We start from the raw sequence: 54,979 nt of genomic DNA on the forward strand, positions 1-54,979 counted from the left end.
GGCGACACCCAGTGGATGACGGCCGGCCGTGGCATCCTGCACATCGAGGCGCCGCCGGAGCAGCTGGTGATGAGCGGCGGCCTGTTCCACGGCCTCCAGCTCTGGGTCAACCTGCCCAAGGTGGCGAAGATGAACCCGCCGCGCTACCAGGACATCCGCGGCCGGGAGTCGACGCTGCTGACCACGCCGGACGGCGGCGCGCTGATCCGGGTGATCGCCGGTGAGGTCGCCGGGCATCAGGGCCCGGGCTCGACCCACACCCCGATCACCATCGCCCACGTGACGCTGCAGCCGGGCGCGGAGCTGAGCCTGCCCTGGCGGCCGGACTTCAACGCGCTGGTCTACGTGCTGGCCGGCCGAGGCACCGTCGGCACCGACCGCCGGCCGATCCACCTCGGTCAGCTCGCCGTGCACGGCGCGGGCGACGCGCTGCGGGTCACCGCGGACGCGAAGCAGGACTCGAACACCCCGGCCCTGGAGCTGTACATCATGGGTGGGCAGCCGATCCGGGAGCCGGTGGCGCACTACGGCCCGTTCGTGATGAACACCCGGGACGAGCTGATCCAGGCGTTCGAGGACTACCAGGCCGGTCGGCTCGGCGTGATCCCGGCCGCGCGGCTGCCGCACACCGGCGGCGAGGGCACCCGCCCCTGACCGACGGCGTACCGGACGGGCGTCCCGGGTCTCCCGGGGCGCCCGTCGGCGGGTCAGGAGATGGCGAAGATGCCGGCCACGCCGAGGATCACCATCACCAAGACCGCCACCAGCACACCGCGCTCCCCCTCGACCGCCTGGTCGCGGTACTCGGTCACGGTGTTCGTCGTCTCGGCGGGCATGGTGTGGCCTCCTCGCTACTCGCGATCCAGGGGTGCGGCGGTGCCCTCGGGAGAGCCGGCCGACCAGGGGCGGTCGGCGTGCGGGGCAGTCTCGGGGGTCCTACCGTGAGGACGGTGTCGACCTCGGGAGGCTGGAACGTGGCGATGCGGGACTGGTTCCTCACCGCACAGGAACGTGCCAACCCGGGGTCTGAATTACCCGTTTGGGCGACGGGAAACCTTGCCGAGCCGTTGATTCACGGTGCCGCGTACTTCGACCGGCTGGTGCGCGAGGTGGCGGCGCTGAAGGCCGGCGACCACCTGTTCTTCACCGACTGGCGGGGCGACCCGGATCAGCGGATGCGCCCCGACGGCCCGACCGTGGTGCAGCTCTTCGCCCAGGCCGCCCAGCGTGGGGTGATCGTCAAGGGCCTGATCTGGCGTTCCCACCTCGACGCGCTCTCCTACAGCGAGGCGGAGAACCGTGACCTCAGCGAGGCGCTCTGCGCGGCCGGCGGGGAGGTGCTGCTGGACCAGCGGGTCCGCCGGGGCGGCTCGCACCACCAGAAGCTGGTGGTGCTGCGCCACCCGGACGACCCCGCGCGGGACCTCGCGTTCGCCGGCGGGATCGACCTGTGCCACAGCCGGCGGGACGACGCCGAGCACCGGGGCGACCCCCAGTCGGTGGCCATGTCCCCGAAGTACGGACCGCACCCGCCGTGGCACGACGTCCAGCTCGCGGTGCGCGGCCCGGTGGTCGGCGCGCTGGACACCACCTTCCGGGAGCGGTGGACCGACCCGATGCCGCTGGACGCGGAGAACCCGCTGGCGTACCTGCGGGACCGGCTGCGCGGCGCCGACCTGAGCCCGGACCCGCTGCCCGACCAGCCCGCAGATCCCCCGCCCTGCGGCCCGCACCAGATCCAGGTGCTGCGCACCTACCCGGCGGTGCGCCCCCGCTACCCGTTCGCCCCCGACGGGGAGCGGACGGTGGCCCGCGGCTACACCAAGGCGGTCCGCCGGGCCCGCCGGCTGATCTACCTGGAAGACCAGTACCTCTGGTCGACGGAGGTGGCGGACCTCTTCGCCCGGGCCCTGCGCGAGCATCCCGAGCTGCATCTCGTCGCGGTGGTGCCCCGCCACCCGGACGTGGACGGCCGGCTGGCGCTGCCGCCGAACATGGTGGGCCGGGAACAGGCCATCTCGCTCTGCCACCGGGCCGCCCCGGACCGGGTGCACATCTTCGACCTGGAGAACCACGAGGGCACCCCGGTCTACGTGCACGCGAAGGTCTGCGTGGTCGACGACGTCTGGGCCAGCGTGGGCAGCGACAACTTCAACCGCCGCTCCTGGACGCACGACAGCGAGCTGTCCTGCGCGGTGCTGGACGAGACCCGCGACGAGCGCGTCCCGACCGACCCGGCCGGGCTGGGCGACGGCGCCCGGGTCTTCGCCCGGGACCTGCGGCTGCGCCTGTGGCGGGAGCACCTGGACCGCGACCCGGGCGGCGGGGATGACCTGGACCTGCTCGACCCCGCGGACGCGGTCGCCGCGATCACCGACGCGGCCGAGGCGCTGGAGCGCTGGCACTCGGCGGGGCGGACCGGTCCCCGGCCGCCGGGGCGGCTGCGGCCGCACCGGCCGGAACGGCTACCGTGGCGCACCCGGCTCCGGGCGCTACCCGCGTACCGGCTGGTCTACGACCCGGACGGCAGGCCGCTGCGGGCCCGCCGCGCCGGCACCTGGTGAGCCAGCGCGGGCGGGGTGTCGATCGGCTGGTCGAGCGGGTTCGGCCGGGCCGGGTACGCGAAGGACACCCGGGGCGAGTAGAAGCCCCGGCAGACCTGCAGCGGGTTGGCCGGGCGTAGCGCGTACACCGGGTGCTCCGGGACGAGGAACTCCACCGACTCGATCTCGAACGGCGACACCGGCTCGGCCACGTACGGATAGTCGACGATGGTGAGCTCGCCGTCCCGCGCCGTCACGTACCGGTGGTGGCCGCTGTGTGCCTCGATGCCGGTGTGCCCGACCTGGGCCACGACCCGGATGACGGGCCGCCCGTCCACCCGGGTCTCGGTGGTGAGCCGCCCACCCCGGAGGTCCAGGACGGTCTGCCCGGCCACCGCCGGGGCGCCGCGCGCGGCGGTGTACTGCCGGACCCGGAGGCTGCACGCGAAGTAGTCGGTCCACCAACCGCCGGGGCTGTCGCCGTCGGGCGGATCCATGTCCTCCAGTGAGACACCGACGAAGGTGCACGAGTAGGCGCCGAATCCGGAGGTCTGGGTCTCGTCGTCGACCACGTACTGGCAGAGGAAGACCTGCCGGTCGGGGAGCGCGCGCAGGCCGGCCGGGACGAGCGCCGCGACCGCGTCGGGGTCCGCCGGGAGCCAGCTGAACAGCAGGGTCCGGGCGTTGACGACGAGTTGCGGAGCGGCGGGATCGAGCACGATGCCTCCGTAGACGTGTACACCCGGACGCTACGGGCGGTCCCGTGGGTGGGACAACGACGGAAAGTGGACACTCTGAGCCGGTTGTCGGGTTTCGCATTGGCCGGTCGGTCGGTCCGGGTCACCGAGCGGATGGCCGGGCGGGTCCGTCCGGGCCATGGAACGCGAGAGGCTTTATGCCGGATTCGGGGACTTACTGCCCGACCTTCGCTTAAGCGCATCGTCCTTTCGGCTAGATTTCTCAGAGCCGATCGGGTTAAGGTGGCTTCCGAACGGACTACCGGAAGCCAAACCGAAGCGTCACACATTTTTCCGCGGACGAGGTGCAGGGAGGACCACCCATGACCGCGAAGACCATCGACGAGCGGGCGACCACATCGCAGTCCACCTCCGCGAAGCTCGACCCGCGTGCGCTCACCGACAGCGCCAGCGATCTGCTCCACGCGATGGCCACGCTGCCCGCCAACCACCCGTCGCGCTCCGCGCTGCGGGACCGGGCGATCGAGGCCTGGCTGCCGCTCGCCAACCACCTCGCCCACCGCTACAGCGGTCGCGGCGAGCCGACCGACGACCTGGCCCAGACCGCCGCGGTCGGCCTGATCAAGGCGATCGACAAGTTCGACCCCTCCCGGGGCGTCGACTTCGCCGGCTACGCCATCCCGACCATCATCGGCGAACTCAAGCGGCACTTCCGCGACCGCACCTGGGACATCCGGGTGCCCCGCCGCCTCCAGGAGCTGCGGCTGGCCATCTCCGACGCCAACAGTTCGCTGCTGCAGACCCTCGGCCGCTCGCCGACGGTCGCCGACATCGCCGCCCACCTCAACCTCACCGAGGAAGACGTCCTGGAGGGCCTGGAGGGCGCCCGCGCGTACAACGCGGTGTCGCTGTCCACCCCGACCGGCGACGGCGACCGGGCGACCGAACTGGGCGACATGCTCGGCGGCGAGGACGGCGAGTTCGAGCTGGCCGAACTGCGGGTGGCGCTGAACCCGGCCCTCGCCACGCTGGACGAGCGCGAGCAGAAGATCCTCACGCTGCGCTTCTACGGCAACCTGACCCAGTCGCAGATCGCCGAGCAGATCGGCGTGTCGCAGATGCACGTGTCCCGGCTGCTGGCCCGGGCGCTGACGAAGCTGCGGGGGCAGCTCGACGGAACGTACTAGGGGGGTGGGAGCGGTGGCCGGGTCGGCGGACCCGGCCACCGTCGTGTCCCCGCGGCCCGGCCGGCGGTTCGCCGGCCGGGCCGTTCCCGTTCAGGGCGGCCGCCCCCGGTCCCAGTGGACAGCCCCGGGGGTCGCCGCCCGCGTACCGCTCAGCCGACCGGGTCTCGCCACATCGGGTAGAACGGAGCGCCGTCGGGAAGGCGAAACGGCTCGGCGATCCGGTAGCCGTGCCGGGCGTACAGGTCGCGGCTGCGCTCACTGCTCGCCTCCAGGTACGCGGGTACGCCCTCGGCGTCGAGCACGGCATGGTGGTGCCGCAGCAGGAGGTTGCCCAGCCCCCGTCCCTGCCGTTCCGGGGCGACCGCCAGGAACGCCAGGTGGTGGTGATCGGCGTGCGGATGGTGCGCCTCGAACAACTCGTCGAGGTGCTGGAACCGCGGGGTCCACTCGCCGCAGGCGGCGGCCAGCCGGGCGTCGTAGTCGGCCGGCGGCGGAGCCGGCTCGCCGGTCTGCGGGAACCAGACCGCGACCGCGGCCCGGTCCGCGGTGCCGTGCACGACGCCGTGCCGCATCGCGTGGTCGACCAGGATCTCGAAGTTGTCGGCGAGCACCGCCTCCCGCTTCGCCTCGTCCGGCACGAGCCACCGGGTGACGGCCAGGAGCCGGAACGCCCGGGCGATCCGCTCGGCGACCAACCGGGCCTCCGCCAGGCCCAGCCGCTCGACCGGCACGTCCATCATCGCAACGACTCCGCCGCGGCCGGCGCCACCTCGTCGGAGGCGGGCGGCACGTCGACGATGGCGCTCTCCGCGCCCAGCCCGATCCGGGCGTACACGTTCGGCCGGGTGCCGCGCAGCACCAGCCCCCAGAGCAGCCCGAGCAGCGCGGCAACCGGGTAGACCGCCGGGATCACCCAGCGCAGCGGCGAGTCCGGGTCGACCCCGAGCAGAATGGCGAAGTTGTCCACGGCGACCACGATGATGGCGACCAGCGCGATCGCGGCGAGGGCGGGGGCGATCGCGCGCCGCCACAGCGTCTCCTCGATACGGGTCCGGGCGAAGAAGGCGATCACCGCCACCGCGGTGGCGGCGAGCAGCAGCAGCACCCCGAACCCGCCGCCGGTGCCGCCCCAGAAGAAGAGCTGCACCAGCGGGTCCCAGCCCGCGACCGCGTAGAGGACGATCACGACCAGGCCGAGGGCGCTCTGCGCCAGTGAGGCGACCCGCGGCGCCCCGGTGAGCGGCGAGGTCTGCCCGAACAGCGCGGGCAGCACCCGCTCGCGACCGAGCGCGAAGGCGTACCGGGCGGTGGTGTTGTGGAACGAGATCATCGCCGCCAGCAGCGAGGTGAGGAAGAGCGCCTGGCCGATGGTCACCGCGGTGTCGCCGAGGTGGGCGCCGGCGAGGTTGAAGATGAGCCCGGTGCTCTGTTCACGGGACGCCGCCACGATCTGGTCCCGCCCGGTGGCGACGGTCATCGTCCAAGCCGAGAAGGCGTACAGACCGGCGATGATCGCCACCGACAGGTAGGTGGCCATCGGGACGGTCCGCTTCGGGTCCTTGCTCTCCTCGCTGAACACCACCGCGGACTCGAAGCCGGTGAAGCCGGTCGTGGCCAGCACCAGGATCGCGCCGACCCCCGGCACCAGGAGGTTGTCCGGCGACAGCGTGGCGAAGCTGACCGCGCCGCCGGCCGGGTGGGTGACCTGCGCCAGGTCGAAAACGAGGATCACCGTGATCTCGGCCAGCAGCAGCACGGCCAGCACCAGGCCGTTCACGTCCACCCGGAGCACACCCAGCACCGCGACCAGCGCCCAGGCGACCAGAGCCACCACCCACCAGGCGGGCGAGCCGCCGAAGAGCTGCTGCAGCACGGGCTCGGCGGCGGCGCCGATCGCGCCGTAGAGCCCGACCTGCAGCGCGTTGTACGCGATCAGCGCGACCCACGCCGCGCCGACCCCGGCCGGCCGGCCGAGCCCACGGGCGATGTACGCGTAGAACGCGCCGGCGTTGGTCAGTCGGCGAGCCATCGCCACGTAGCCGACCGAGAAGAGGCCGAGCACCGCCGCGACCGCCAGGAACGCCAGCGGGATGCCGGTCACCCCGGTGACGGCGTACCCCGTGGTGACCACGCCGGCCACCACGGTCAGCGGGGCGGCGGCGGAGAGGACGAAGAAGACGACCGACGGTACGCCGAGCCGGCCGCGGGCCAGGGCCTCGGAGACGTTGCTCGGACGTTCGGCTGTGGCTGCAGGGGGCATGAGGGCAGCTCCGGTTGGAGGGGAGGAATGGGGGCGGTGACCCGGAGGTCAGGGGATGCCGCGCAGCACCGCGGCGCCGACGGCGGCCTCGGTGTGCGCGACGAGTTCCTTCAGCGGCGCGGGCAGCGCCGGGATGAGGACGCTCAGCTGGTGGTGGGCCTGCGGTCCGGCGTTCCAGAGCACCTCGCGGGTCAGCCCCGTAGCGGCGATCAGACCGAGCAGCAGGGAGTCCGGCACGACGATGGGCTCCGGGCGCTCCAGCAGGGTCGACAGCCGGGCCGCCGGCCAGGCCGTCGTGTTCACGTCGACCGGGACGTAGCTGAGGCTGGTTCGCAACAGCCGACGGTTCTCCTGGCGACGCAGCACCCCGGCGCGGGCCAGCCGCTCGCCGACCGAGGTCACCCCGGTCTGGGCCAGAAAGCTGAGCCAGATGCGGACGGCCCGGTGCTGGGGCTCGCCGATCAGCTGGTCGAGTACGGTGTGCGCGAGCGCGTCGGCCGGTGGCCGGCGGTCGAGCACGGTGAGCATTCCGGACGCGATGGTGATCCGTCCGAAAAGGAGTAACTCGCCGAGGAGACCGGCGGCGAGTCCGAGCGCGGTGGCCGCCGGATGCAGCTTGGCCTTGCCGCGACTGTCGTTGTGGGCAATGAGGAAGAACTCGTCAGCGATGAGCAAACGAGCCTCCCGGCCGTCCAAAGTGATCGATGCCGCGACGAGAATGCACCTCAGGCTCCGGCAATGCAACTCCCGGATTCGACGGTTGCACTCCGTACCGGCGCGACCTGCGGATCTTCCGGCGCCACACTCGGAGGGTGACGGCCAGCCTCACCGTTCGCCGCCGCCGCATCGCCCGGGGACTCCGCCGACTTCGCGAACATGCAGGGATGACCCTCGATGTCGCCGCCCGCCGGCTCGACGCGGGCCCGGCCATCGTCGCGTCCACTCGGACCCGGTCGGTGGTTCGCCCACCGGGCTGTTCCGTTTCAGCGCAGCACCAGCAGATCCATCGCGTCGACCACCGGGGCGTCCGGCGTCCGCTCCGCGGCGGCGCGCAGCCGGCGCAACCCCCGGTCGTAGTCGGCGTCGTCGAGCAGCGCCAGCGGGGTGTGCGCCGCCCGGCGCAGCCCGTCCACCGCCGCCTTCAGTGAGCGGGCGCTGACCTGCGGCACCGGCGTCAGGGCGACCGGGGCGAAGCCGGCCGGCTCGAACGCGGCGCAGACCTCGGCGACCGACGGGTAACAGTCCAGCACCCGCAGCGCCTCCGGGAACCACCGGAACAGCGTGACGCCGCCCCCGCGGCCGGCGAAGACCGACCGGACCAGCACCGGCGCGCCGGGGCGCAGCACGCGGCGCAGCTCGGCGGCGACCGCCGGCAGGTCGGGCAGGTGGTGAACCACCGTGGAGAGCCAGGCGCCGTCGAGGTCGGCCGCCGCGAGCGGCAGGGCCTCCGCCCGCCCGGCCACCATCCCCGGGTACGCCGAGTGGGCCCGCATCGCCGCCGACGGCTCGACCGCCACCACGTCCACGTCGTACCAAGACCGGAAGGCCGTCGCCCAGGCGCCGGTGCCGGCCCCGAGGTCGAGCACCCGCACGCCCGGCCCGACCGGCAGGTGCCGGGCCACCGCCGCCCGCCAGCTCGCCAGCCCCTCGACGGGCAGGTGCCGGGTCGCCGCGAAGGCGGCGGCGGAGACCGCGTCGTACGCCATCATCGCCATGCCCGTCACCCAACGCCGCCGAACGGTGGCGGTCAATGTGAGAGGCGGAACAGGGGGCCGGCGGCCACCCGGGGACGCGGGTGCGAGAGTGGGGACGTGCTCTCCGACGTCCCGCTCGACCTGCCGGTCCGGCCGGTGCTGCCGGCGCTCGTCGGGGCGCTGCGCATGGCCGGCACGGGCGTCCTGGTGGCGCCGCCCGGCACCGGCAAGACCACCCTGGCCCCGTTCGCGGTGGCCGACGAGGTTCCGGGGCGGGTGGTGATCGCCCAGCCCCGCCGGGTCGCCGCCCGGGCCGCCGCCCACCGGATGGCCGCCCTGCTCGGCGAGCGCGTCGGCGGCCGGGTCGGCTACGCCGTGCGCGGCGAGCGCCGGGTCGGGCCGGACACCCGCGTCGAGGTGGTCACCACCGGCCTGCTGGTGCGGCGGCTGCACCACGACCCGGAGTTGCCCGGGGTGGGCGCGGTGCTGCTGGACGAGGTCCACGAGCGGCAACTCGCCGCCGACCTGGCGCTGGCCTTCACCGTGGAGGCCCGGGGCGCGCTCCGGCCCGACCTGTGGCTGCTGGCGATGTCGGCCACCCCGCAGGCGGACCGGTTCGCCGCCCTGCTCGGCGGCGCGGGCGCGCCCGCACCCGTGGTCCGCGCGGAAGCGGCGCTGCACCCGGTGACCCGGATCTGGACGCCGCCGCCCCGGCCGGTTGCCGCGCCGGGAGCGGGCCGGGTCGACCCGGCGCTGCTCGACCACGTGGCGGCCACGGTCCGGCGGGCACTGCGGGAGCGCGACGGGGACGTGCTGGTCTTCCTGCCCGGGGCGGGCGAGATCGCCGCGGTCACCGCCCGCCTGGCCGACCTGCGCGACGCGGTCGCCGTGCTGCCGCTGCACGGCCGGCTGCCCGGGGCGGCTCAGGACGCCGCGCTGCGACCCGGAACGGTCGACGGGCGGCGGGTGGTGCTGGCCACCGCCGTGGCGGAGAGCAGCCTCACCGTGCCCGGGGTCCGCGTCGTGGTCGACGCCGGGTTGAGCCGGGTGGCCCGCACCGACCTGGCCCGCGGCCTGGGCGCGCTGGTGACCGTGCCGGTGTCCCGGGCAGCGGCCACCCAGCGGGCCGGCCGGGCCGGGCGGGAGGCCCCCGGGGCGGTCTACCGGTGCTGGTCGGAGGCGACGCACGCCCGGCTCGCCCCGCAGCCGGAGCCGGAGATCGCCACCGCCGACCTGACCGGGTTCGCGCTGGAGCTGGCCGCGTGGGGCGACCCCGACGGCAGCGGCCTGGCGCTGCCCGATCCCCCGCCGCCGGCGGCCCTCACCGTCGCCCGGGAGACGCTGGCCACGCTCGGCGCGGTGGACGCCGACGGGCGGATCACCGCCCGGGGACGGGCCATCACGGCCGCCGGCGCGCACCCCCGGCTGGCCCGGGCGCTGCTGGACGGGGCGGAGCGGGTCGGCGCCGACCGGGCCGCCGAGGTGGTCGCCCTGCTCGCCGAGGACACACTCGGCGGTGCCGGGGACGACCTCACCGCGCTGTGGCGTCGGCTGCGCGCCGGCACCGACCCGGCCGCCACCGCCCGCTGGCGCGCCGAGGTGCGCCGGCTGCGTGCCGCCCTGCCCACCGAAGGGCGGGTGAGCGGCGACCACCTTCCCGACGACCTGGCGGCGGGGCTGCTGGTCGGGTTGGCGTACCCGGAACGGCTGGCCCGGACGCGGCGGGCCGGCGGGTCCGCGTACCTGATGGCCGGCGGGACCGCCGCGGAGCTGGCGGCCGGGTCGGGGCTGGTCGGGTCGACGTGGCTGGCGGTCGCGGTGGCCGACCGCTCCCCCGGCGCGCCGACGGCCCGGGTGCGGCTGGCCGCGCCGGTGGACGAGGGGACCGCGCGGGAGGCCGGCGGGCCGCTGCTGCGCGCCGCGCGCGAGATCGGCTGGTCCGGCGGGGACGTGGTGGCCCGGGAGGTGGTCCGGCTCGGCGCGATCGAGCTGGTCGACCGCCCGCTGGCCGCGCCGGACCCGGAGTTGGTCGCCGACGCCGTGCTCACCGGGCTGCGCCAGGGCGGGTTGAGCCTGCTGACCTGGTCGCCGGAGGCGACGGCGCTGCGCCGGCGGCTGGCCTTCTGCCGGCGGACGCTCGGCGACGACTGGCCGGACGTCGCCGATCCGGCGCTGCTCGCCGCCGCGCCCACCTGGCTGGGTCCGGAGCTGGCCCGCGCCCGACGCCGGGCCGACCTGGCCCGGATCGACGTGGCGGCGGCGCTGCGCCGGCTGCTCGACTGGCGGCAGGCGGCCCGGCTGGACGAGCTGGCGCCGGAACGCCTCCCGGTGCCCAGCGGCTCCCGGATCCGGGTGGACTACGCCGACCCGGGCGCCCCGGTGCTGGCGGTCAAGCTGCAGGAGACCTTCGGCTGGCGGGACGCGCCGCGGATCGCCGACGGCCGGGTGCCGGTGCTGCTGCACCTGCTCTCCCCCGCCGGCCGGCCGGTGGCGGTCACCGCCGACCTGGCCTCCTTCTGGCGGGTGGGCTACCCGCAGGTGCGGGCGGAGCTGCGCGGTCGCTACCCCCGGCACCCGTGGCCGGAGGACCCGACCACCGCCGAGCCCACCCGGCGCGCCGCCCCGCGCCGGCGCTGAGTCCCTACTCCTCGACCACGTCGGCGATCATCACCGTGACGTTGTCCGGGCCGCCGGCCCGCAGCGCCAGGTCGATCAGCTTGCGGGCGCACTCCTCGCGGTCGGCGTACCCGCCGAGCACCTCGGCGAGGGTGTCCGAGCGGACCACGTTGGAGAGGCCGTCGCTGCACAGCAGCCAGCGGTCGCCGGCCCAGGGCACCATCGTCGCGTAGCTCGGGGATACCTCGTCGCCCTGCAACGCCTGGGTCACCACGGCCCGGCGGGGGTGGCTGCTCGCCTGCTCCGGAGTGATCACGCCCTGGTCGACCAGCATCTGCACGAAGGTGTCGTCCCGGGTGACCTGCTTCAGCACGCCCTCCCGGAACAGGTAGGCCCGGGAGTCGCCGACGTGCGCCAGGGCCAGGCAGCTACCGGTGCGGGCGAAGAGCAGCGCGGTCAGTGTGGTGCCCATGCCCTGGCGTTCCGGGTCCTCCTCGACGGCCCGGCGGATCCGCGTGGTGGCCAGCTCGATGCCGCGCTGGAGGGCGGCGACCAGCGCGTCCTCGGGCGTCTCCACGTCCAGCGGGGCCACCGCGTCGATGGCGACCCGGCTGGCCAGATCACCGGCCGCCATGCCGCCCATGCCGTCGGCGACGGCGACGAGCCAGCTGCCGGCGTGGAGCGCGTCCTGGTTCCCGCTGCGGATCAGCCCTCGGTCGCTCGCCCCCACGGAACGAAGCTTCAGGGTCATGGGTGGCAGCCTGCCAGGCGAACGGCGTAGTTGTCTCTAGGAGATCAGGACGATGCTGCGTGGCGCGGTGAATGTCACTGACCGGCATGGCGCCAGCTCATCGGGCTGGGTCGATTGCCAGCGGCGAACGCCGCCGGGCACATCCATCCTGTCAATGGGAACGCTCCCAGTGCTGGTGCCGCACCCCGGCGGCATCACCCGCCAGCATCGGGGTCCTGACCGCGCGCCCGGGCCCAGCCGAGGAAGCGGTCGGCCAGGCCGACCGGGCGAGCGTGCCCGTTGAGCTGGGCGAGCTGGTCCCCCGCCTCGTGCATCAGCGTGCCGAGGTAGACGAGCAGCGCGGGCCGGTCCTCGCGGTACTCGACCAGCAGCGCCAGCCGCGCCGGCTGGCACGGCCACTCCGCGCCGCACGCCCGGCACCGCCACAGCGGCCGCATGGGTACGTGCGGACGACCCGGCCGGCTCACCGCGCCGTCCCGCCCCGGGGGCCGGAACTGCGGCGCCAACCGCCGGCCCGCCATCGCTGGGCCGGGGTCAGGTTGCCGGCGCGGCCCGGATCCATGGTGGGAAGGACCTGTGTGGGGGTGTTCTCCCAGGACTCTCTGGGACGGGGGACGCAGGACCGGGGCGGGGCGGGGTCGCGACGCCGGGACCGGAACAGCACCGGGGGCCTCCTTCGCAGTCGATGGAAGGGCCGCCCCGGACGCCGTGGTCCGGGCGGCCGGCGGTCCCGCCGCCGGTTCGGGCCACGACGGCGGTTCCGCCGACCGGAAGCCTGCCGCGCGTCGCGGGACGGGCACACCGCGTAGCGGTAGGGTCTGCGGACGTCCGGAACGTCCTTCGTGGAGGCGGATGTGAACGACGCGCTGCGGATCGCCATGGCCGAGGTGGGCGAGACGGCGGAGTCCCTCGCCGACCGGGTCGGGGTGGACCCGAAGACGGCTGCCCGCTGGGTGACGCCGGGACGCGTCCCGCACCCGCGGCATCGGGCGGCGGTGTCCCGGGCGCTCGGCCGGGAGGTCGGCGACCTGTGGCCGGAGGTGGTCCGCCGCCGCGAGCCGGCCTGGTTCCGGCCGTGGGCCGAGGTGGAACGGGATGCCACCGCGCTCCGCTCATTCGAGACCTCCGTGCTGCCCGGTCTGCTCCAGACCGAGGCGTACGCCCACGCGGTGCTGAGCAGCGGCCCGCTCGCCGACGAGGAGGTGGAGGGCTACGTGGCGGCCCGGATCGCCCGCCAGGCGGCGGTCTTCGACCGGCCCCGGCCACCGCTGACCATCTTCGTCATCGACGAGGCGGCGCTGCGCCGGGGCGAGCCGGAGACCATGCAGCCACAGCTCGACCACCTGGTGATCATGGCGCGGCGGCCCCGGGTCCTGCTGCACGTGCTGCCGCTGCGGGCCGGCTTCCACCCCGGGCAGGCCGGCCCGTTCGTCATCGCCAGCATGGAAGGCGGCGAGGACGTGGCCTACCTGGACGACCAGGCCGCCGGGCGGACGACAAAGGACGTTGCCGCCCTGTGGCAGGTCTGGGACACTCTCAGGTCGGTGGCGCTGCCGCGCGACCAGACGATCCAGCTCCTGAAGGCGCGACCATGGCTGACCTGACCGACGCCCACTGGCGCACCAGCACCCGCAGCAGCTCCAACGGCGGCAACTGTGTCGAGGTCGCCGACAACCTCCCCGGCATCGTGCTGGTCCGTGACTCCAAGCACCGCGCCGGCGGCACGCTCACGTTCACTCCGGCCGCCTGGCAGGCGTTCGTCGGCGGGCTCCCGGAGCCCGGCCGCTCCTGACCCGCGCCCCGGTACGGTCCCGGGATGGCGTACCTCTTGCTGCTCGGCGCGATCACCGCCGAGGTGATCGGCACCAGCCTGCTCAAGGCGACCGACGGCTTCACCCGGCTCTGGCCGACGCTCGGCCTGGCGGTGGCGTACCTGTCGGCGTTCGGGCTGCTCGCCCTGGCCGTCAAGGACATCCCGGTCGGCGTGGCGTACGCGATCTGGTCCGGGCTCGGCACGGCCGCGATCATGGCGATCGGCGCGGCCTTCCTGGGCGAGCCGCTCAGCGTCGCCAAGGTGGTCGGCGCCGGATTGGTGATCGCGGGGGTGGTCGTGCTCAACCTCGGCGGCGCCCACTGAGCCGACCGGGCGGAAACCCGGTGGACGCGCGCGGAACGCGTACGCGAGGGTGGCGGCCATGGACGGGGGCGGACTGTCCGGCGCGGAGCGTCGGGTGTGGGCGGCGCTGCCGGCGGGGACCCGTGCCGCGCTGGCCGGCCTGCCGCCGGCGGACCTGCGGACGCTGCTGCTGACGGTGGCCCGGGACCGGGCCGCGACCGTCCGTCCGGCGGACGTCGTGCGGCGCTGGCGCGAGGACCGCTTCGTCCGCCCGGCGGACGTCGACCCCCGCGCGCTGTCCAAGCTGGAGGCGCGGATCTGGGAGCTGCTGCCGGCCGACGTGGCGGGTGTGGAGCTGTCCCCGGTCGCCCCGCTCGGCACCTGCGCCGCCGTCGCGCCGGTCAGCCAGCACCGGATCGTCAGCACGATGCGCGGCACCGAGGTGGTGAGCGACCCGACGAATGCCCTGGCCGTCGAGGCGGCCGTGCGCCGCGGGCGCGGCGACGAGGCGCACCTGGCCGCCGTGCACCGGGTGCTCCGGGCGCAGGACTTCGGGCCGGGCGCGTCCGCGCACTTCCGGCTCTTCACGCTGGTCTCCAGCGCCCGCGACGCCGGGTCGGGACGCACCGAGGCACGCCTGCTGGTCCGCCACCTGACGTGCTGGCACACATCGAGGACGCCCACGGGCGGGTCCCGTTCGCGGTCGTCTCCGGCAGCACCCGTGAGTCGGTCACCGCCTCGCTCACGGCGCTGGGCCTGCTCGACCGGTTCGAGACGCTGGTCTGCGCCGGAGACTACACGCGGGCCAAGCCCGACCCGGAGGGCTTCCTGCTCGCCGCCCGGCGGCTCGGCGTGGCCCCGACCGACTGCCTGGTCTTCGAGGACACCGCACTCGGCGTGCAGGCCGCGACGGCGGCGGGAATGGCGGCGGTACGCGTGCCTCAGCACCGGATTCTGGGCAGCCTGGCCCAGGAGCCGGACCACGCCGCGGTCGAGCGGCTGCTGCCGCTGCTCGACCGCTTGGAGTACGACCAGCGCGGGCACGCCGACCCGGAACTGCGCGAGGAGATCCTCCATTTTGCCCGGGAGGTACGGGCGCGTCCGATGTGACCGGCGTCGCGCCTTTCGGGGCCACCGGTCCCACCCGGCCCTGCCTAGGGTCGGCATCATGACCGTCAACGGGGACGTCACCGTCGATCTGGACGCGGTGCGCGCCGCCATCGCCCGGCAGGCCGAGCGGGTGACCGAGGGCATCGACGACATGGACCGCTACCGCGCCGCCCAGGTGGCCGACGAGTCGCACCGCGAGGTGACCGGGCCGCTGCTGCCGGGTTCGGGGGCAAGCGGCGTGCCGGCGCCGCGCTGATGGACGGGGTCTCGCCGATCCCGCCGCCCGGGCGGCTGCGCACCCTCGCCCTGGCCACCCTGGCCAACACGGTCGGCTCCGGGCTCTGGCTGGCCGGCGCGGCGCTCTACCTGACCCGGGACGTCGGGCTCTCCCCCGCCTCGGTCGGTGCTGGACTGACCGTCGCCGGGCTGGTCGGGCTCACCGCCAGCGTGCCGCTGGGCGGGCTGGCCGACCGGCGGGATCCGCGTACGCTGCGCGCGCTTCTCCAGGTGGGCCAGGCGGCCGTGGCGGCGGCGTACCTGCTGGTGGACTCGTTCCCGGTGTTCCTGGCGGTGGCGGTGCTGGACGCGCTGTTCACCTCCGGAAACCTGGCGGTCCGCGCCGCGCTGGTCGCCGTGGTCGCCGGTCCGCAGGGCCGGGTGCCCGCCTTCGCCACCCTGCGCGCGGTCGCCAACCTGGGCATCGCGGTCGGTACGGCGCTGGCCGGGTTCGCGCTGGCGGCGGACACCCACCTGGCGTACCAGGTGCTGGTGGTCGGCAACGCGGCCACCTACCTACTGTCGGCGGCGCTGCTGCTGCGGCTGCCGGCCTACCCGCCGGCGGCCGGCGGTGGTCGCGCGGCCGGCCGGCGGCTGGGTGGGGCGTTCCGGCGCGGCGGCGCGCTGCGCGACGGGCGGTTCCTCGCGGTCAGCGGCGCGTCGGCGGTGCTGGCCCTGCACCTGACGACGCTCACGCTCGTGGTGCCGCTGTGGACGGTGACCCGGGCCGGCGCGCCGCCACCGGTGGTGTCGGCGGTGCTGCTGACCAACACGGTGCTCACCGTGCTGCTCGCCGTGCGGCTGAGCCGGGGCGCGGACAGGGCCGCCCCGGCGGCCCGGATGCTGCGCCGGGCCGGGCTGGTGCTGGCGGCGGCGACGCCGCTCTACGCGGCCACCGCCGGCCTGCCCACCGTCGCGGCGGTGGCGCTGCTGCTGGTCGCCACGGCGGTCTGGACGATCGGCGACCTGTGGCACGGATCCGCCGGCGCGGGCCTCGCCTACGACCTGGCCCCGCCGGAGGCGCTCGGCGTATACCAGGGGGCGGACGGGCTGCTCGCCGGCTTGGCCCGGGCGGTCGGCCCGGCGCTGCTCACCCTGCTGGTACTCCATGGCGGGGCGGCGGGCTGGCTGGCGCTCGGCGCGCTCTTCGCGGGCGTCGGCCTGGCCGCCCCGGCGCTGACCAGGTGGGCGCTGGCGAACCGGGGGGCCGACCGGCGGACGGAGGCCGAGGATCGACCCGCTGCCACCGTGTAGCAGCATGGCGGCATGACCGACCAGCAGACCCTCACCATCCGCCCGGGTGGGTCGGACGACGCCGCCACCGTGCTACGGCTGCTCGACGTGGCCACCGCCTGGCTGGCGGCGCGCGGCCGGACCGGCCAGTGGGGCACCGAGCCGGCGTCGTCCGATCCGCGCCGGATCGCCCAGGCCGACGCGTGGGCCACCGGTGGCGGCCTGTACCTGGCCATGCTCGGCGACGCCGTCGTGGGCGCCCTGGTGGTGGGCGACGCTACCGACTACGTGCCGCCGGCCGTAGAGCCGGAGCTGTACGTCAACCTGCTGGTCACCGACCGGGCGTACGGGGGCCACGGGATCGGGGCGCGGCTGCTGGCGTACGCGGAGGAGTTGGCCCGTGACCGTGGCCTGGGGCTGCTGCGGGTGGACTGCTACGGCGGCGACGACCGGGCGCTGGTCGGCTTCTACGAGGGCTGCGGCTTCACCGCCACCGAGCCGTTCACAGTGGAGCGTCCGGGCCGGCAGCCGTGGCCCGGTCAGGTGCTGGAACGCCGGCTGTCCTGAGGGTCACACCTCGACGTCGACCGGCGTGCCCAACGGCAGCCAGCGGACCGCACGCCGGACCGGCTCCGGTGCCCGCCGGAAGGCGCGCTCGACCGCGTCGCGGCCCTGGCGGAAATGCCGCCAGCCCTCGTAGTGCACGGGGAGCACGGTGTGCGGCCGCACCAGGCCGCACAGCCGGGCGGCCTGCCGGGCGGTCAGGCTGTACCGGACCGGCCCGGTGACCGGGAACCGCACGCCGCCCAGGTGCAGCACGGCCGTGCCGACGCGCAGCCGGCGGGCCACCGCCCGCACGCCCCCGTACAGCACCGTGTCGCCGGAGATCCAGAGCGCGCCGTGCCGTTGCCCGGGCCAGCGCAGGGCGAACCCGGTGACCGCGCCGACCAGCGGCCGGCTGAGCGGCGGACCGTGCCGGCCGGGTGTCGCGGTGACGAGTAGGTCGGGCCGGCCGGCCGCGGTCAGCCGCAGGTCCGACCAGGGCGCCAGCCCGCGAGCCCGGCCGCCCAGCCGGCGGGCGCCGGCGACCGTGGTGAGCACCGCCCCGGCGCTGGGCAGCAGCGCCCGGCCGGCGTAGTCCAGGTTGTCGCCGTGTTGGTCGTGGCTGAGCAGCACCACGTCGATCCGGCCCAGCTCGGCGGCGGGTACGGCCGGACCGGTGAGCTTGCGCGAGGCGGTGCCCCAGCCGAACCGGTAGCGCCGGCCGGGCGGGTCGAAGGTCGGGTCGGTGAGCAGCCGCCACCCGGCGACCTCGACCAGGACGGTGGGCCCACCGAGGTGGGTGATCCGGACGTCGGCCATGCCGGGCCGCCTCTCCGCTCGCCAGCCCGCCGGGAGCCGGCGGCGGTCACCTCCAGCCTGCACCGGGTCGCCCGCCGGGACGGACGGTCAGCCGATCTCCTCGTCGACGAAGCACCAGCGCCACGTCTCCCCCGGCTGGACCGACCGCATCACCGGGTGCGCGGTGGACTCGAAGTGCTTCGTGGCGTGCTGGTACGGCGAGGAGTCGCAGCAGCCGACGTGGCCGCAGGTCAGGCACGCGCGCAGGTGCACCCAGTCGTCGTTGCCGATGGCCACGCAGTCCGGGCATTCGGTCGTGGTCGCAGGCGTGACGTCGCCCGCCTCGGCCAGGTGCTGGCAGCTCATCGGTCGGCCTCCTGTCGCAGCAACGACTCCTCCAGATCCAGGTCACGATAGGCGCGGACGAGCACCTCCTCCGGGATCTTCCCGGAGTCGCGGGCGGCCCGGAAGACCTCCCGCTCGGCGTCGATCATCTCCTGCCGCAGCCGACCGTACGCCTGGGAGGGGGTCTCCCGCTCGGTGCCACCGAGCCGTTCCCAGGCCAGGTTGGTCCGGCTCTGCACCAGGCCGCGCAGCCGCTCTACGACCGCGTCGGGCGCCCCCTCGGCCAGTTCCTCCAGGCGTTCCCGGGCGGCCCGGCTGGCCTGCTGCTGGACGGAGGCGGCGGAGAGCGCGTCGCGCACCGGGTCGTCGGGGGGCAGCTTGAGTTTGCGCGCCACCGCCGGCAGGGTGGCGCCCTGCCCGACCAGGGTCACCACGATCACCGCGAACGCCAGCCAGATGAAGAGCTGCCGCGGGTACGCCCGCCCGCCGGCGAGGGTGAGCGGCAGGGCGAGGGCGGCGGCGAGGGTGACCACGCCGCGCATTCCGGCCCAGCCGATGACGATGGGGAACCGCACCGACGGCGCCGGGTCCCGCCGACGGATCCGGGGCACCAGCCGGGCCAGGTAGGTGGCCGGGAAGAGCCAGACGAAGCGGGTCAGGACGACGGCGGCCAGTACGGTCGCGGTGATCCCGACCAGCCTGCCGAGCGGCTCGTTGAGGTCGCGGACCACCTCGCGCAGTTGCAGGCCGACCAGCAGGAAGACCAGCCCTTCCAGCAGGAACGTGATCAGCCGCCAGAACGCGGCCACCTGGAGCCGGGACGCGGCCGACATCAGCAACGGCAGCTTGTGGCCGATGCCGAGCCCGGTCACCACCACGGCGACCACCCCGGAGGCGTGGATCTCCTCGGCGGCGAACACGACCGCGAACGGCACGATCAGCGACAGCGCGTTGTCCAGCACCGCGTCGGTGATCCGCTTGTGTACGGAGCCGAAGACCACCACGCCGAGCAGGCCGACGAGGACGCCGCCACCGGCGGCGACCAGCACCTCGCGGCCCACGTCGAGGACCCCGACCCCGCTGGCCGTGGTGACCGAGACGATCGCCACCCGCAGCAGCACCAGCGCGGTCGCGTCGTTGACCAGGCTCTCCCCCTCCAGGATGGTGACGATCCGTCGGGGCAGGCCCACCCGCCGAGCCACCGCGGTGGCGGCGACCGCGTCGGGCGGCGCCACCACCGCGCCGAGGGCGAGGCAGATCCCGTACGGCACGTGGGGCAGGAACAGGTGCACGACGGTGCCCACCACGAACGCGGTGAAGAGCACCAGCCCGACGGCGAGCAGCAGGATGGGCCGGATGTTGAGCCGGAAAGCCGGCACCGAGGTCTCCAGCGCCGCCACGTAGAGCAGGGGCGGCAGGATGCCCACCAGCACCAGGTTCGGGTCCAGCCGCACCTGCGGGAAGAACGGCAGGAAGGACAGGCCGAGGCCGAGCACCACCAGCAGGATCGGCGCGAGCAGGCCGAGGCGGCGGGCCAGCGCCGCGCCGAACGTGGCGATCGCGAGGAAGACCACGACCTCGAACAGAGCTTCCATGGGGTACGAGCCTATGCGGCCCGCGTTTCCGGCGGGCTCACGCCACGGAGCGCAACTTCGGCAGCACCTCCGTGCCGAACGCGTCGAGGAAGGCCCGCTGGTCCTGCCCGACGTGGTGCAGGGCGATCTGGTCGAAGCCCAGCGCCAGGTACTCCTCCAGCCAGCCGACGTGCCGGCCCAGGTCGGCGGAGACGTTGACCACGGAGCGGACCTTCGCCAGCGGCACGTCCGCGCTGACCACGTCGAAGTGGTCCGTCAACTCCAGGTCCCAGCAGACCGGCGGGGCGAAGACGTTGCTGCGCCACTGGTCGTACGCGATCGCCTCGGCCTCGGCCTGCGCGGGCGCCCAGCTCAGGTGCACCTGGAGGTGCAGCGGCCCGCGCCCGCCGGCGTCCCGGTACGCGTCGACCATCCGGCGCAGGTGGTCCACCGGCGCGTTGACGGTGATCAGTCCGTCGGCCCAGTCCGCGCACCAGCGGGCGGTCTCGACGCTGACCGCCGCGCCGACCAGGGCGGGCGGCTGCTCGGGCCGGGTCCAGAGCCGGGCCCGGTCCACGGTCACCAGGCCGTCGTGGCTGACCTCCGCGCCGGCCAGCAGCGCCCGGATCACGTCGACGCACTCGCGCAACCGGGCGGCGCGGACGTCCTTGCGGGGCCAGCCGTCGCCGGTGATGTGCTCGTTGCTCGCCTCGCCGGTGCCGAGCGCGGCCCAGAACCGGCCCGGGTACATGGCGGCGAGGGTGCCGATGGCCTGCGCGATGATCGCCGGGTGGTAGCGCTGGCCGGGGGCGTTGACCACGCCGAACGGCAGGTTGGTGGCCTGGAGCGCGGCGCCGAGCCAGGACCAGGCGAAGCCGGAGTGGCCCTGCCGGGCGCTCCACGGCGAGAAGTGGTCCGAGCACATGGCGGCGCCGAACCCGGCCCGTTCGGCGTGCACGACGGCCTCCAGCAGCCGGGCCGGATGGATCTGCTCGTGCGACGCGTGGAAGCCGAACACCGTCATGGGCGCACCTCCTACCCACGACGGTGTCCGGCCAATCGCGACTACTCGGCGTGCGCCCCGGCGCCAGGGCCGGCCTCCCCCTCGCCGACCCAGACGGTCTTGGTGTTGCAGAACTCCCGCATCCCCAGGGCGGACAGCTCGCGGCCGTAGCCGGAGTTCTTCACGCCGCCGAACGGCAGCTGGGGGTAGGACGTGGTCATGCCGTTGACGAAGACGCTGCCGGCGTCCAGGTCGGTGGCGAAGCGCTCCTGCTCGGCCGGGTCGGTGGTCCAGGCGTTGGAGCCGAGACCGAAGTGGGTGCCGTTGGCGATCTCGATGGCCTCCTCGTACGAGGATGCCCGGAAGAGGCCGGCGACCGGCCCGAAGACCTCCTCGGACCACATCCGCATCTCCGGCCGCAGGTCGGTGACCACGGTCGGCGGGTAGTACCAGCCGTCGCCCGCGGGCAGCTCGCCGCCACAGAGGATGGTCGCGCCGTTGTCCACGGCGTCCTGCACCTGCTCGCGCACCTCGGCGCGGCCCCGCCCGGTGGCCAGTGGGCCGACGTCGGTGTCGCCGCCCATCGGGTCGCCCACCTTCAGGGCCGCCATGCGGGCGGCGAACTTCTCGGCGAAGGCGTCGAAGACGTCGGTGTGGACGATGAACCGCTTGGCCGCGATGCAGGACTGCCCGTTGTTCTGGCAGCGGGCGGTGGTGGCCACCTCGGCGGCCTTGTCCAGGTCGGCCGAGGGCATCACCACGAACGGGTCGCTGCCGCCGAGTTCCAGCACGGTCTTCTTCAGCTCCCGCCCGGCGATCTGGGCGATCGAGCGGCCGGCGCCCTCGCTGCCGGTGAGGGTGGCCGCGCGGACCCGGGGGTCGCTGAGGATCCGGTCGACCGCCTCGGAGCCGACGAGCAGGGTGGTGAACGCGCCCTCGGGGAAGCCGGCCCGGCGGAACAGGTCCTCCAGGTAGAGGGCGGTCTGCGGCACGTTGGAGGCGTGCTTGAGCAGGCCGGTGTTGCCGGCCATCAGGGCCGGCGCGGCGAAGCGCATGACCTGCCAGAGCGGGAAGTTCCAGGGCATCACCGCGAGCACCGGGCCGATCGGCTGGTAGCGGACGAACGCGCGCTTCGCCGTGACCGCGCCGGCGTCGGCGGGCTCGTCGGCGAGCATCCGCTCGGCGCTGGCGGCGTAGAAGCGGCAGGCGGTGGCGCACTTGGTCACCTCGGCCTTGGCCGCCGGGTACGTCTTGCCCATCTCGGTGGTCATCAGCCGGGCGGTGTCGTCGCGCTCGGCCTCCAGCAGATCGGCGGCGGCATTGAGCCACTGCCCCCGCTGGGCGATCGTGGTGTCGCGCAACTGCTGGAACGCCAGGTGAGCCCGCTCGATGGCGGCGTCGACCTGCTCGTCCGACATCGGGTCGTACGTCTTGAGCACCTGTCCGGTGGCGGGATTCGTGGTGGCGATGGGCATCTCGTACCTCCTGTCACTCGAACAGTGAGTGCCGCACGCCCGGCTCTTCGCGGTGGCGGGCGGCGCGGCGGCGCTGGATGACGACCATGTCGACCACGGCCACGACGGCGAGGATCGCGCACACGATGCCCAGCCAGGCCAGGTGGGCCGAGAAGGCGATCACCGCGAAGACGGTCATGGTGACCAGACCGAAGATGGCGAGCGTGAGCCGCAGGTTCAGCGCGCTGTACGCGGCGTTGACCCGGCGGCGGGGCTGTGATCGGGTCATTCCTCCGGGCTACCCCGGCACGGGCGGGCCTAACCGGGCGCCGCCGGCGACGCCGGCCAGCCCGGTGATCCTGGACACGGAGCGGGTACTCAGCGGATGCGGACGGCCGCGGGTTGCGCTAGACCGGTCTGCCGTGGCCCGGTGTGGATCCCGGCGACGGCGGAGAGGACCGAGGCATGACCACGACGCACGCGGTACCCGTGACCGTCGCCGTCTCGCGGCGCGCCGACCCGGCGCGTACCGACGAGATGGTGGCGTGGATGCGGGCCGGCATGGCGTTGGCCGAGAGCTTTCCCGGCTTCCTGGGCGCCGGGTTCGTGCGGAGCGCCGCGGGGTCGCCCGAGTGGCACGTGATGTACCGCTTCGCCGACCAGGAGACGCTGCGCCACTGGGAGGAGTCGCCGCAGCGACACTGGTGGCTGACCTCGGCGCAGGGCATCGTGGAGCACACCCGGATCGAGCGCCGCACCGGCATCGAGGGCTGGTTCGATCCGCCGGTGGACCATGTGGTCGAGCGCTTCGCCGCGGGCGACGCGGAGCCGGCCGGGCCGGCGAACCCGCCCCGCTGGAAGCAGGCGGTGACGATCTGGCTGGCGTTCTTCCCGCTGAGCCTCACCGCGACGCTGCTCACCGCCCGGTTCATCGCCGATGTGCCGCTGGCGGTGCGGACGCTGCTCACGACGCTCTGCCTGACCCCGCTGATGGTCTACCTGGTGCTGCCCCGGATCACCCGGGCCCTGCACTGGTGGCTGCACGGCCAGCCCGCGCCCTGGCGGCGCTAGCCCCACACCATGGTCAGGGATGCCGCTGCTGGGGCAGGTTGTCCGGGCCGACCCGGTAGAGCGCGCGGGCCCGGTCGGCGAGGTCCCTGGTCGCCGAGGAGTTGGCCCAGGTGCCGAGGATGATCGCGGCGCCGGGGACCACCTTGGCGAAGATCCGCTTGGCCGCACGCACCCCGGCCATCTGAGCCAGAAGTACGCCGAGTTGGAGCATCACCCGGCCGAGGGGGCGCCCCCCGGCCATGCCGAAGAGCGCACCGGCCCGTTCCCGCCCGGCCGCCACCCCGAGGGCGAGCCGGGCGCTCTCGGCGGCCTTGTGCACCTTCTGCAACACCAGCAGGTCGGTGGCCCGGTCGGGGTGCACCGGGTCGACGCCGTAGGCGGCGGCGACGTGCAGCACCAGCCGGGCCTGGGTCCAGGCCAGCACGCCCACGTCGAGCACCGCGCCGGGCAGCCCGGCCGCGCCGGAGACCGCGCCGGAGAGCCGGGCGTGGTTGACGAACTTGCGGACCGCCTGGTCGGCCAGGTCCTCGGCGGGTACGTCGGGCCGCCGCGCCCGTTCCCGGGCCACCCACTGCGCCGCCTCTGGCCCGAGCCGGCGCACCGCCTCCAGCGCCAGGTGCTCCGGCGCGTACTGCGGGTCGTCCCGCATCCGGTCCCAGAGGGTGGCCGGGGGTGCCTCGGGCGCGTCCGTCGGCGCGGCCGGCTTCGGGGGGACGGTGTTCTCGCCGTCGACGGGGGCGGAGTCGGTCACGAGGGCTCCCGGGGCTCGTACTGCGGGGGCGTCGCGGTCAGCGCCGGCGGCTGGACAGCCGGGCGGCGAGCTGCTTGAGCTTGCGCTGGTTCTCCGGCTTGGCCAGTTCGCGCCGGCCACGTTCGACCAGCTGCTGACCGCGCGGCGACCGCAGGAAAGCCTTGATCCGTTGCACCAGTGACATGTCGTCCTCCCGTCCGCGATCCCCCATCATGTGTACCCGGGACCGGCAAACGGCTGGTACCCGGGCCGGCCACCGGGCAACCGCCCACAGTGACCGAACCCGGGCACCGGGGTCAGCCCAGGATCGCGTCGACGACCTCGGTGGCCCGCCACTCGTGCTGGGCGTACGCCCAGGGGAACGCGGAGACCTGTACGGCCTGGGCGGCGTCGGTGAGCGCCATGTCCTGCCAGCCGGGGATCTGCACCAGGACGTTGAGGAACGCCTTCGTGGCGTACTCGGGCTGCATCAGGTCGGGCACCGACCCCCAGCCGCTGCTGGGGCGCTGCTGGAACAGCCCGACCGAGTCGTGGTCCCAGCCGATGGCCTGGTGCGGGTAGTCGAGCGACTCGGGCAGCACGCCGCTGGCGTAGTTGTAGAGGTTGCTCTCCTGCATGGCGGTGGCCACCGCGATGATCAGGCCCCGGCGGGGCACGCCCATCTCCCGGCCGGCCTTGACGATGGCCTTGGCGTTGTCCATCTGGTCCTGGTCCAGCCCGGCCACCGGGGCGATCCGGCGCGGCTTGGGCTTGGCCTTCGGCTTCGGCTTCGGCTTCGGCTTCGTGGTCGCGATCGGGGTGGCGCTGGGGGTGGCGGTCGGGGTGGTCGGGGCGGGGGTCGGGGTCTGGCGCTCCATGCTCCGGGAGGCGGCATCGACGTCCGCGCGCTGGGCGAGCTCCTGGGAGGGGGCGGGGCTCGGCGAGCCGCCGAGCGGAGCGGTCACCTGGCTGAAGCCGACCAGGCCGAGGCAGCAGACCGCGCCGGTGGCAACCGCCAGCTTGGTCCGGCCCGGCCGGGCGGCGAGCGGGTTAGCGAGGCCGCCGAGGCGGGTACGCAGGGAAGGTCGGGGGGTGGGTTCCGCGGAGCTGGTTGACCGAACGGTGGAGTGGGTATCGTCCGAACGGTCAGCCGAACCGCCGAGGCCGTATTGGTCGTCGAGGGTGCCGTCGTCACGCATTCGACGAGGCTAGGCGGGGCAAACCTTGATCACCCAGGGTGATCGGGTGGCCCTCGCCACACTTTGCCCACTCGAAACCGGACGTGACCCGATAGGCGTGGGCGCGCGGTTTCAGCCCTCGCGAAACGGTCAAACCTCCGATCCGCCCTGGGGCGCGCCGGCCAGGGCACGAACCTCGCAGCCGTCCCCACCGCCGCCCGTGATCGACTAACTCGTACTTTCGGTGGATGCCGGCCTCGACTCTTGACCGAAGGCGGCAGCAAGATCAACGCATTCGCCCCGATCCGTACCCCGCCTTGGCCGGATCGTGATCATCCGCCGTCCCACGGACCGGGCCGTAACGGAATGGACCAGGATGGCCGGTACGTTGGCCGAACGGGGTGCCGTGCGCACACGGCCCACCGCACCCGCGTATCCAGGAGGTCCGAACCGGTGCTCGACCCACACGAGCTGTACGAACTCACCGACGATCTGCCCGAACTCGGTCAACCGGTGCTGATCCAGGCCCTCACCGGCTTCGTGGACGCCGGCAGCGCCACCCGGCTGGCCCGGGAGCAGCTGCTCAGCTCCCTGCAGGCGCAGACGATCGCCCGGTTCGACGTCGACCAGCTCTTCGACTACCGCTCCCGCCGGCCGGTGATGACCTTCGTCGAGGACCACTGGGCCGACTACGACGCCCCGGCCCTGGAACTGCACCTGCTGCACGACGACGACGAGACTCCGTTCCTGCTGCTCACCGGCCCGGAGCCGGACGTCCAGTGGGAACGCTTCGTGGCCGCGGTCGCCGGGCTCGCCAGCCGGCTCGACGTCCGGCTCACCGTGGGGCTCAACTCGATCCCGATGGCGGTGCCGCACACCCGGCCCAGCGGGGTCACCGCGCACGCCACCCGGCCGGAGCTGATCTCCGGCTACGAGCCCTGGCTCCAGCGGGTCCAGGTCCCCGGCAGCGTCGGCCACCTGCTCGAGTACCGCCTCGGCCAGCAGGGCCGCGACGCCCTCGGTTTCGCCGCGCACGTGCCGCACTACGTCGCCCAGACCGAGTACCCGGCCGCCGCCGAGGCGCTGCTCACCGCGGTGTCCCGCGGCACCGGGCTGCTGCTCCCGCACGACGACCTGCGCTCCGCCGCCGAGGTCGTCCGGGTGGAGATCGACCGCCAGGTCGCCCAGACCGAGGAGGCCGCCACCCTGGTCCAGGCCTTGGAGGAGCAGTACGACGCGTTCGCCCGGGGTCGCGGCGCGAAGAACCTGCTGGCCGCCGAGACCGGGCCGCTGCCCACCGCCGACGAACTCGGTGCCGAGCTGGAACGCTTCCTCGCCGAGCAGGCCCACCCCGGCGACACCCCGGAGCGCTGACCCGCAGCCGAGGACCCGACCCACGAACCGGCGCGACACCCGGCCGGGCTGACCCGGCGTGCCGGGCCGTGATGCGGCAGGGTGGAGACATGCGCCTGGCGACCTGGAACGTCAACTCGGTGAAGGCCCGCCTGCCCCGGCTGCTCGACTGGCTGGCCACCACGAAGCCCGACGTCGTCTGCCTGCAGGAGACCAAGTGCCCCGACGGGGCGTTCCCGGTCGCCGAGGTCGGCGAGCTCGGCTACGAGGCGGCCAGCCACAGCGACGGCCGGTGGAACGGGGTGGCCATCCTGTCCCGGGTCGGCCTGGCCGACGTCGCGGTCGGCTTCCCCGGCGAGCCGGGCTTTCCCCTGCCCGAGGCCCGCGCCCTCTCGGCGACCTGCGACGGGCTGCGGCTCTGGTCGGTGTACGTGCCGAACGGCCGGTCCCCCGACGACCCGCACTACGCGTACAAGCTGGCCTGGCTGGCGGCGCTGCGGGACGCGTTGGAGCCGGAGCTGACCGGCGGGCTGCCCCTCGCCGTCTGCGGGGACTTCAACGTCGCCCCGACCGACGCCGACGTGTGGGATCCGGCGCTCTTCGTCACCTCCACCCACGTCACCCCGCCCGAGCGGGCGGCCCTGGCCGCGCTGCGCGACCTCGGGCTCAGCGACGTGGTGCCCACGCCGATGAAGGGCCCGCACCCGTTCACGTACTGGGACTACCGGGCCGGGATGTTCCACCAGAACAAGGGCATGCGGATCGACCTGGTGTACGCCTCCGCGCCGTTCGCCCGCGCGGTCCGCTCGGCGTACGTGGACCGGGAGGCGCGAAAGGGCAAGGGCCCCTCCGACCACGCCCCGATCGTGGTCGACGCTGACCTGGTGCCGGCCGTCGAGGGGTTCTGAACCCGTAGGGTGGGACGCATGGCAGTCGTGAAGATCAACGCGAGAGCCGCTACTTCGTCTACACCCGGTGGGAGTCCGAAGATTCCCGCCTCCACCGATATAGTCCCGCGCATGTCCCCTTTCCAGTACCGGGCGGCTAACTACATCCGCCAGTCCAAGAAGCGCGAGGGCGGCTCCGAGGCCTCCCCCGCCACCCAGCGGGCCGCCAACCGCGCCCGCATCGACCAGATGAAGGCGACCCACGTCGGCGACTACGAGGACCTGGGTATCTCCGCCTACAGCGGGGCCGAGCGACCCGCCTTCGACCGCATGATCGCCGACTGCCACGCCGGCAAGGTCAACTTGATCGTCGTCTACTACATCTCTCGGCTCTCCCGCGAGGACCCGCTGGACGCGATCCCCGTCGTGACCGACCTCCTTAACCGGGGCGTCACGATCGTCTCGGTCAACGAGGGCGAGTTCCGTAAGGGCAACCTCATGGACCTCATCCACCTGATCATGCGCCTGGACGCCGCCCACGTTGAGTCCAAAAACAAGTCCGTCGCCGTGCGGGGTGCAAAGGCCGTAGCCCGCGCCCTCGGCGGGTACGTGTCCGGCAAGCCGCCCTACGGCTTCGGGATCACGCCCGAGACCCGGATGACCCCCGACAACCGGCCCGTCCGCGTGCAAGTCCTCACCGAGCACCCGACCGAGGCCGACGTCGTCCGCCGCATGGTCGCCCGGATGCTCGACCCCGACCAGCCGGCGACCGTAAACAGCCTCGTAACCGAGCTGAACGCCGACAAGGTCCCGACCCGAGGCGTGTCCGTCGGCAAGATCCACGCCGACAGCATTTGGCGGCCCCGCACCGTCGCCCGCATCCTGCGCGACCCGCGCATCGCCGGGTACGCCGCCGAGATCGTCTACGTCCCCCGGCCCGACGGAAGCCCGAGTAAGCGGATCGACCACTACCGCATCTCCCGCGACGAGAACGGCGAGCCGATCATCGCTCACCCGCAAATCGTCCAGCCCGTCGAGTGGTACGAGCTACAGGGCCGCCTCACCCGCTCGGCCAACCGGACGCCGTACGCGCCGTACGCGCCGTCCCTCCTGTCGTCGCTCGGCATCCTGCGCTGCGAGTGCGGCTCGCCCATGTCGTCGCACCGGAACGAGCGGCTGGCGTACTACTCGATCTACACCTGCACGCGCGTCCACGGCCTCGCCCAGCCCGGCCAGCATTCCGGGGGCTGCACGATCTCCCAGCGCGCGCTGGACGACTACGTCACCCGGCGGATCTTCGCCCTCATCGCCACCGCCGAGGACGACCCGGACACCCTGGAGATCATCACCGAGGCCACCCGCCGTTTCGGCCTCGCCAGCGCCGACCCGGCGACGCTCGCCCGACGCGGCACCCTCGCCGGCGAGTTGGACGACGCCGAGCGGGCGCTGGAAACCCTGTACGACGACCGCGAAAAGGGCGGCTACTCGGGCAACGTCGGCCAACGGCGATTCCTGACCGCCCAGAAGGCGCTGTCCGAGCGGATCGACACCCTGACCGAGCAACTGGCCGCCCTGGACGCCACCGCCTCGCCGACGCTCCCGATCGCGGAATGGCTCGCCCAGCCCGGCGACGTCAAGGGCGACGGCGACCCCGACTACAACCCCGACGCCCCGGTAGACCCGGTCGGCCCCGGCTCGTGGTGGCACGCCGCCACGCTGGCCGAGCGGCGCGCGTTTGTGTCCCTCTTCGTCCGCCAGATCACGGTCAGGAAAGCCCCGGCCCGAGGACACCGCGCGCCGGTAGAGAACCGCGTAACGCTCGACTGGGTATGCCCCGCCGTCCTCGACCACGCCTGACCTATAAGACAGGCCCCGGTCAAGCGACTCCACCGCTAACCGAGGCCCTAACGAACCCCAGGAGGTTCGCTGCACTCTAACCACCCCCGCCGTCTCGCCCTCGCCTTCGTCGGCCCCGCCCGTGACCTCGTGCCCTTCCTCACGGCGCTGGCCGCCGCCGCCCGGCCGAACGGGGAGGCGCGATGACCCCCCGCCCGTCCCGCGCCCAGCGTGTCGAGTCCGTCGTCCTCGTTGCGATCCTCCTTGTGGTCGGCCTGGCCGCTGGCGCGGCGAGCTTTACCCACGTCCACGACTGGACCATGACCAATAGCCCCGCCGGTACGCCGGACTGGTTCGGCTGGGCCAACGCGTGCATTTCCGAGCTTGTGCCTGTCGCCGCGTTGCTCGATATCCGCCGCCGTCGCCGCGCCGACCGCCCGGCCGGCTATCCGCTGGCGCTACTTGTCGCCGCCGCCGGTCTGTCGCTGTCGGCACAGCTCGCCGTCGCCAAGCCCGGCCTGTCCGGCGGCATCCTGTCGGCCGTCCCGGCGTTGGCCTTTATGGCGTTGGTCAAGCTCGTTTTCTCGTCGGCCACGGCCACGACGACGGCCGCCCGTCCGGCCACGGCCACCACGTCGACCCCGGCCACGACGCCGACGACGGCCACCCCGGCGACGCCCCGGGCCACAGCCGCGACGACGGCCACGCTCGCCAGTCCGGCCACCACGCCGACGACGGCCCCGGCCACGCGTGACCACCGGCCCCGGCCGACCTCGCCCCGCCCGCGCCAGACGGCCACGGCCGACACCACGGCCACGGCCGACGACCTGGCCGCCAGGGTGGCCGCTCTGGTCGCCGACCGGCCGGACGTGACGGCCGAGGAGGTGGCCGCCGAGATAGGCCGCGCGCCGCGTACTGCCCGGCGTTATCTGTCGGCCGCCCGCGCCAGATTGGCCGCCACGGCCCCGGTCATCGTCGCCGCCTAACGTCCCGCCCAGCGGGGCCGGTTGCCCGCCATGGCCGCCGGCCCCCACGGTCGTTCGTACGGCTACGCGTCTAGCCTCGGCCTTTCACGGCGGCCGTGATCTTGGATGTGTGACGGGTCGGTAGATATGGCGAAGTGCCTGCCACGTAAGGAAAACTGCCCGGTGTCGAGTCGTGCAGAGTTCCCGCGTGGAAGGCACTTCGTAGGTGCAGGTTACCCAGTGGTCCAAGGGATTGTCAGTCGAGGTCGGCGGTCATGGCGTGGTCTCGCACGTCGGAGCGGCGATGTTGCGGCTGCTGGCTGATCGCAGCGGGCTTTCGCAGGCGTTGTCGGCCGCGCTCAGCCGGCGCGGGTTCAGCCCTGGCCGGGACCGGGGCCGGGTGTTTGTCGACTTGGCGGTGATGATCGCCGACGGCGGTGAGGCGATCGCGGATATCGAGGTGCTGCGCCACCAGAGCGAGGTGTTCGGCCAGGTCGCGTCGCCGGCGACGTGCTGGCGGGCCCTCGACGAGATCAGTGACGTCGGGCTGCGTCGGATCGCCAGGACGCGGGCGAAAGTCCGTGCCCGGGTATGGGGCCTGATCGGGCCGATGCCGGCCGCTCGTGCCGCAGGCCGGGATCTCGGCGACGGCGTGGTGGTGCTGGACGTGGACTCCACGATCGTCCTCGCGCACAGCGACAAGGAGGGCGCGGCGGCCACCTACAAGCACACGTACGGCTTCCATCCGATCCTGGTGACCTGCGACAACACCGGCGAACTGCTGACGATCAAACTGCGGCCGGGCAACGCCGGGGCCAACACCGCCGCCGACCATCTCACCGTGCTGACCGAGGCGTTCGCGCAGGTCCCGGCCGCCCACCGCAGGAACCTGCTCATCCGTGGCGACTCGGCCGCCGCCACCCACGCCGTGATCGACTGGCTGACCGCGCAGGACGCCAAGCGCAACCGACGCGTCCAGTACTCCCTCGGCTGGTCGATCGGCGAGGCCGAACGCGCCGCCATCGACGCACTGCCGACCGCGGCCTGGTCACCCGCGTTGGCCGCTGACGGCGGCATCCGCGACGGCGCCCAGGTCGCGGAGTTGACCGGCCTGCTCACCCTGGCCGGCTGGCCGCCCGGCATGCGGGTGATCGTCCGCCGGGAACGACCCCACCCCGGCGCCCAGTTGTCGCTGTTCGAGGAACGCGACGGCTGGCGCTACACCGCGTTCGTCACCAACACCACCATCGGCGCCTTGCAGTGGCTGGAAGCCCGCCACCGCGCCCACGCCCGCGTCGAAGACCGAATCCGCTGCGCCAAGGACACCGGCCTGCGCCGGCTACCGTCACGCGAGTTCGCCATCAACGCCGCCTGGTGCACCATCGCCGCCATGGCCTGCGACCTCATCGCCTGGCTGCAACTGCTCACCCTCGACGGCGAGCTGGCCAAAGCCGAACCGAAACGGCTGCGCTACCGCCTGCTACACACCGCCGCCCGCCTGGTCCGAGGCCAACGCCGCCGCCGGCTACGCATCCCATCGACCTGGCCCTGGGCAGACCAGATCACCGCCGCATTCGGTCGGATCGCGGCAATCCCCGCCCCCGGCTGACCAGCTCAGCCCTGTCCCGACGACCGGAGGACCCAAGGAGACCACGCCCACCGCCGCGACAGACGGCCCGTCACCATGCCCCGACCAGATCGCATCGAACACCAGCGATCACAGGCGCGGGACCGAAGCGGCCGACATCAGCGGTGAATGATCGAGGCTAGCGCCGTGCGCATGGCTTCCTCGGCGCTGTGCCTCGCCCGCTCCCGCGCATCCCGCTCCTTGTCCGGGTACGCCTCGGCCTCGTTGAAAAGGTCGAGGTAACGGCGTGCCGCTCCCGCCGCCGGCGGCACGAGGAGACAGATAGCGCTGTACGCCTTCTCAGCGTCGGTGAACGCTGAGGCCGCACTCTCTTTGGCCTCGTTCAAGAGAGCGAGGTGATGCTGGTAGGACTTGTTGTCCCCGCTTCCCTTGACGTTGTCCAACACAATGTAGGCGTGTGACGCGCTCTGCCTGGCACGCGTTAGGCGGGCCGCGGCCTCCATCAAGTCGAGTACGTGCCTCAACTTCGCTTCCAGCAGGCGGGCGCGTCTCTCGCCCTCCCGGCGGCGTCGCTCCGTGAGCGCGTCGGTGATGGCCTTCGACACGAAGCCGACCACGGCGCCGAGCAGGCCCGCCAAGAGTTCCACCGCCTCATGGTATGGCCGCCCCCAACATCCCCATCTATCGTGATGCGTCGCAGTCGATACGAAGGAGCCTCATGCCCTACCGCCCGTCGCCCATGTCCGCCGTTTACGCCCCGCCGAGCTACCCGTCTCACGACTACAAGGGCGAAGGCGAAATCATCACGATCCGGTGCGTCGGCGAGGTCGTCGGCCACCTCACCCGGAAGGACTGGGAGTCCATCGGCTGGCTACCCCGGCCCGGCCTCAGCGAAGAGGCCGGGATCGTGCGGGAGATCGTGGAGGACATTCTCCGCCGGTTCGCTCGCGACGGCCGCCCGATGGTCGACGCCCTGGCCGAGGTTCTCAACAAGACCCAGCACGACCGGCCGTGACCGGCCCGCTGGACGGATTCCGGCATCCCCTCGCGGACCAATAGCTCCTGGGGCCAGTACCACGCATCGACGCCAGCCGCTAGGCAATGTCATCTTCGAGATAGATTCACTTCGAAAGGTGCTCGCGACCATACACTCCGTATCCATGAAGGGTATTGGTCGCTACTGGGGATATCTGGCTTTCATCCTTCTCCTCTCCGGCTGGTGGACGCGCAGCATGGGGCCGGCAGCCCTGCTCCTGCTCTCAGGCGCGGTTACGTTCTACTTTCTGCTGCTGGCGCCGCTTTGGTGTGCGGCGATCAATCGGGACGGAACCCTGTGCCGCAACAACTCATCGGGCCTCCTCCTCGGATGCAGGTATCGGCAGCACAAGTTCCAGAAGCTGAAGATGAGGTTTGTTCCCGAGGGTTGGGCGCGAATGAACCGCGACCTCTGGACCTCTCCCCGCCAAGGGCTGGCGACCCTGGGCCTGCTTGTCGGCATCTTCTCCGGGATTGCCGGAGTAGTCCTGAAATAGAGAGTGACCGCTAGCCCCATGGATGGATAGGCTTGGCGGCCGTGACCATTCGCCAGCTCGTCCCGCTGCCCGTGCGACGGCACTTCCGCGAACTCGCCGTTGATATCTCAGTGCTGCGCTTGATCGGGGAGATGTGGCAGGACCAAGGCTTCGTTCCCTCCGGTGAGCCGAACGACGAAGTAGGCGAGCGGCGCACGCTTTGGCATGAGTACGAGGACAACGTTGACTGGACCGACCCCGCCCATGTGGCGAGAGTGCTCAAGGTGTACGACACACTGCTCGACGGGCTGAACGACGGGACGATTGAAGCTACGCGGAAGTTTCTGGACCGCCAGGGGTTCGACCTCGACGCGGACGGCAGGATCAAGCCGAAGCCGGACAGCTTCGCGGCTGTCGCCGCGAGGTTGCCTAGATCGCTGAAGGCATTGCGAGACCCGACAGTGATCCTGGACTCGTTCGACAGGATCGATCGAGCCCTACCGGCCGACCCGGCCCAGGCGATCGGCTCCGCGAAGGAGCTGATCGAGGCGACCGCCAAGACCGTCCTCATTGAACTCAGCGTGCCGTTCGACGACAAGACGGCGAGGCTGCCAGCCTTGATCGACCTCGCTCAGCGTGCGCTCCTGCTGCACCCGCAGACGCAGGTACCCGGACCGGATGGAAGCAATGCGGTCAAGCGCATCCTCGGCGGATTGATCAGCATCGCCACTGGACTCGGCGAACTGCGAAACGAGGGCTGGGGGACCGGACACGCCCCGGCAGCACCCCGTGTCGGCCTGCGCCCCCGTCACGCTCACCTTGCGGTCGGCGCAGCCCATACCTGGTGTCAACTCGTCCTCGACACGCTGGCTGACCCGTCGGCCCCTTGGCGGAAGCAGGCGCCAAGCGGCGGGTCCGCGGCATCGACGACTTGACGCGGCCGAGCCGGCTGCGGCGTAGCAGCCCGAGCCGCCCCGCTGGACGCCGCCCCCGTGGTGGCCCCGGCGGGGCGCTTTCGTCGTTGTGGGCCGCGGTGGCAGGCGGCGCCGCGAGGACCGCACCGGGGACGGCGACAAGCGACGCGGGGAAGAGGGGGCAGTTTGGCCCGAGCGACGCTCCACCAGGCTCCCCTATTGGTTGTATCGGGAAGAAAGACGACGACGTACAACACCAATAGAGAGGGCTGGTGGAGCGTCACCACCTCCAAAACTGCCCCCTCGGGCCTCGCCGAGCGCCGTCGCCGGCCCGCCGCCTGCCATCGGTGCCCGGCTCGGCGAACGTAAAGGTCCCTTAAGACCGCCCCGCCAGCGGTGAACACCGCGCCACCCGCTGGCGCATAGGCAGGGCGCGCCCCAGCGGTGAACACCGCCCCGCCCGCTGGCCCATAGGCAGGACGTGCCCCCGTCTCGCGCCTCACCGCCCTCCGCCGCCCCGTCCGCGCCCCTACGTCGAAAGGACCGCGCCGTGTCAGCAGACGCCGGCCCGTCATCAGCCCAGGAGTGCCTTCGCGCGCTCGTCTTCGCGTTCTACGAGACGTTCCCCCGAGTCGACGACGGTTACAGTCGCCTCCTCGGCCGCGAAACTCACCAGCTCCACCCCGGCGACGTCGCCGGTCTGCTGGCCCCGCTGTTCCTCGGCCGGTTCTTTCTCGACACCGATCCCGACAGCTACGCGGACACCGTCGTACGTGTCCGCCTGGACGGCACGGCTGAGCCTGTCCGCGAGGCCCGCCTCCGCGAGATCGTCTCCGTAGCCCTGGCGAACCTCCCCGACCCGCCGGCTGATGCCCCGCGTCGTCTGCGTTTGGCTGTCGCCGACACCCGCGCCCTGGCCCGGTTCGGCTACGGCTCCAACCCCAGGCGGCCCCGCTGGATTTCCGCAGTGGTGGACAACGTCGTCTGCCTGATCGAGGACCAGCCCGAGCCCGACACCGACTACATCGTCCAGTGGCGCTAGTGCCGTGACCACGAACGTTCACGGTGTTGGTTGACACGCCGTCTGGCCTGTCGGCCGGGTGGGGTCGCGGCGGTCAGGCTGTGGCGGTGGCAGATCCTGTACGCGTGCGGCGGCTGAGTGACCAGGAAGGTCAGCAGCTGCTCAGAATCACCCGCCGGGGAACCGGTTCCCCGATTCGACTGCGACGGGCGATGGTCGTGCTCGCCTCGGCCGGCGGGAACACAGTGCCGGCCATCGCCCGTCTGGTCCAAGCCGACGAGGACACCATCCGGCAGGTCATCCACCGGTTCAACGAGATGGGGATGGCCAGCCTGGACCCTCAGTGGGCGGGTGGCCGTCCCCGCCAGATCAGTAGCGACGAGGAGCAGTTCATCGTCGAGACGGCCAACACCCGCCCCGAGAAGCTGGGGCGGCCGTTCATCCGGTGGAGCATCCGCAAGCTCGCCGATCACCTGCGCCTTCACTGCGGTCGGCGGATCCGTATCGGGCGGGAACGGCTGCGGCAGATCCTGCACCGGCACCGGATCACCTTCCAGCGGACCAAGACGTGGAAGGAGTCCACCGACCCGCAGCGTGACGCCAAACTCGCCCGGATCGAGTACGTCAGCAGCCACTTCCCGCAACGGGTGTTCGCGTTCGACGAGTTCGGGCCCCTGGTGATCCGTCCGCAGGCCGGTACCGGGTGGGCGCCGGCCGGGCACCCGCACCGGCTGCCCGCGAACTATCACAAGCTGCACGGGGTCCGGCAGTTCCACGGCTGCTACTCCGTCGGCGACGACCAACTTTGGGAGGTCGCGCGGCGCCGCAAGAGCGCCGCGAACACTCTCGCGGCGCTCAAGTCGATCCGCAAAGCTCGCCCGGACCGCGCACCGATCTACGTGATCCTGGACAATCTGTCCGCGCACAAAGGCCGAAAGATCCGGACGTGGGCGGCCCGGAACAAGGTCGAACTCTGCTTCACCCCGACCTACGCCTCCTGGGCCAACCCGATCGAGGCCCAATTCGGGCCGCTACGCACCTTCGTCATCGCCGGGTCGAACCACCCCAACCACACCGTCCTGGCCCGTCGGTTGCAGGCCTACCTGCGCTCGCGCAACGCCAACGCCCGCCATCCCGACGTCCTGGCCGCCCAACGCCGCGAACGCGCCCGCATCCGCAGCGAACGACAACGACGCTGGGGCCAACCCACCACCCGCGCAGCCTGACCCCAACACCCTGAACGTTCGTGGTCACGGCACTAGCCCCGCAAGCCCGCGACGCCCTCACCCGCGAAGGTCGACGCCGCCGCCCGTAAGGTCGCAGAGCGCGAGGCCCAGACCGCCGAGCGAGAGGCCGTCGCGCGCCGTTTCCTCGGTGAGCTGGCCCCCGGCCGACACGAGGTCACCGAGGTGTGGCACGCGTACACCGCCGCCACTCCGGCCGCCCAGCGCCTCGGCAAGCACGCCTTTAACGCCCTCGCCCGCGACGTCCTCGGCGAACCGCGCAAGGTGCGCGGCGTCCGGCTCTGGGTAGTCCCCGAGCCTGCAGTGATCGCCGAGGTCGCCGACCGCGTCGCCCGCCTCGCGTGGTCCGATCAGCGCGTGATCCTCGCGCGTTTCCTCGTCCAGCAACGCCAAGCCACCACTGCGAGAAAGGCCGCCGCATGAGCGAGCAGGAGTCCACCGCGTTTGCCGAGCCGGTCCTCGACCGCGTGGCCGAGCTGGCCTACGAGGAGCTACGGCCGCACTTGAACCGCTGGGCCGCCACCCTCCAGGCCCACCGCCCGACGGCGCCCAGGTCGACGACCGCCGGCGGTGCTGAGACTGTTCTCCCGCTGGACTGCGCCCGCGACCGCCGCCGCTCGGCGTAACCCCACCGCCGTATCCACGTTCGCTTATCTCACCACCTGACCCATCAGGGAGAGCCCCACCTCTGAGCTGATCACCCCCGAGGCCCGCGAGGCCGTCAACGCCTACAAGATGGCCCAGGTCGCTATCGCCACCGCTGAGGCCGCGGCCAAGGCCGCCGCCGACGTCCGGCCCCGGCCCACCCTCGTCAACGGCAACACCGGCGAGCCCTTTGGCCCGGCTTTCGACCCCGCGGCCATGCTCGCCGAGGTCAAGCGCGAACCGCGTCAGACGTACATCGCTGGCGACGGCCTGGACCCGATCCCGCCGGTCTACATCCCCGCGCACGTCGCCGCGAAGATCGACGGCCTGCTCGGCCTGTACGCCGACCACGAGGCCGCCATGGACGCCGACGACGCGGCTGTTGACGCGGTCGAGGAGTACGAGGTCGACGCCCGCACCAAGCGGGCCGAGCGTGCTGCCGCGTTCAAGGCCGCCGCTCGGGCCGCCGCCGCTGGCAAGCCCCGGCCGAAGATCCCGGCCGCGCCCAGCGACGCCGACGAGGCCGCCGAGCTGGCCGTCCTGCGCGGCGTGGTCGACATCAAGCGCCAGGAGGCCGACGCGATTGCCCGGCGGATCAACGCGCTCGTTGGCGACCACGGCGAGATGATCGCCGCCCAGGCCGCCACCGAGTACGCCCCGGCCCTCGCGCGACTGGAGGCCGCCCTTACCGAGATCCGAGCGGCGTACGACGACGTCTGGTCCGCCCGTAGCCAGACCTTCGCCGGCCGCACCCTCAAGGCCGCCCGTGACGCCCGCGTACCCGCCGGATCGCCGGCCTTCGCCCGCATCCACGCCGCGTTTGAGGGACCGGCCACCCCGGTCCTGCTGCGGCGGCAGGACGAGCGGCACGCGATCCCGACGGCCTTTGGCGAGCTCGCCTCGTTCATCAACTACGCCCGCTCGGCCGACCTGCACACCGCGCCCGACTGGGAGTTCCTGCCCGGCGGCATTCAGCAGCAGTACTTCGGCCGCCGCCTCGCCCCGCTCGACGGTCCCGCCAACAAGTAACCACGACGGACGCACGCGCCCGGCGCTACTCACCACCGAGGCGGCATCGGGCGCGCCGTCGTGGCCCATCACTGCACCCCTGGGGGAGGACCCCCCTCCCCTCCACGAGCTACACCGAAGCGGCATAGCATCCCGCCCCGCGCGCAGGTCTGGGCGTCGCGGTCAGCCGCGGGGAAGGGTGGGGACCGCCCCCTGCCGGCGCCACCCGACATCGAAGCGGCATACCGCCTCTCCGTCTGTACGGGCATAGAGGTCTTACTCGGTCCCCCCCATCCTCATGGACGACGCCCGCTTTGTGCTTGTGCTTCAATCTGGCCCATGGCAGCCGCTCACGTCGATGTGACGACCGACGCTCCGACACTGTTGATCGTTTCGGATCTCGGCGACAGTCCATCGCTTACGGGTGTCAGCCGTTACATCGACTCACTCGACACCCTGGGCCATATCGCTAGGGCTATTGCCTCTACTAGACGTCCGAGGTCCACGCGAAGCGGGTTCGTAGAGAAGTCCGACCGGCTCAACCTGCTGGGAGTGGTGCAGTCCGCCGCCAGTGAGAAGCCAGAGCCCAGCCCCTTGGCCGTCGCAAGGATGCGAATGGCCAGTCCACTTGAGGTCGTACTTACTGCTGCCGCCGGCCAGTTCGCACCGGTCGCCTATGGCCTGATGGCAATGACGCTTATCGAGCGCACCATGAAGTTGATCATGGAGTGGCAGTCGCATCGGCTTGACATCCGACAGCGACAGTCGGAGCTTCATGATCAAGCCCGCATGGAGACGTCTGCCGATCAAGTGCGCAGAGTAAGTGGCGAGATCGCTCGGACCGTTACTGAAGAAGTGTACGAATACCGACTTCCGGACAAGGTGGCAGATATCGTTGCCCGACCGATCAGCAGGTTGGCTCAACATCGCGTCGTCCACGTCGAGTCGTCGCGGGACTAATAGCCCAAACCTGCATCTGGCACCGCTCTTTTCTAAAGCCCAACCGCGTGTGCGGTCGCCTCGTGCTCGCCCTCAGCCCGTCGGTTTACACGCCGGAGGTCCGCGCCTCTGCTTGCCCTCGCTCGGCGGGCAGCGACGGCCTCGCTGCCCGTGCGGGCTGATCGAGGAGCGCCAAGAACGCCTCGACCAATCGCAGGTACTCCTCGGCTTGCTCAGCCCTCGGCTCCTGCCGTTCATCTCTGGGGTGGAGGGCCAAACCCCAGAGCGTCCGGAGATGATCAAGAACAACGGCTGCCCCAGGATTGACCAAGCCTCGCTCTCTTGCCAGCTTCAGCATCGACCGGACCGTGACAAGTTGTTTGAACTCCTCGTCCTCGCTCGCCAGATGTTTCTCGAACGCCTCGCGGGCTGCCCGCCAGCCGTAAGAGATCGCTGCGATGGGATTGAAACGAACCAGCGCACGCGCCACGATGAGCCACTGCTGCGCGTCGGACGGTTCATCCGCTCCTTCTTCGAGCGCTGGCAGTGCCTCGGCCGCCTCGATCGTCGCTCGCGTCTCCTCGGCGACTCGCCCCCATTCGGCTTCTATCGGCCCGACCGCGAGGCGCCTCAGGTTGTCGCCGAGCAGTTGCGCGAGCCGCTGTCGGTACATGAGCAATACAACTAGGACGACCGCGGGCCACGCGAGAGCCTGCACCATCGCGACCGAAAATTGACGCCAGTTCACCCAACCTCCTCGCCCACCGCGCGACTGTATCGAGATCGCAATGGGCGCAGGTCACGACATCGCCTCCTCGCCGGGATCTCGGCGAGCCGCTGGGCCTCGGGGTCACCTCGGGTCTCACAAAGCCCCGTTTCTCGGAAGCCCGGGCGCGAGCCCTCGGCGTAATCTCACGCCTTATGAGCGCCCACGAAGGAGCCGACCCGACCCCGCCCCGCTGGCCCGCCGACCTGATCGACGCCCTGTGCGCGTGGGTCGCCGACCAACTCGGCGAGCCGCACCCCGTCCGCCGCCCGGCCTGTCGGCCCGTTCCGACGAGGCGTCGCCGTCGCGGCTGACCCACGCCGCCCCCGTTTTGACCCCCTGGGAGCCCACCTCCCGCGCCCGCTCGCCCCGGGTCTCTGGTACTAGCTAGGGGCCGGGCCTTTCCCGATTTTCTGGGCCGTTTCACGGCCTGCTAGCTGCCCTTTGTCGCGCCGAGCGACTACTGCTGTGTGGGCGGGAGTTGAGGACGCGTACCAGGCGTGGGCGCAGGGGCCGTCCCGCGCCGCGCACGCCGGCGGCGAGGGCGGGGAGCCGCGCAAGCCGGTCGCCACCGGGGCCACACTGCTGGAGTTCGAGGTGGTCCAGCAGGTGCCCGGCAAGGGCTGAGCCACGCCCGGTCAGCTGACGGTCAGGTCGTCCGACGCCGGCCACACCCCGCCCGGCGACATGTCCAGCCTCTCCCCGAGTTCTCGCCGCCACTCGGGAACGGTGAAGGGTTCGCCCCAGTAGTCGGTCACCCGGACCGCCTCGCCGTCGCGCAGCTCGGCGATCGAGACGTTGCGGTAGATCCGGCCGTCGCCGTAGTCGTTGCTCCACTCGACGACCAGGGTGTCTCCGCACGTGTGTCGCGGCCCGACGGCGAACCGCAGCCCGACGAAGTGCGACTCGACCTCGGCTATCCGGGCGCGACCCCGGATCAGCTCACCGGACTGCGGCCACTGCCGCACCGCATCCTCCGCGAGCGGTACGCCGAGGATGCGCTCAAGTCGCGTGTTCGCGTCGCCACCCACGCCTGGGACCCTACTGACAAACTGCGCTGACCGGACCGAGATCGCCACTGTGCGCGTCATTGAGCGCGGCTGTCGACCAGCGACGCGAACGCGATCACGTTGTCCTCGTAGCCGGTCCGCCCGCCGACCCAGTCGCCGCCGCAGGTGATCAGGCGCAGCGCGGGCCGGCCGTCGTCGCCGTACACCCGGTCGGCGGGGAGGTGAGCCTTGTCGAAGTACTCGACGGTGTCCACCTTGAAGGTCACCACGCTCCGGTCCGCCCGGGTCACCTCGATCAGGTCGCCCGGCTTGAGGTCGTGCAGGCGGTAGAAGACCGCCGGGCCGCTCCTGGTGTCCACGTGCCCGACGATGATCGCCCGGCCCGGCTCGCCGGGGACCGCGCCCCGGTCGTACCAGCCGGTCTGGTTGTGCTCGGTCAGCGGCGGAACGGCCACCGAGCCGTCCTTGGCCTGGCCGACCGGGGTGATCGGGGCGCTGACCTTGATCGCCGGCAGGGCGAGGCGTACCGGAAGACTCGCCGGCTGCCGGGCCCGCGTCGGCTCGGCCGCGCGCGGGCTCGGCCCGGTCGCCGCGTCGGCCCAGTCGAACGGCCCGACCGTGCGGCCCAGCCCGGCCCCGGTGGCGAAGACCCCGAGCAGCACCAGCACCACGGCGAGCGGCGCCGACCAGGGGCTGCGGCTCCGGACCCGGGTCCGGACGGAGGGCTGGGGAGCGGGATGCGCGGCCATGACGGGGCTCAGCGGCGGGCGGCGCCACGGACGGTACGGGGCCGGCGCGAGGCGGCCACGCCGACGACCGCCCCGGCCACGGTGAGCGCCAGGCCGACCGGCACCAGCAGGCCGCCCAGGCCGATCCCGGCCGTGCCGCCGAACCCGGTCGCCGGGCCGCGGCTCGGCTGGACCCGCCTCACCACCTGGAGCATCGTCGAGGCGGTCTGACCGCTGGGACATTCCAGCTTGACCCGGTAGTTGCCGGGACGGGTGCGCTCCCTGACCATCGGCGAGGCGGTGAGCAGCCCACGTTGCGGCTGCACCTGGATCCGGCCGAAGGCGTCGGAGATCACGATCGCCGGCACCGAGTTGTCCCGGCAGCTGGCCCGGATGCCGACCAGGAAGCCGGGTTCGACGGTGCTCGGGGTGACCTCCACGAAGATCACGTCACCGGGCGGCGGCTGGCTGGGGGCCGGCTCGGCGGCGGGCAGCGCGGCAGGACGCGGGCCGGCCAGCGCGGGGGCCGCCCCGACCAGCGGGGCGCAGGCCGCGACTGCGATCAGTAGCGCCGCGCGTCGCCTGACTGACACCATGACCCCTCCCGGGCTCCGGCGGTGTCGGGCGGCGGGCCACCCGTCCTGCCGTACGGGATGAATCCTCTCACCCCGGGCCGCACCTCACATCCGATCGCGCCGACGGTCGCGTACGCTCGGATCGCTGTGACCTCCACCGACCAGACCGCCGCCCCGCCGGCCCACTCCGCCCGCATCCGCACCTTCCACCCGCGTCGCGGCCGGATGAGCGACCGGCAGCGCGACGCGCTGGCCCGGCTCTGGCCCGCGTACGGGCTGGAGATCGCCGACCTCGACGGGCCGTTCGATCCGGCGTGGCTGTTCGGCCGGCGGGCGCCGCTGGTGCTGGAGATCGGCTCCGGCATGGGCGACGCCACCGCCGCGATGGCGGCATCCGACCCGGACCGACACTATCTGGCGGTAGAGGTGCACACGCCCGGAATCGCCAACCTCCTCCATCTGGTGGAGCGGCACGGGCTGGGCAACGTCCGGGTGGCCGAGGGCGACGCGTTGGACCTGGTCCGGGCGATGCCGGAGGCCGCGCTGGACGCGGTGCACGTCTTCTTCCCCGACCCCTGGCCGAAGGCCCGCCACCACAAGCGGCGGATCATCCAGCCGGCGCACGTGGCGCTGCTGCGCTCCCGGCTGGCCCCCGGCGGGACGCTGCACTGCGCCACCGACTGGGCCGAGTACGCCGAGTCGATGCGGGCGACGCTGACCGCCGACCCGGAGCTGGTCGACGTGCACGGCGGCTACGCGCCCCGCCCGGCGCACCGGCCGGTGACCAAGTTCGAGCGCCGCGCTCTCACCGCCGGTCGGGAGATCTTCGATCTGGTGCACCGGCGACGCTGACCGGTCGCTCAGCCCCGGTTGGCACGGCGGGTCATGATCCAGGCACGATGGTAGGCGCCATGACTCTCACCGCCGCGCTGCCGAAGAGCGCCGACCCCGACACCCTCTACGACGCGTTCGCCGGCTGGGCGTCCGAGCGCGGCTTCGACCTCTACCCCCACCAGGAGGAGGCGGTCATCGAGATCGTCTCCGGCGCGAACGTGATCATGAATACGCCGACCGGCTCCGGCAAGAGCCTGGTGGCGATCGCGGCGCACTTCGCGGCCCTGGCCGACGATCGGACCACCTTCTACACCGCGCCGATCAAGGCCCTGGTGTCGGAGAAGTTCTTCGCCCTCTGCGAGGTGTTCGGCGCGGAGAACGTCGGCATGCTCACCGGCGACGCCAGTGTCAACGCCGACGCCCCGATCATCTGCTGCACCGCGGAGATCCTCGCCAACCTCGCGCTGCGCGAGGGCACCCGGGCCGACGTCGGCCAGGTGATCATGGACGAGTTCCACTTCTACGCCGAGCCCGACCGGGGCTGGGCGTGGCAGGTGCCGCTGATCGAGCTGCCGCAGGCGCAGTTCGTCCTGATGTCCGCCACGCTCGGCGACACCACCCGCTTCGTCGACGACCTGACCCGGCGCACCGGCCGACCGACCGCCGTCGTCCGCTCGGCCGAGCGGCCGGTCCCGCTCCTCTTCTCGTACGCGATGACGCCGCTGCACGAGACCCTGGAGGAACTGCTGGAGACCAAGCAGGCACCGGTGTACGTCGTGCACTTCACCCAGGCCGCCGCGCTGGAACGCGCCCAAGCGCTGATGAGCGTGAACGTCTGCACTCGGGCCGAGAAGGACATGATCGCCCAGGCGATCGGGAACTTCCGCTTCACCTCCGGCTTCGGCAAGACCCTGTCCCGGCTGGTCCGGCACGGCATCGGGGTGCACCACGCCGGCATGCTGCCCAAGTACCGCCGCCTGGTGGAGACCCTCGCCCAGGCCGGGCTGCTCAAGGTCATCTGCGGCACCGACACCCTCGGCGTCGGCATCAACGTGCCGATCCGCACCGTGCTCTTCACCGGCCTGTCGAAGTACGACGGCACCCGGACCCGGCTGCTCAAGGCCCGCGAGTTCCACCAGATCGCCGGGCGGGCCGGACGGGCCGGCTTCGACACCCTGGGCCGGGTCGTGGTGCAGGCCCCCGAGCACGTCATCGAGAACGAGAAGGCCCTCGCCAAGGCGGGCGACGACCCGAAGAAGCGCCGCAAGGTGGTTCGCCGCAAGCCCCCGGAGGGGTCGATCGGGTGGGGGAAGCCCACCTTCGACCGGCTGGTCGAGGCCGAGCCCGAGCCGCTGACCTCCAGCTTCCAGGTCAGCCACTCGATGCTGCTCAACGTGATCGGCCGCCCCGGGGACGCGTTCGCCTCGATGCGCCACCTGCTCACCGACAACCACGAGGACCGGGCCGCCCAGCGGAGGCACATCCGCCGGGCCATCGCCATCTACCGGGCGCTCAAGGCCGGCGGGGTGGTCGAGGAGCTGCCCGAACCGGACGAGCAGGGCCGCCGGGTACGGCTCACCGTCGACCTCCAGCTCGACTTCGCGCTCAACCAGCCGCTGTCGCCGCTCGCCCTCGCGGCCATCGAACTGCTCGACCGGGAGTCCCCGGCGTACGCCCTCGACGTGCTCTCGGTGATCGAGTCGATCCTCGACGACCCGCGCCAGGTGCTCTCCGCGCAGCAGTTCAAGGCCCGCGGCGAGGCGGTCGCCGCGATGAAGGCCGAGGGCATCGAGTACGAGGCGCGGCTCGAACTCCTCGACGAGGTGACCTGGCCGAAGCCCCTCGCGGAGCTGCTGGGGTCGGCGTACGAGATGTACCGGCAGGGGCACCCGTGGGTCGCCGACCACCAGCTCTCCCCCAAGTCCGTGGTCCGGGACATGTACGAGCGGGCGATGACCTTCCCCGAGTACGTGCAGTTCTACGGCCTGTCCCGGTCCGAGGGCCTCGTCCTGCGCTACCTCGCGGACGCGTACAAGACGCTGCGGCAGACCGTCCCCGAGGACGCCAAGACCGAGGAGCTGGTCGACCTCATCGAGTGGCTGGGCGAACTGGTCCGGCAGGTCGACTCGAGCCTCATCGACGAGTGGGAGCGGCTGCGCAACCCGTCCGACGTCGAGGAGGTCGCCGCCTCGCTGGCCGACCGGCCGCCGGCGGTCACCCGCAACGCCCGGGCGTTCCGGGTGCTGGTCCGCAACGCGCTGTTCCGCCGGGTCGAGCTGGCCGCCCTGCGCCGCTGGGATGAGCTGGGCGAACTCGACGGTTCGTCGGGCTGGGGCGCGGATGCCTGGGCGGACGCGTTGGAGCCGTACTTCGAGGCGTACGACTCGATCGGGGTCGGGCCGGACGCCCGGGGGCCGGCGCTGCTCATGATCGAGCAGGGCCGGGAGCGGTGGACCGTACGGCAGATCCTGGACGATCCGGAGGGCGACCACGACTGGGGCATCAGCGCCGAGGTCGACCTCGCCGCCTCCGACGAGAACGGGGCCGCGGTCGTGCGGATCACCGACGTCGGACAGCTCTAGACACCGTTCGAAATGGGCCGTCCGGGATGTCCGGACGGCCCTTTTCGTACCCTGGGCGATGTCAGCCCCGTCGATTAGAATGTATGTACTAATCGAGCTGTTGACCTGGGAGGATGCTCGTGAACGCGCCAACCTCCACCGCCCCGCTCACCCCCTACGCGACCCTCCTCGGGTTCACCCGGTATGTCGACCGCACCGGGCCCACCAAGGCCACCTTCGTCGGCGGTCTGCGCAAGCAGCGGGCGAGCCGGCACGGGTTCAATCCGCACGGCCAGTTCGTCAAGGCGCTCAAGGCCGACGTCGCCTTCCACACCGGCGGCACCCACCTGGCCCAGGTCGCCGACCTGGTCAAGTCCCGCTGGCGCCCGCTCTACGAGGCCCTTGTCCCCGGCGCGACGACCTGGCTGCACTCGCTCGGCGAGCCGGCCGGCGTCGACCTGGCCCAGACCCGTGACGCCCTGGCCATGCTGGGTGACCTCCCTGTCAAGATCAACCCGCAGTTCGGCGTCCGGTACGCCGACGGCCGCGCCGAGGCGATCCGCCTGCACTTCGACGAGGCTCCGCCGAGCGAGGAGGCCGCCCTGGCCACCCTGCACCTGATGGCCCGGCACATGGACGCCGTCCTCCCGCACGCCGAGCCCGTCCTGGTCGACGTCCGCCGCGGCGAATCCCACCGCATGCCCGCAGACGTCAAGCCCGACCAGGTCGAGCAGTGGCTGGCCGGCGAAGCCGCCGCCTTCCGCGCCATCTGGTCCACCGCCGCCTAACCCCCCCCCCCCCCCCCACCCCGCCCCACCCCGCCCCGCCCCGCCAAGATCCGCGCAACTTCCGGGAAACTGCTGCCTCAACCAGGCCGGAGGCACCAACTTCCCCGAAGTTGTGCGGATCTTGTGGCATCGGTGGGTTATCCACAGGGGGTGGTGGCAGAGAGGGCGGATGGGCAGGGTTAACGGGTGCCTGTGCCCCCTCGTCGACCGGTCGAGCTGCGCGGTCGTGTGTTCCGGGGTTCGGAGGTCGTGGCCAGAGGTGTGCTGAGCCGCGCCGAGTTGCGCAGCCGCGCCTGGCGCCCGCTCTTCAAGGACGTTTACGCGGACGCCGGGCTGACCATCTCGCACTCCGTCCGCTGCGCCGCGGCCACTCGTTGGGTCCTCCCGACCGAGGCGGCGATCGCAGGCCGAAGTGCGGCGGCACTGTTCGGTGCCGGCACCGTCCGCCCGGACGAGCCCGTCGAGGTCCTGCTTCCCGTCGGCCAGCGGTTCGGCCCGGTCACCGGTCTCGTCGTGCACACGGCCGAGGTGGCAGAGCGGGACATGCTCCTTCGCGCGGGTGTCCGGGTCACCAGTCCCCGGCGCACCAGTTGGGACCTGGCCCAGTGGCTCCCGCCGGAGGAAGCCGTTGCGGCGGTCGACGGCCTCCTGCGGCAACGGCTGGTCACCGCGGACGAGCTGCGGGATCTGGCCCGCCTCCGGACCGGAGCGCGGGGCTGGAAACGCATGTTCCGCGTCGCGGACCTGGCCGACGGCGGAGCTGAGTCGCCGCAGGAGTCCCGGCTGCGGGTACGGCTGGTGCTGGCCGGCCTTCCGACCCCGGTCACCCAGTTCGTGATCGAGCGCGACGGCCGGTTCATCGCCCGGGTCGACCTCGCCTGGCCGCAGTGGAAGATCGCGATTGAGTACGACGGTCTGTGGCACCACGACACCGACCAGTTCCACCGCGACCGTCAGCGCCTCAACCGCCTACTCGGCGAGGACTGGATCGTCCTCCACCTGACCGCGAGACGCTTCAAGGAGGACTTCCCGGCCTTCCTCGACGAGGTCCGCCACGCCATCCGCACTCGCCACCGCTGACGCACGCTCACCCACGCCAAGATCCGCGCAACTTCAGGGAAGTTGCTGCCTTGCCGGACACTCAGGCCGCAACTTCAGGGAAGTTGCGCGGATCTTGCCGGTGGGGGTCAGGCGGAGAGGTACTTCTCCAGGTCGTCGAGGATCTTGTTGGCGGCGGTGACGCCGATGCCGGTCATCCAGGTCTCGTCGGAGACGACGTGGGCCTTGCCCGCCTTGACCGCCGACAGGCCCTGCCAGAGGCTGCCCCCGGTGACCTTGGCCTGCTCGGCGGCGGCCTTCTCGCCGTACGCGGTCACGAAGATGACGTCGCCGTCGACCTCGTTGATCCGCTCGGGGCTGACCAGGTCGAAGCGCTTGTCCTCCTTGCCGTCGAGGCGCTGCCGCTCGGGGCGGCCCAGCCCGGTGTCGCCGACGACGATGCCGGAGAACGACTCCGGGCCGTACACCCGGATGTTGCCGGGGATGAAGCGCACGATGGAGATCTTGCGGGACGCGGCGTCGCCGAGCTTCGCGCCGAACTCCTTGGCCCGCTTCTCGTAGGCGGCGAGAAGATCCTGGGCCTGCTGCTCCTTGCCGAGGGCCTTGCCGTCGAGGAGGAAGTTCTCCTTCCAGGTGATGCCCACCTTCTCGGTGAAGACGGTCGGCGCGATGGCGGACAGCTCGTCGTAGAACTTCTCCTGGCGGAACTTGCTGCCGAGGATCAGGTCGGGCTTGAGCGCGGTGATCGCCTCCAGGTCGGGCTCGGTGAGCACCCCGACCTCCTTGATCCCGGCGAGCTTGTCGGCGCCGAAGTAGGTGGGCCAGCTCTTCGCCTCACCGGCGGTCGCCGCGCCGACCGGCGTGATGCCCAGCGAGAGCGCGGTGTCGATCTTGTCGGTGTCGAGCACCACCACGCGCTTCGGCTCGGCGGGCACCTTGGTGGTGCCCATCGCGTGGGTGATCTCCCGAGTCTGGCCGCTGGCCGTGCCGGGGGCGGGGTCGCTCTCCCCGCAGGCGGTGAGGCCGACGCCGAGGGCGAGGGCCGCGGTGAGAGCGGCGGCGAGTCGACGCATCAGGGTCCTTTCGTGCGGTACGGGTCGGCGCGCGATCAGGCGTCGCCGACGGTGGGGCCGGCCTGGGCCGGCACGGCGGCCGGTGCGGCCGAAGTCTGGGTGAGCGCGGGCACCACCAGCGGGGCGCCGGTGACCGGGCAGGGCACGACCACGCAGTCGAGCCCGAAGACGTCGCGAACCAGGTCGGCGGTGAGAATCTCGCGCGGCGGTCCGGCGGCGACCACCGCGCCGGCGCGCATCGCGACCAGGTGGTCGGCGTACCGGGCGGCCTGGTTGAGGTCGTGCAGCACGGCGACCACGGTCCGGCCGCGCTCGGTGCGGAGCCGGTGCAGCAGATCCAGCACCTCGACCTGGTGGGCGAGGTCGAGGAAGGTGGTCGGCTCGTCCAGCAGCAGGGCCTCGGTGTCCTGGGCGAGCGTCATGGCGATCCAGACCCGCTGGCGCTGGCCGCCGGAAAGGGTGTCCACCGGCCGGTCGGCGAGCCCGGCGACGTCGGCCATCGCCATGGCCTGCTCGACGGCCCGGCCGTCCTCCGCCGACCACTGCCGCCACCACCGCTGGTACGGCTGCCGCCCCCGGCCGACCAGGTCCGCGACGGTGACCCCCTCGGGCACCAGCGGGCTCTGCGGCAGCACGCCCAGGCGCCGGGCCACCTCGCGGGTGGGCAGCTCGCGGATGGCGGCGCCGTCGAGCAGCACGGTGCCGCGGCTCGGGGTGAGCAGCCGGGCCATGGTCCGCAGCAGGGTGGACTTGCCGCAGGCGTTCGGCCCGACGATGACGGTGAACGCGTCGGCGGGCAGGTCGAGGTCCAGCCCGTCCACGACGGTGCGGCCCTCGTAGCCGACGACCAGGTCGCGGGTGGACAGCATCGGCGTCACGAGCGCCTCCCTCGGGTCCGGAGCAGCAGGAACATCAGGTACGGCCCGCCGATCGCGGCGGTCAGCACACCGGCCGGGAGCTGGGTGGGGGCGAGGAGGCGACGGCCGGCGAGGTCGGCCAGCACCAGCAGCAGCGCCCCGAGCAGGGCCGCGCAGAGCAGCGGGGGCCGCTCGGCGCGGACCAGCCGCCGGGCCACCTGCGGGGCGACCAGGGCGACGAAGTCGACCGCGCCCACCTGGGCGGTGACCGTGGCGGCGACGACCACGCCGGTGGCGGCCAGTCCGATCCGCCGGGCCACCGGGCGCAGCCCGATGCCGCGCGCCGTGTCGTCGTCCAACGCGGTGCTGTGCAACGCCCAGCCGGCCCAGAGCAGCACGGGCAGCAGTACGGCGAGGGTGACCGCGATCCAGGCGGCCTCCGTCCAGCCCTTGCCGGCCAGGGTGCCGATCAGCCAGACCTGGGCGCGCAGCCCGTCGATCGGGTCGGCGGCGAGCATGACGACCTCGGTCAGCGCCCGGAACGCGAAGGCCACCGCCACGCCGGCCAGGACGAACCGCTGCGCGGCCAGCCCGTGCCGGGCCCCGAGGGCGAACAGCAGAGCCGCCGCGACCAGTCCGCCGAGCAGCGCGGCCGGCGCCACCAGGATCGCGGCAGCGCCGCCGGTGAGCGCCACGGTCGCAGCCAGCCCGGCGCCCTGGGTGACACCGATGACGTCGGGGCTGGCGAGCGGGTTGCGCGCCACGCTCTGGATCAGGGTGCCGGCCACGCCGAACGCCGCGCCGGCCACGGCCGCGAGCACGGCGCGCGGCAGTCGCAGGTCGAGCACCACCAGGTCGTACGGGGTGCCGGCCCCGGAGAGCGCGCGCAGCACGTCGGCCGGGGCCACGTACGGGGTGCCCAGGGAGAGGCTGAGCACGACGGCGGCGGCGAGCAGCAGGAGCAGCGTCGCGGCGACGAGCACCGGGCGGCGGCGGACCTGCACGGTCACCGGCCCGAGCCGCAGCAGCGACCGCCCAGGCAGGGCGATGGTCGGAGCGCTCACGGTGCCCACCTCTGTTCGCGACTGCGGGGCTCGCAAACCCGGCTCACTCCTCGCGCTCACGGTGCCCACCTCTGTTCGCGACTGCGGGGCTCGCAAACCCGGCTCACTCCTCGCGCTCACGCGGTCACCACCCGGGCGCGGCGGACCAGGACGGCGAGCAGCGGGGCACCGATCAGCGCGGTGACGATCCCGGCCGGGACCTCGCCGGGCGGGGCGACCAGCCGGCCGACGATGTCGGCGGCGAGCAGCAGGGCCGGGCCGAGCAGCGCGGCGACCAGCAGGGTCCACCGGTGGTCCGCGCCGACCAGGGCCCGGGCCAGGTGCGGCACGGCCAGCCCGACGAAGGCGATCGGCCCGGCGGCGGCGACGGCCGCGCCGGTGAGCAGCACGGCGGCGCCACCGGCGCCGAGGCGGACCAGGGCGGTGCGGTGGCCCAGGCCGCGGGCGACGTCGTCACCGAGGGCGAGCGCGTCGAGGCCCCGGGCGACCAGGGCGGCCAGCACCACGCCGGCGAGGACGAACGGGAGCACCTGCCCGGCGACCCCGACGTCCCGGCCGGTGAGCCCGCCGACCACCCAGAAGCGGTACTCCTCGAAGGTGCGGGCGTCGATGCTGAGCAACGCGTACACGATGGCGCCGAGACTGGCGTCGAGGGCGGCGCCGACCAGCGCCAGGGTGACCGGGCTGGCGCCCTCGCGGGTGCGGTTGGCGACGGCGAAGACCAGCAGGCCGGCGAGGAGCGCGCCGGCGACGCCGAACCAGACGTACCCGGTGAGGGTGGTGACGCCGAAGACGGCGATGGCCAGCACCACGCCGAAGGACGCGCCGGCGCTGACGCCGAGGATGCGCGGCTCGGCGAGCGGGTTGCGGGTGAGGGCCTGGAACAGCACCCCGGCCAGGGCGAGGGCGAGCCCGACGACGAGCCCGAGGACGGTACGCGGCACCCGCAGCTCCCGAACGACGGTGGTGGCGTCGCCACCGTCCGGGGCGACCAGGGCGCCCCACACCTGGTCGACGGGGAGCGGGCGGCTGCCGAGCGCCAGGCTGGCCAGCAGGACGACGGTGAGCAGGAGCGCCGCCGCCAAGGCGACCGCGAGACGGCGGCCGACGCCTCGGCGGCTCGGCGTGCCGGCCCGCTCGGGCCGGACGGCGACGGTGGTCACGGGTCTCCCGTCCCTCTCGACTTAGGTTCGCCTTACCTTAGCGGAGGCGGGCGGGCGGGCCTAACTGGCGTCCGTCGATTTCGGGCGGGGTTGCATCTCCACCGGGGGGAGGCGCGAGGGTGGACGGCATGAACGGTGACGCGCTCCACTCGATCGGTGACCTGGCCCGGCGAACCGGGCTGACGGTCAAGACCATCCGGTTCTACTCCGACCGCGGGATCGTGCCGCCCACCGAGCGCGGCCCGACCGGCCACCGCCGCTACGGCCCGGACGCGGTCGCCCGCCTGTACCTGGTACGGACGCTGCGCGACCTCGGGTTGGACCTGGCCACGATCCGCCGGGTGGTGGACCGCGACGTCCCCCTCACCGAGGTCGCCGCCGCGCACGCCGAGGCCCTGACGGCGCAGATCCGCGTGCTGCGGCTGCGGCGCGCCGTGCTGACGGCGGTCGCCCGCCGCGGCTCGACCCTTGAGGAGACGGATCTCATGCACAAGCTGGCCAGACTCTCCGCCGCTGAGCGCCGCCGGCTGATCGAGGAGTTCCTCGACGCCGCCTTCGCCGGACCGGCCGCCGATGCCGCGTTCGCGGGGATCAGGCGCTCGCTGACCCCCGAACTGCCGGACGACCCCGATGACGAGCAGCTGGAGGCGTGGGTGGAGGTGGCCGAGCTGACCCGGGACCCGGACTTCCGCGCCAGCATGCGGCGCCTGGCGGAGCAGCACGCGGCGGACCGCGCCAGCGCGACCGGCGTACGCCGGGACGCGGTCGCGCTGGTCCGCGACGGGGCCGGACCGGCTCTGGCCGCCGGCGTCGACCCGACCTCGCCCCGGGCCGACCCGGTCGTCGCCGCGATCACGGCCGGGTACGCGCAGCTCTGCAATCGCCCCGACGACCTCGACCTCCGGCGGCGACTGTTGGTCCGGCTGGAGTCCGCCAACGACCCGCGCCGCGAGCGGTACCTGCACCTGCTCTCCGTGATCAACGGCTGGCCGACGACCGAGAGCCTGGCCCCGGTGCTCGACTGGGCCATCCGCGCCTTGCGTGCCCGGACCTCGGGGTAGCCCGGTTTCGACCGGTTCACACCCCTACGCTGGCACCATGCGATTCGACCAGCACACCGTGGTCCTCCTGCTGCGACCGGACGACCCGCCCAAGCTGCCCCGGGACGCGGCCGACCGGTTGCAGCACGCGCACCTGGCCCACCAGGCCGGGCTGGTCGAGCAGGGGGCCGTCCTGGCCGCCGGCCCGTTCCTCGGTGGCGACGACGCCACGATCCGCGGCTTCGCCGTGCTCTCGGTGGACCCGCAGATGGCCCGCGAGCTGTACGCCAACGACCCCGCGGTGAGTTCCGGGCAACTGGTCGCCCGGGTGATGAGCTGGATGGTGCCGGAGGGCGTGCTCCGCTTCGAGGCGGTCCCGGTGCCCACCTCCATGCTGGAGATGGCCGCCGGGGACTGATCAGTCCTCCGCGGCCTGGCGGCTGCCCGGCACCACCGGCAGCGGCCAGACACCGGTGCGCGGCGCCGTCGGCACCTCCACCTGGTGATCCGACCAGACGTACGTCTCGGGCAGCAGGTCGGTCACCGGGACCGCGCGCAGCCCGTCCGGCGGTCCGACGATCACCTTGATCGACGGGTAGTAGTCGAGGAGCACCTGCCGGCAGCGGCCGCACGGCGGGATGACGCCCCGGCCCCGGTCGCCGACCGCGACGATGGTGTCCAGGTCGCCCGCGCCCTGAGTGGCGGCGGCGCCGATCGCCACCACCTCGGCGCAGGGACCCCCGGTGAAGTGGTAGACGTTCACGCCGGTGAAGACCCGACCGTCGGTGGTCCGCGCGGCGGCGGCGACGGTGTGGTTGTCGCTGCGGCAGCGCAGCTTCGCGACAGCGGTGGCGGCCTGCACCAGCGCCCGGTCGGTGTCCCGCATGATCATCCCGTCCCGTCGTCGACCCCGGTCGGCGTGAACTCTAGCGCCCGCGGCCCGCGATCCCTGGTCAGCCGGGCTGGCCACGCCGCCGGTACGTCCGCATCTTGGCCCGGCTGCCGCAGATGCTCATCGTGCACCAACGGCTGCGCCCGGCCGGGCTGCGGTCGTAGTAGACCCAGCGGCACTCGTGCGCGGTGCACGCCTTCAACCGCGGCCAGGTGCCGTCCGCGACCGAGGTCAGGATGCTCCGGCCGACCTCGGCGACCAGCGCCGCGACCCCGGTCAGCCCGGGCAGCGGCACCGGACGGGCCGCGCCCGCGGGGTCGATGGCGAGCGTCAGCGGGGCGGCCCGGAACTGCTCGTCGAGCAGGGCGAGCGCGGTGCCGGGGACATCGACTCCGGCGTGGGCCTGACAGACGTCCCGCAGCGCCTCGCGCAGCCCGCGCACGCGCTCGACATCGGCGGTGGTGAAGGTCAGCCCGTCGAGGCCGTGCGCGGCGCAGAAACCCTGGAGGTCCGCCACCGTACGCAGCGCGTCCCGCTCCATCTCGATGTCGATGGTGTTGGCCAGGTCCTGCACCACGGCGAGGGACGCCGGCGCGGGAGCGCGATCGCCGGGCTGGGGCATCACAGCAGTTTACCGCTATGGCACCATCATGCGGTAACCGTTACTAGAAGGGGCCGTCATAGTGGTAACGAAGACCGGACTGCTCGTCCGCAACCGCGACTTCCGCCGGTTCTGGGCGGGCCACACCGTCTCCGTGGTGGGAACGCAGGTCACGGCCGTCGCGCTGCCCCTGGTGGCCTCGCTGACCCTCGGCGCCGGCGCGGCCGGGGTGGCCGCGGTCGCCACCGCCGGCTTCCTGCCGAACCTGTTCCTGCCCCTGCTGGTCGGGCACTGGCTGGAACACCGCCGCCGGCGGCGGATCCTGGTGGTCGCCGATGTGGTGCGCGCCGCCGCCCTGGCCGCGGTGCCGGTCGCCCACGTCGCCGGGGTTCTCTCCGTGCCGCTGCTGGTGGCGGTCGCCCTCACCGTGGGCGCGGCCAGCGTGGTCTTCGAGATCGGAAGCTTCGCCTACGTACCATCCCTGGTCGCCGAGGCGGATCTCGGCGCGGCGAACCAGGCCACCCAGGGCTCCACGACCGCCGCGCAGGTGGGCGGGCCCGGGCTGGCCGGCGGGCTGGCCCAACTGCTGGGCCCGGCACCGGCTCTCGCCCTGGACGCCGTCAGCTATCTGGCCAGCGCCGCCGGGGTGGCCGGCGCGCGACGGCCGGAGCCGGTTCCGGCCCGACCGGACGAGAAGACCGCGATCCTGGCCGGGCTTCGGGCCGTCGCGGTCAACCCATGGTTGCGGGCGCTGACCGCGCATGCCGCGATCTACAACGGTGCGGCCCAGATCCTGGTGGTCAACCTGGTGGTCTACGCCGTCACGGACCGGGGACTGGGCCCCGGCCTGTTCGGCCTGGCCCTCAGCGCGGCGGGC

60 protein-coding genes and 2 pseudogenes (1 of these 62 cut by a window edge) are annotated in these 54,979 nt (G+C 72.9%); 33 read left to right on the plus strand and 29 right to left on the minus strand.

Features of this window, described 5'->3' with window-relative positions:
* A partial coding sequence (locus tag ACFYOS_RS18240; protein WP_387142467.1) for a pirin family protein occupies positions 1-654 on the plus strand: 654 nt, incomplete at its 5' end.
* Between the two features lie 53 nt (positions 655-707).
* Here ACFYOS_RS18240 and ACFYOS_RS18245 read toward each other — a convergent pair.
* Positions 708-836, minus strand: coding sequence for a hypothetical protein (locus ACFYOS_RS18245; protein WP_387142471.1), 129 nt, complete (start codon positions 834-836; stop codon positions 708-710).
* Between the two features lie 138 nt (positions 837-974).
* Between ACFYOS_RS18245 and ACFYOS_RS18250 the strand changes: the two genes are divergently transcribed.
* Positions 975-2,564 (plus strand): phospholipase D family protein, encoded by a 1,590-nt coding sequence (locus ACFYOS_RS18250; protein ID WP_387142795.1) that lies wholly within the window; start codon positions 975-977, stop codon positions 2,562-2,564.
* Here ACFYOS_RS18250 and ACFYOS_RS18255 read toward each other — a convergent pair.
* Positions 2,513-3,262 (minus strand): hypothetical protein, encoded by a 750-nt coding sequence (locus tag ACFYOS_RS18255; protein ID WP_387142474.1) that lies wholly within the window; start codon positions 3,260-3,262, stop codon positions 2,513-2,515. The genes ACFYOS_RS18250 and ACFYOS_RS18255 overlap by 52 nt on opposite strands.
* A 341-nt stretch (positions 3,263-3,603) precedes the next feature.
* Here ACFYOS_RS18255 and ACFYOS_RS18260 point away from each other — a divergent pair, with 341 nt between their 5' ends.
* Positions 3,604-4,428 (plus strand): RNA polymerase sigma factor SigF, encoded by an 825-nt coding sequence (locus ACFYOS_RS18260; RefSeq protein WP_387142477.1) that lies wholly within the window; start codon positions 3,604-3,606, stop codon positions 4,426-4,428.
* A 149-nt stretch (positions 4,429-4,577) separates the two neighbouring features.
* Here the strand turns inward: ACFYOS_RS18260 and ACFYOS_RS18265 are convergent, their stop codons facing one another.
* From ACFYOS_RS18265 to ACFYOS_RS18280, 4 genes are all read right to left on the minus strand, one after another.
* Positions 4,578-5,168, minus strand: coding sequence for a GNAT family N-acetyltransferase (locus ACFYOS_RS18265; RefSeq protein WP_387142480.1), 591 nt, complete (start codon positions 5,166-5,168; stop codon positions 4,578-4,580).
* Positions 5,165-6,688 (minus strand): APC family permease, encoded by a 1,524-nt coding sequence (locus tag ACFYOS_RS18270; RefSeq protein WP_387142483.1) that lies wholly within the window; start codon positions 6,686-6,688, stop codon positions 5,165-5,167. Before ACFYOS_RS18270 ends, ACFYOS_RS18265 begins: the two co-directional genes overlap by 4 nt.
* A 48-nt stretch (positions 6,689-6,736) precedes the next feature.
* Complete coding sequence (locus ACFYOS_RS18275; RefSeq protein WP_387142486.1) at positions 6,737-7,363, minus strand: GPP34 family phosphoprotein; 627 nt, start codon at positions 7,361-7,363, stop codon at positions 6,737-6,739.
* Between the two features lie 308 nt (positions 7,364-7,671).
* Positions 7,672-8,403 (minus strand): class I SAM-dependent methyltransferase, encoded by a 732-nt coding sequence (locus tag ACFYOS_RS18280; protein WP_387142489.1) that lies wholly within the window; start codon positions 8,401-8,403, stop codon positions 7,672-7,674.
* A gap of 96 nt (positions 8,404-8,499) precedes the next feature.
* On the opposite strand from ACFYOS_RS18280, the gene hrpB reads away from it, so the two are divergent.
* Positions 8,500-11,019, plus strand: a complete 2,520-nt coding sequence (hrpB, locus tag ACFYOS_RS18285) for an ATP-dependent helicase HrpB (protein ID WP_387142492.1) — start codon at positions 8,500-8,502, stop codon at positions 11,017-11,019.
* Between the two features lie 4 nt (positions 11,020-11,023).
* On the opposite strand, the gene ACFYOS_RS18290 is transcribed toward hrpB, so the two are convergent.
* Both ACFYOS_RS18290 and ACFYOS_RS18295 read right to left on the minus strand, forming a co-directional pair.
* Positions 11,024-11,749: a PP2C family protein-serine/threonine phosphatase gene (locus ACFYOS_RS18290; RefSeq protein WP_387142495.1), complete on the minus strand. Its 726-nt coding sequence runs from the start codon at positions 11,747-11,749 to the stop codon at positions 11,024-11,026.
* Between the two features lie 215 nt (positions 11,750-11,964).
* Positions 11,965-12,216, minus strand: a pseudogene (locus ACFYOS_RS18295) (flavin reductase); the annotation flags it as partial.
* Between the two features lie 411 nt (positions 12,217-12,627).
* Between ACFYOS_RS18295 and ACFYOS_RS18300 the strand changes: the two are divergent.
* The 7 genes from ACFYOS_RS18300 (at position 12,628) to ACFYOS_RS18330 (ending at position 17,051) form a co-directional block, all read left to right on the plus strand.
* The gene (locus tag ACFYOS_RS18300; RefSeq protein ID WP_387142797.1) at positions 12,628-13,353 is read left to right on the plus strand and encodes a DUF5753 domain-containing protein; all 726 of its coding nucleotides are present in this window, start codon (positions 12,628-12,630) and stop codon (positions 13,351-13,353) included.
* Positions 13,341-13,541, plus strand: a complete 201-nt coding sequence (locus ACFYOS_RS18305; RefSeq protein WP_387142498.1) for a DUF397 domain-containing protein — start codon at positions 13,341-13,343, stop codon at positions 13,539-13,541. The genes ACFYOS_RS18300 and ACFYOS_RS18305 overlap by 13 nt, the downstream gene beginning before the upstream one ends.
* A 24-nt stretch (positions 13,542-13,565) precedes the next feature.
* Complete coding sequence (locus tag ACFYOS_RS18310) at positions 13,566-13,886, plus strand: DMT family transporter (protein WP_387142500.1); 321 nt, start codon at positions 13,566-13,568, stop codon at positions 13,884-13,886.
* A gap of 636 nt (positions 13,887-14,522) precedes the next feature.
* Entirely contained in the window at positions 14,523-14,975 is a 453-nt protein-coding gene (locus tag ACFYOS_RS18315; protein ID WP_387142502.1) for an HAD family hydrolase, read from the plus strand.
* Positions 14,976-15,033: 58 nt separating this feature from the next.
* Complete coding sequence (locus tag ACFYOS_RS18320; RefSeq protein ID WP_387142505.1) at positions 15,034-15,231, plus strand: hypothetical protein; 198 nt, start codon at positions 15,034-15,036, stop codon at positions 15,229-15,231.
* Positions 15,231-16,505, plus strand: coding sequence for an MFS transporter (locus tag ACFYOS_RS18325; protein ID WP_387142508.1), 1,275 nt, complete (start codon positions 15,231-15,233; stop codon positions 16,503-16,505). Before ACFYOS_RS18320 ends, ACFYOS_RS18325 begins: the two co-directional genes overlap by 1 nt.
* Before the next feature lie 12 nt (positions 16,506-16,517).
* Positions 16,518-17,051 (plus strand): GNAT family N-acetyltransferase, encoded by a 534-nt coding sequence (locus tag ACFYOS_RS18330; protein WP_387142511.1) that lies wholly within the window; start codon positions 16,518-16,520, stop codon positions 17,049-17,051.
* Positions 17,052-17,054: 3 nt separating this feature from the next.
* Here the strand turns inward: ACFYOS_RS18330 and ACFYOS_RS18335 are convergent, their stop codons facing one another.
* The 6 genes from ACFYOS_RS18335 to ACFYOS_RS18360 all read right to left on the minus strand — a co-directional run bounded on the left by ACFYOS_RS18335 (position 17,055) and on the right by ACFYOS_RS18360 (position 22,490).
* Positions 17,055-17,846, minus strand: a complete 792-nt coding sequence (locus ACFYOS_RS18335; protein WP_387142514.1) for an MBL fold metallo-hydrolase — start codon at positions 17,844-17,846, stop codon at positions 17,055-17,057.
* Positions 17,847-17,933: 87 nt separating this feature from the next.
* Positions 17,934-18,191: a UBP-type zinc finger domain-containing protein gene (locus tag ACFYOS_RS18340; protein ID WP_387142517.1), complete on the minus strand. Its 258-nt coding sequence runs from the start codon at positions 18,189-18,191 to the stop codon at positions 17,934-17,936.
* On the minus strand, positions 18,188-19,765 hold the full coding sequence (locus ACFYOS_RS18345) for a Na+/H+ antiporter (protein WP_387142520.1): 1,578 nt from the start codon (positions 19,763-19,765) through the stop codon (positions 18,188-18,190). The genes ACFYOS_RS18340 and ACFYOS_RS18345 overlap by 4 nt, the downstream gene beginning before the upstream one ends.
* Positions 19,766-19,802: 37 nt before the next feature.
* A complete protein-coding gene (locus tag ACFYOS_RS18350) occupies positions 19,803-20,768 on the minus strand; it encodes a TIGR03885 family FMN-dependent LLM class oxidoreductase (RefSeq protein WP_387142523.1) in 966 nt (321 codons plus the stop codon).
* A gap of 41 nt (positions 20,769-20,809) precedes the next feature.
* Positions 20,810-22,222 carry an NADP-dependent succinic semialdehyde dehydrogenase gene (locus tag ACFYOS_RS18355; RefSeq protein WP_387142526.1) on the minus strand — a complete coding sequence of 471 codons (1,413 nt, stop codon included), beginning with the start codon at positions 22,220-22,222 and terminating at the stop codon, positions 20,810-20,812.
* Positions 22,223-22,235: 13 nt separating this feature from the next.
* On the minus strand, positions 22,236-22,490 hold the full coding sequence (locus ACFYOS_RS18360) for a DUF6343 family protein (RefSeq protein WP_387142529.1): 255 nt from the start codon (positions 22,488-22,490) through the stop codon (positions 22,236-22,238).
* A 176-nt stretch (positions 22,491-22,666) separates the two neighbouring features.
* Between ACFYOS_RS18360 and ACFYOS_RS18365 the strand changes: the two genes are divergently transcribed.
* A complete protein-coding gene (locus ACFYOS_RS18365) occupies positions 22,667-23,272 on the plus strand; it encodes an antibiotic biosynthesis monooxygenase (protein ID WP_387142532.1) in 606 nt (201 codons plus the stop codon).
* Positions 23,273-23,285: 13 nt separating this feature from the next.
* On the opposite strand, the gene ACFYOS_RS18370 is transcribed toward ACFYOS_RS18365, so the two are convergent.
* The 3 genes from ACFYOS_RS18370 to ACFYOS_RS18380 form a co-directional block, all read right to left on the minus strand.
* Positions 23,286-24,023, minus strand: a complete 738-nt coding sequence (locus tag ACFYOS_RS18370) for a hypothetical protein (RefSeq protein WP_387142535.1) — start codon at positions 24,021-24,023, stop codon at positions 23,286-23,288.
* Positions 24,024-24,060: 37 nt separating this feature from the next.
* Positions 24,061-24,207 (minus strand): hypothetical protein, encoded by a 147-nt coding sequence (locus ACFYOS_RS18375; RefSeq protein WP_387142538.1) that lies wholly within the window; start codon positions 24,205-24,207, stop codon positions 24,061-24,063.
* Between the two features lie 112 nt (positions 24,208-24,319).
* Entirely contained in the window at positions 24,320-25,201 is an 882-nt protein-coding gene (locus ACFYOS_RS18380; RefSeq protein WP_387142541.1) for a peptidase M23, read from the minus strand.
* A gap of 432 nt (positions 25,202-25,633) precedes the next feature.
* On the opposite strand from ACFYOS_RS18380, the gene ACFYOS_RS18385 reads away from it, so the two are divergent.
* The 5 genes from ACFYOS_RS18385 to ACFYOS_RS18405 all read left to right on the plus strand — a co-directional run bounded on the left by ACFYOS_RS18385 (position 25,634) and on the right by ACFYOS_RS18405 (position 31,830).
* A complete protein-coding gene (locus ACFYOS_RS18385; protein ID WP_387142544.1) occupies positions 25,634-26,554 on the plus strand; it encodes a proteasome assembly chaperone family protein in 921 nt (306 codons plus the stop codon).
* A gap of 89 nt (positions 26,555-26,643) precedes the next feature.
* Positions 26,644-27,441, plus strand: a complete 798-nt coding sequence (locus ACFYOS_RS18390) for an exodeoxyribonuclease III (RefSeq protein ID WP_387142546.1) — start codon at positions 26,644-26,646, stop codon at positions 27,439-27,441.
* A gap of 18 nt (positions 27,442-27,459) precedes the next feature.
* Positions 27,460-29,277, plus strand: coding sequence for a recombinase family protein (locus tag ACFYOS_RS18395; protein ID WP_387142548.1), 1,818 nt, complete (start codon positions 27,460-27,462; stop codon positions 29,275-29,277).
* Positions 29,278-29,459: 182 nt separating this feature from the next.
* Positions 29,460-30,242: a hypothetical protein gene (locus ACFYOS_RS18400; RefSeq protein WP_387142551.1), complete on the plus strand. Its 783-nt coding sequence runs from the start codon at positions 29,460-29,462 to the stop codon at positions 30,240-30,242.
* A gap of 205 nt (positions 30,243-30,447) precedes the next feature.
* Positions 30,448-31,830, plus strand: a complete 1,383-nt coding sequence (locus ACFYOS_RS18405; RefSeq protein WP_387142554.1) for an IS1380 family transposase — start codon at positions 30,448-30,450, stop codon at positions 31,828-31,830.
* A gap of 137 nt (positions 31,831-31,967) precedes the next feature.
* On the opposite strand, the gene ACFYOS_RS18410 is transcribed toward ACFYOS_RS18405, so the two are convergent.
* Positions 31,968-32,456 carry a hypothetical protein gene (locus tag ACFYOS_RS18410; protein ID WP_387142557.1) on the minus strand — a complete coding sequence of 163 codons (489 nt, stop codon included), beginning with the start codon at positions 32,454-32,456 and terminating at the stop codon, positions 31,968-31,970.
* Positions 32,457-32,548: 92 nt separating this feature from the next.
* On the opposite strand from ACFYOS_RS18410, the gene ACFYOS_RS18415 reads away from it, so the two are divergent.
* The 5 genes from ACFYOS_RS18415 (at position 32,549) to ACFYOS_RS18435 (ending at position 36,481) form a co-directional block, all read left to right on the plus strand.
* Positions 32,549-32,824: a hypothetical protein gene (locus tag ACFYOS_RS18415; protein ID WP_387142560.1), complete on the plus strand. Its 276-nt coding sequence runs from the start codon at positions 32,549-32,551 to the stop codon at positions 32,822-32,824.
* A gap of 145 nt (positions 32,825-32,969) precedes the next feature.
* Complete coding sequence (locus ACFYOS_RS18420; RefSeq protein WP_387142563.1) at positions 32,970-33,341, plus strand: hypothetical protein; 372 nt, start codon at positions 32,970-32,972, stop codon at positions 33,339-33,341.
* 41 nt (positions 33,342-33,382) lie between these two features.
* Positions 33,383-34,255, plus strand: coding sequence for an abortive infection family protein (locus ACFYOS_RS18425; protein ID WP_387142566.1), 873 nt, complete (start codon positions 33,383-33,385; stop codon positions 34,253-34,255).
* 529 nt (positions 34,256-34,784) lie between these two features.
* The gene (locus ACFYOS_RS18430; protein ID WP_387142569.1) at positions 34,785-35,276 is read left to right on the plus strand and encodes a hypothetical protein; all 492 of its coding nucleotides are present in this window, start codon (positions 34,785-34,787) and stop codon (positions 35,274-35,276) included.
* A gap of 86 nt (positions 35,277-35,362) precedes the next feature.
* A complete protein-coding gene (locus ACFYOS_RS18435) occupies positions 35,363-36,481 on the plus strand; it encodes an IS630 family transposase (RefSeq protein WP_387142572.1) in 1,119 nt (372 codons plus the stop codon).
* A 57-nt stretch (positions 36,482-36,538) separates the two neighbouring features.
* Here the strand turns inward: ACFYOS_RS18435 and ACFYOS_RS18440 are convergent, their stop codons facing one another.
* Positions 36,539-36,886, minus strand: a complete 348-nt coding sequence (locus ACFYOS_RS18440) for a hypothetical protein (protein ID WP_387142575.1) — start codon at positions 36,884-36,886, stop codon at positions 36,539-36,541.
* 32 nt (positions 36,887-36,918) lie between these two features.
* Between ACFYOS_RS18440 and ACFYOS_RS18445 the strand changes: the two genes are divergently transcribed.
* The 3 genes from ACFYOS_RS18445 (at position 36,919) to ACFYOS_RS18455 (ending at position 39,112) form a co-directional block, all read left to right on the plus strand.
* The gene (locus ACFYOS_RS18445) at positions 36,919-37,125 is read left to right on the plus strand and encodes a hypothetical protein (protein WP_387142578.1); all 207 of its coding nucleotides are present in this window, start codon (positions 36,919-36,921) and stop codon (positions 37,123-37,125) included.
* A 109-nt stretch (positions 37,126-37,234) separates the two neighbouring features.
* Positions 37,235-38,173, plus strand: coding sequence for a hypothetical protein (locus tag ACFYOS_RS18450; RefSeq protein ID WP_387142581.1), 939 nt, complete (start codon positions 37,235-37,237; stop codon positions 38,171-38,173).
* Positions 38,174-38,491: 318 nt separating this feature from the next.
* Positions 38,492-39,112, plus strand: coding sequence for a hypothetical protein (locus ACFYOS_RS18455; protein ID WP_387142583.1), 621 nt, complete (start codon positions 38,492-38,494; stop codon positions 39,110-39,112).
* 85 nt (positions 39,113-39,197) lie between these two features.
* Here the strand turns inward: ACFYOS_RS18455 and ACFYOS_RS18460 are convergent, their stop codons facing one another.
* Positions 39,198-39,839, minus strand: coding sequence for a hypothetical protein (locus ACFYOS_RS18460; RefSeq protein WP_387142586.1), 642 nt, complete (start codon positions 39,837-39,839; stop codon positions 39,198-39,200).
* Between the two features lie 501 nt (positions 39,840-40,340).
* Between ACFYOS_RS18460 and ACFYOS_RS18465 the strand changes: the two are divergent.
* Positions 40,341-40,484, plus strand: a pseudogene (locus ACFYOS_RS18465) (antibiotic biosynthesis monooxygenase); the annotation flags it as partial.
* Positions 40,485-40,495: 11 nt separating this feature from the next.
* On the opposite strand, the gene ACFYOS_RS18470 reads toward ACFYOS_RS18465, so the two are convergent.
* Genes ACFYOS_RS18470 through ACFYOS_RS18480 form a run of 3 tightly spaced genes read right to left on the minus strand, consistent with a single transcriptional unit; the run spans position 40,496 to position 42,191 of the window.
* Positions 40,496-40,888, minus strand: a complete 393-nt coding sequence (locus ACFYOS_RS18470) for a nuclear transport factor 2 family protein (RefSeq protein WP_387142589.1) — start codon at positions 40,886-40,888, stop codon at positions 40,496-40,498.
* 56 nt (positions 40,889-40,944) lie between these two features.
* Positions 40,945-41,616 carry a class F sortase gene (locus tag ACFYOS_RS18475; RefSeq protein ID WP_387142592.1) on the minus strand — a complete coding sequence of 224 codons (672 nt, stop codon included), beginning with the start codon at positions 41,614-41,616 and terminating at the stop codon, positions 40,945-40,947.
* A gap of 8 nt (positions 41,617-41,624) precedes the next feature.
* On the minus strand, positions 41,625-42,191 hold the full coding sequence (locus tag ACFYOS_RS18480) for a hypothetical protein (RefSeq protein WP_387142594.1): 567 nt from the start codon (positions 42,189-42,191) through the stop codon (positions 41,625-41,627).
* A gap of 126 nt (positions 42,192-42,317) precedes the next feature.
* Between ACFYOS_RS18480 and trmB the strand changes: the two genes are divergently transcribed.
* From trmB to ACFYOS_RS18500, 4 genes are all read left to right on the plus strand, one after another.
* Positions 42,318-43,022 (plus strand): tRNA (guanosine(46)-N7)-methyltransferase TrmB, encoded by a 705-nt coding sequence (gene trmB, locus ACFYOS_RS18485; RefSeq protein ID WP_387142597.1) that lies wholly within the window; start codon positions 42,318-42,320, stop codon positions 43,020-43,022.
* Between the two features lie 59 nt (positions 43,023-43,081).
* The gene (locus ACFYOS_RS18490) at positions 43,082-45,586 is read left to right on the plus strand and encodes a DEAD/DEAH box helicase (protein ID WP_387142599.1); all 2,505 of its coding nucleotides are present in this window, start codon (positions 43,082-43,084) and stop codon (positions 45,584-45,586) included.
* A gap of 119 nt (positions 45,587-45,705) precedes the next feature.
* The gene (locus tag ACFYOS_RS18495) at positions 45,706-46,353 is read left to right on the plus strand and encodes a hypothetical protein (protein ID WP_387142601.1); all 648 of its coding nucleotides are present in this window, start codon (positions 45,706-45,708) and stop codon (positions 46,351-46,353) included.
* A 249-nt stretch (positions 46,354-46,602) separates the two neighbouring features.
* Complete coding sequence (locus ACFYOS_RS18500; RefSeq protein ID WP_387142604.1) at positions 46,603-47,433, plus strand: endonuclease domain-containing protein; 831 nt, start codon at positions 46,603-46,605, stop codon at positions 47,431-47,433.
* A gap of 107 nt (positions 47,434-47,540) precedes the next feature.
* Here the strand turns inward: ACFYOS_RS18500 and ACFYOS_RS18505 are convergent, their stop codons facing one another.
* From ACFYOS_RS18505 to ACFYOS_RS18520, 4 genes are all read right to left on the minus strand, one after another.
* Positions 47,541-48,485, minus strand: a complete 945-nt coding sequence (locus tag ACFYOS_RS18505; protein WP_387142606.1) for an ABC transporter substrate-binding protein — start codon at positions 48,483-48,485, stop codon at positions 47,541-47,543.
* Positions 48,486-48,520: 35 nt separating this feature from the next.
* Positions 48,521-49,363: an ABC transporter ATP-binding protein gene (locus ACFYOS_RS18510; RefSeq protein WP_387142609.1), complete on the minus strand. Its 843-nt coding sequence runs from the start codon at positions 49,361-49,363 to the stop codon at positions 48,521-48,523.
* Positions 49,360-50,406: a FecCD family ABC transporter permease gene (locus tag ACFYOS_RS18515; RefSeq protein WP_387142612.1), complete on the minus strand. Its 1,047-nt coding sequence runs from the start codon at positions 50,404-50,406 to the stop codon at positions 49,360-49,362. Before ACFYOS_RS18515 ends, ACFYOS_RS18510 begins: the two co-directional genes overlap by 4 nt.
* A 116-nt stretch (positions 50,407-50,522) precedes the next feature.
* Positions 50,523-51,569, minus strand: a complete 1,047-nt coding sequence (locus ACFYOS_RS18520; protein ID WP_387142615.1) for a FecCD family ABC transporter permease — start codon at positions 51,567-51,569, stop codon at positions 50,523-50,525.
* 128 nt (positions 51,570-51,697) lie between these two features.
* Between ACFYOS_RS18520 and ACFYOS_RS18525 the strand changes: the two genes are divergently transcribed.
* Complete coding sequence (locus ACFYOS_RS18525) at positions 51,698-52,630, plus strand: MerR family transcriptional regulator (protein ID WP_387142618.1); 933 nt, start codon at positions 51,698-51,700, stop codon at positions 52,628-52,630.
* Between the two features lie 37 nt (positions 52,631-52,667).
* Entirely contained in the window at positions 52,668-53,027 is a 360-nt protein-coding gene (locus tag ACFYOS_RS18530; RefSeq protein WP_387142621.1) for a YciI family protein, read from the plus strand.
* Here the strand turns inward: ACFYOS_RS18530 and ACFYOS_RS18535 are convergent, their stop codons facing one another.
* Together ACFYOS_RS18535 and ACFYOS_RS18540 are read right to left on the minus strand one after the other, a co-directional pair.
* Complete coding sequence (locus tag ACFYOS_RS18535; protein ID WP_387142624.1) at positions 53,028-53,495, minus strand: cytidine deaminase family protein; 468 nt, start codon at positions 53,493-53,495, stop codon at positions 53,028-53,030.
* Between the two features lie 67 nt (positions 53,496-53,562).
* Positions 53,563-54,123, minus strand: coding sequence for a CGNR zinc finger domain-containing protein (locus ACFYOS_RS18540; RefSeq protein ID WP_387142628.1), 561 nt, complete (start codon positions 54,121-54,123; stop codon positions 53,563-53,565).
* A gap of 61 nt (positions 54,124-54,184) precedes the next feature.
* On the opposite strand from ACFYOS_RS18540, the gene ACFYOS_RS18545 reads away from it, so the two are divergent.
* Positions 54,185-54,979, plus strand: partial view of an MFS transporter gene (locus ACFYOS_RS18545; protein WP_387142630.1) — the 5' portion only. 513 nt of this gene lie beyond the right edge of the window; the window shows 795 of its 1,308 coding nt (coding positions 1-795); it begins with the start codon at positions 54,185-54,187; the stop codon falls past the right edge of the window.

Source organism: Micromonospora sp. NPDC005806 (genome assembly GCF_042871425.1).
Lineage (GTDB): Bacteria > Actinomycetota > Actinomycetes > Mycobacteriales > Micromonosporaceae > Micromonospora.

Coding starts and splice junctions, on each gene's coding strand:
- ACFYOS_RS18305 (WP_387142498.1), top strand. CDS start 13,341: ATGGCTGACCTGACCGACGCCCACTGGCGCACCAGCACCCGCAGCAGC.
- ACFYOS_RS18400 (WP_387142551.1), top strand. CDS start 29,460: ATGACCCCCCGCCCGTCCCGCGCCCAGCGTGTCGAGTCCGTCGTCCTC.
- ACFYOS_RS18260 (WP_387142477.1), top strand. CDS start 3,604: ATGACCGCGAAGACCATCGACGAGCGGGCGACCACATCGCAGTCCACC.
- ACFYOS_RS18345 (WP_387142520.1), bottom strand. CDS start 19,765: ATGGAAGCTCTGTTCGAGGTCGTGGTCTTCCTCGCGATCGCCACGTTC.
- ACFYOS_RS18445 (WP_387142578.1), top strand. CDS start 36,919: ATGAGCGAGCAGGAGTCCACCGCGTTTGCCGAGCCGGTCCTCGACCGC.
- ACFYOS_RS18310 (WP_387142500.1), top strand. CDS start 13,566: ATGGCGTACCTCTTGCTGCTCGGCGCGATCACCGCCGAGGTGATCGGC.
- ACFYOS_RS18530 (WP_387142621.1), top strand. CDS start 52,668: ATGCGATTCGACCAGCACACCGTGGTCCTCCTGCTGCGACCGGACGAC.
- ACFYOS_RS18265 (WP_387142480.1), bottom strand. CDS start 5,168: ATGATGGACGTGCCGGTCGAGCGGCTGGGCCTGGCGGAGGCCCGGTTG.
- ACFYOS_RS18395 (WP_387142548.1), top strand. CDS start 27,460: ATGGCAGTCGTGAAGATCAACGCGAGAGCCGCTACTTCGTCTACACCC.
- ACFYOS_RS18450 (WP_387142581.1), top strand. CDS start 37,235: ATGGCCCAGGTCGCTATCGCCACCGCTGAGGCCGCGGCCAAGGCCGCC.
- ACFYOS_RS18525 (WP_387142618.1), top strand. CDS start 51,698: ATGAACGGTGACGCGCTCCACTCGATCGGTGACCTGGCCCGGCGAACC.
- ACFYOS_RS18365 (WP_387142532.1), top strand. CDS start 22,667: ATGACCACGACGCACGCGGTACCCGTGACCGTCGCCGTCTCGCGGCGC.
- ACFYOS_RS18480 (WP_387142594.1), bottom strand. CDS start 42,191: ATGGTGTCAGTCAGGCGACGCGCGGCGCTACTGATCGCAGTCGCGGCC.
- ACFYOS_RS18505 (WP_387142606.1), bottom strand. CDS start 48,485: ATGCGTCGACTCGCCGCCGCTCTCACCGCGGCCCTCGCCCTCGGCGTC.
- ACFYOS_RS18280 (WP_387142489.1), bottom strand. CDS start 8,403: ATGGCGATGATGGCGTACGACGCGGTCTCCGCCGCCGCCTTCGCGGCG.
- ACFYOS_RS18490 (WP_387142599.1), top strand. CDS start 43,082: ATGACTCTCACCGCCGCGCTGCCGAAGAGCGCCGACCCCGACACCCTC.
- ACFYOS_RS18360 (WP_387142529.1), bottom strand. CDS start 22,490: ATGACCCGATCACAGCCCCGCCGCCGGGTCAACGCCGCGTACAGCGCG.
- ACFYOS_RS18375 (WP_387142538.1), bottom strand. CDS start 24,207: ATGTCACTGGTGCAACGGATCAAGGCTTTCCTGCGGTCGCCGCGCGGT.
- ACFYOS_RS18355 (WP_387142526.1), bottom strand. CDS start 22,222: ATGCCCATCGCCACCACGAATCCCGCCACCGGACAGGTGCTCAAGACG.
- ACFYOS_RS18320 (WP_387142505.1), top strand. CDS start 15,034: ATGACCGTCAACGGGGACGTCACCGTCGATCTGGACGCGGTGCGCGCC.
- ACFYOS_RS18390 (WP_387142546.1), top strand. CDS start 26,644: ATGCGCCTGGCGACCTGGAACGTCAACTCGGTGAAGGCCCGCCTGCCC.
- ACFYOS_RS18535 (WP_387142624.1), bottom strand. CDS start 53,495: ATGCGGGACACCGACCGGGCGCTGGTGCAGGCCGCCACCGCTGTCGCG.
- ACFYOS_RS18415 (WP_387142560.1), top strand. CDS start 32,549: ATGTCCGCCGTTTACGCCCCGCCGAGCTACCCGTCTCACGACTACAAG.
- ACFYOS_RS18325 (WP_387142508.1), top strand. CDS start 15,231: ATGGACGGGGTCTCGCCGATCCCGCCGCCCGGGCGGCTGCGCACCCTC.
- ACFYOS_RS18475 (WP_387142592.1), bottom strand. CDS start 41,616: ATGGCCGCGCATCCCGCTCCCCAGCCCTCCGTCCGGACCCGGGTCCGG.
- ACFYOS_RS18340 (WP_387142517.1), bottom strand. CDS start 18,191: ATGAGCTGCCAGCACCTGGCCGAGGCGGGCGACGTCACGCCTGCGACC.
- ACFYOS_RS18245 (WP_387142471.1), bottom strand. CDS start 836: ATGCCCGCCGAGACGACGAACACCGTGACCGAGTACCGCGACCAGGCG.
- ACFYOS_RS18455 (WP_387142583.1), top strand. CDS start 38,492: ATGGCAGCCGCTCACGTCGATGTGACGACCGACGCTCCGACACTGTTG.
- ACFYOS_RS18420 (WP_387142563.1), top strand. CDS start 32,970: ATGAAGGGTATTGGTCGCTACTGGGGATATCTGGCTTTCATCCTTCTC.
- ACFYOS_RS18380 (WP_387142541.1), bottom strand. CDS start 25,201: ATGCGTGACGACGGCACCCTCGACGACCAATACGGCCTCGGCGGTTCG.
- ACFYOS_RS18335 (WP_387142514.1), bottom strand. CDS start 17,846: ATGGCCGACGTCCGGATCACCCACCTCGGTGGGCCCACCGTCCTGGTC.
- ACFYOS_RS18330 (WP_387142511.1), top strand. CDS start 16,518: ATGACCGACCAGCAGACCCTCACCATCCGCCCGGGTGGGTCGGACGAC.
- ACFYOS_RS18540 (WP_387142628.1), bottom strand. CDS start 54,123: ATGCCCCAGCCCGGCGATCGCGCTCCCGCGCCGGCGTCCCTCGCCGTG.
- ACFYOS_RS18290 (WP_387142495.1), bottom strand. CDS start 11,749: ATGACCCTGAAGCTTCGTTCCGTGGGGGCGAGCGACCGAGGGCTGATC.
- ACFYOS_RS18270 (WP_387142483.1), bottom strand. CDS start 6,688: ATGCCCCCTGCAGCCACAGCCGAACGTCCGAGCAACGTCTCCGAGGCC.
- ACFYOS_RS18300 (WP_387142797.1), top strand. CDS start 12,628: ATGGCCGAGGTGGGCGAGACGGCGGAGTCCCTCGCCGACCGGGTCGGG.
- ACFYOS_RS18350 (WP_387142523.1), bottom strand. CDS start 20,768: ATGACGGTGTTCGGCTTCCACGCGTCGCACGAGCAGATCCATCCGGCC.